This is a genomic window from Chitinophaga sp. OAE865 (assembly GCF_040546735.1).
GTDB lineage: Bacteria > Bacteroidota > Bacteroidia > Chitinophagales > Chitinophagaceae > Chitinophaga > Chitinophaga polysaccharea_A.
Map to the genome: position 1 here is coordinate 5,263,102 of NZ_JBEPOF010000001.1, position 57,671 is coordinate 5,320,772.

Below are 57,671 nucleotides of genomic sequence, written 5' to 3' on the forward strand. Positions count from 1 at the left end.
GGTAATAAAGGCGGTGAGCATGGCAACAGCCACTAATGGAACCAATAAAAACCAGTATCCGATAGAGATAGCGTAGGCATAATTGCCAAGCCAGTTGCGAATAGCAAACCAGGTTACCGGAAAACTGATAAGCGATGCGATCATAATGAGCTTAAGCAACTTCTTATAATTGGCAATTAATATGTCCGTTACGTTTGAGCCTAACAGCCGGCGTATGGCAAAATTCTTCGCTTGCTTTTTCATGTAATAGGAATAAACAGCCCATACACCAATACTGCTGAGCAACATGGCCAACATGGTCAATACCACAATCCATTTCCCAAATTTCCTGTCTTCTTTGTATTGCGCATTATAGGATTGTTCCAGGTATTTATACTCGAAATTGTAACCGGGATAGATCCTGTTAAATGAACTTCTGATTGCTGATATCGTCTTATCAACTCCTTCCGGTTTTATTCTGATTGAAAAATAATCGCTGGACCACTTAAAATAGCGAAAACAAACGGGTAGTATTTTCTCCTTTAATGATACCTGGTTGTAATCAGCGATCACTCCTACAATTTTATATAAGCGGTCATTATCAAACCTGACAAATTTATCTACCGCAGCCTGTACGTTTTTGTACCCGAATGATTTTACAAACGATTCGTTTACTAAAAGAGATCCCAGGAAATCGGAGCTAACCTCAGAAGAAAGATTGCGGCCTGCCAATAAATGTACTTTGTAGGTATCCAGAAATTCGGGGTCCAGATGTCCTACGCGGGTAAGCTTATGGATATTACCATCCAGTGGTGTTACAATGTTGGTGGTAGTATAAGGCTTGCCGGGATATGAGGAGAAGGTAACATTCACCACTCCGCCGTTCTGTTTAATTTCATTTTTAAATGCTTCTCCATTTCCGTTTTCCCTTGGCCGTGCCTCAATTGGGTTGGCTACCAGGATAACATTATCCAGGTTAATGCCCAGATCTTTACTAAAAACATACCTGAACTGTTTATAGATAGTAATGGTGGCACCGATTAACCCGATACAGAAGATAAACTGGATTACAATCAATGCATTCCTTAAAAATATACCGAAACTATGGGTCGACATTTTCTTTTTGAACAGGTCCAAAGGCCGGAACGAAGACATTACAAAGGCAGGCAGCAGGCTGGAGAAAAAGGCAACACTCAACATAATACCTAAAATGAGCAAGAAATAGCGGATGTCCAGTTTTCTGCTGACATTATAGCTAAGTTCAAAGAAGTTGTCTACAAAGGGCAATGATATAATCCCGAAGGCGATGATTAAACCGATAGCGTTCAGGATAAATGACTCCAGCATGAACTGCATAAACACCTGACGCTTCCCTGCGCCAAAGATCTTACGCATCGCGATATCTTTGGCCCTGTCCAGTGATTTAATGGAAGAAATATTCACGTAGTTGATGGAAGAAATCACCACAATGATCATTGCCACACTCAATAAGAAGCTAACGAGACTGACGTTCGCTGTTCTGCAACCCGGGCATTCGATATCGGTAGATTTCAAATGAAAATCGTCTACCCTTTGCAGCCTATAATCTACTTTCACCTCCGGCTGGAATTTGAAATTCCGTATATGCAGCTGCCTAAGTTTTTCTTCCAGACGCGGCTTGTCGGCATTCTCGTGTAACAGCATATAAAGCGCAAATATGGTATTGTCTTTCCAGGTAAAATTTTCTTTCAGCCCGGCAAAAGATTCAATAGAGATTAATATGTCGAAGTCGAGTGTAGAATTCACCGGCGGATCAGCAAAGATCCCTTTCACAATAAGTGTTTGTCCATCGTACTCTATGATCTTTGACAGCGGGTCTTCCGACTGAAACAGCCTATTGGCGAGCCGCTGGGAAATGAAGGCGGTATTGACCATCCCCAAATCCCTGCTGTTGCCGTGCAATAGCCGGAAACTAAAAATGTCAAAAAAAGCAGAATCAACGTAAAATGAAGGTGTATTGGTCCTGATAATGGTTTTATTGTAAGACACATTAAATCCCGGCCGGTCTTCCAGCACCCTCACGCATTTTTGCACCTCCGGAAACTGCCCGGCAGCCGGCCCCATCAGCAATGGCGTGCACGGTTCTTTTTTCTCCAGCTTTCCATATTCATATCTCGACATGACTACCCTGTATAAGTTATTGCCATTCTTATGAAAGCTATCGTAGCCATATTCAAAAAAGACGATCTGGAGTATTTTTATCAATACGGCCATGCTGATTGAAAAGCACGCTATTACAATGATGGTTGACAACAGGTTATTCTTTGCATTCCTATAGAATACATGAAGATAATTTCTAAACATGATGAAAGTTGTATTGATAGATGGAGTAGAAGATTACTCAAAAACACTCAAGGCGTTTTCGTGGTATTGGATATGGTTCAGTTCTGGAAACTCACCATTAGCTGATTGGGTTCCCCATTGCCACCAGGATTCTCCTCGCACCTTCAAATGGCATTCTGCCATGTGCAAACAGCATATTATCCAATAGCAGCAGGTCGCTCTTTTCCCATGGAAAAACAATTTTTACTTCTTCATAAGCCTGTTTTATTTCCATGATCACTTCCTTCTCTATTTCTTCCCCGTCGCCATAATAGCTAACAAATGGCAGATCCTCGGGGGCGATTACTTCCAGGATAAAATCTTCCAACAGATGTTTGCTATAGAAAAAAGCATGATTAAACCATACCTGCTCGCTGGTTACCGGATGTTCTCTGAATGCCGGCCGATTCCACCGGAGCCGCAAATGTTCTTCAGATACCCAGTCAAAACTAAAATCTCCTTCATGGAGGATCTGTTCCAACTCTTCTTTACTGTCCACCTGGTAAATCTCTTTCCATGACATGCCAACACCGGGTATAATATTTCTCACATACCTCACGCCTTTCTGCTCAAATTTCGAGAGCAGTTCCCCGCTTAAAAGTGATTTCAGTTTTCTCACATCTGCCACAGGTGTTTCTCCACCGGTTGTAGGGGGAACATCCGCAAAAAAACAGATCCTTTGCGGCCACGGCTGCGCGTAAGAAGACTCCGTATGCATGTTGATCACCTGGTCGTTGGGATGATCGGTGGACGTATATACATTTCCTAACACTGCGTGTCTGGGAGAGGTTCTTTGTTTATATTCGATTTCTTCCTCAAAAATGGCCGGTAGTATTCCATTAAACCCGGCACTGCCGGATATCCCGAATCCCCTGAAAAGCAAAGCACCGTAAGTGGGAAGATATTGGTTGATTAAATTTCCGGCCAGAAGCAACCAGGCTTTAAAATCCTGGTCAATACTTAAATTTCTGAACACCACCGGAAACGAACCTACTTCTTCAGGCAATAGTATTTCAACACCATGATGCAATATTGGCTGTTGCTGAATAGAGTCATTATTCATAGAATTAAAATTAAGATGGACAAATTGGTAATTACAATCAATTATACTTGAGAAAGCGCCAGCTGATGTACGCTGCTTTCAAGATTTTCCGCTATTTCATAAAACTGTTGCGTAATAAAAAGAGGGACCGGCAGCGAAACGTGGTATATCTTTTCAATTCTGGTCAACATGCTGATCAGGGTGATAGAGTTTCCTCCCAGGTCAAAAAAGGAATCATTGCGACGAATGTTACCAACTCCCAGTATTTCCTTCCATAGTGCAGCAAATGTCAGCTCAAAAGGGGTAAACGCCGGATCATCTGCAGCTATGTCATTTGTTATTTCATATCCTTCCAACAAATTCCTATCTATTTTTCCGTTACTGTTTACGGGCAAACTGCCCATTCGCACATAACGGTCGGGAATCATATAAGCGGGTATTTTTCCCAGCAGGTGTTGCCTGATCATCCGGGGTTCCAATTCCACATGGCAAACATAGAAACAAACCAGGCTTCCTTCCCCCATCTCCCTTTTGAACACGACCGCAGCAGCATCCAACTGATCGTATTGTAGCAGGCTATTTTCTATCTCCGCCAGTTCTATCCTGAATCCTCTGACTTTTACCTGCTTATCTCTTCTTCCGATATATTCAATAGTACCATCCGGTAATCTCCTGCCAATGTCGCCAGATTTGTATCTCAGCTTTTGACTACGCGCATCTACTGCAAAGGACTGTCTGGTTTGTGTGTCATTTTTCCAATACCCCAGTGCCAGGTAATCGCTTTCGTATACTATTTCACCTTCCCCGTAGACAGGCGCTTCTTCCCCTTCATTGTCAAGAATCAGCACTACCGTGTCATCTACAGGTACACCCACGGATACCACATCTCTATCAATACGTGAATGTTTATCGATAACATTTTGCAGCGTCACCGTCGATTCCGTTGGGCCTAATCCGTTTATAAAAAGGCAATCATCCCGGAAATGATCTTTATAGGCTATCACATCCTGCCTGTATACGGCCTCTCCTCCCATTACCACCCACCTTACTGATGGCAATACTTCTCCGGTTTGCAGTGTTTTGTAAAGTTGCCGGTATAAATTGGGAACCGCGTGGAATATGGTTATATCCTGGTTAACCATCCATTCTTTCAGCCGGTGCATGTTGCCATCAGTCATTACGTCGTAGGGATACAGGCAGGCCCCATTTAACAGGGCGCCAAAAATATCCATTACTGCCGCGTCAAAACAATAGGTGGCAAAAAGCGTCAGCCTGTCCTCCGTCTGTATTTGCAGCCTGTTTGTATAAACACGACAGAAATGCAGCACATTCCGGTGGGACTGTATTACCCCTTTGGGTTCGCCGGTAGATCCCGAAGTAAACAATATATATGCAGTTGCATCATGGGATATATCCAGGTCCGGATTCGCTACATTACCAGCGGGAAGCTGATCAATGCAGATGATTTGCGCGCCACTTCTCTCTGCCAGCTGCTCTGCCAGTTTTACATGCGCGGTATCTGTAACAATTGCCCATGCTTCACTGCTTTTTAAAATCGTATCCAACCTGGCCACCGGGTAATTAACGTCCATTGGAATGTAACTAAAAGGAGATTTCAGTACGCCCATTATTGCCACTATTGAATAAATACGATGGGAAGTGAGCAAGGCGATGTTCCCGGTTTGCTTCCCTCCGGCAATACTTAGGATATAATTTGCCAGGCGGTTCACCTGTTGATTCAATTCATGGTATGTCATCCGGCTATTATTCCAGACGATAGCAGTTCTTTCTCCAAAGTTAGCGACCTGTTGTTCAAAACGCGCTCCTATCGATTGATAGATGGCTTCCTTTGCAAAAACCGGTGGATGAGCGGGGATATCTTTCTCCTGACCGGTTACCATCAGATCATGAAACAACCGATAGTCTTTGATAGGTCTATGGGGATCTGATGCAATGTCCGTCAACAAACGGTTAAATTCCTGCAATAAGTATTGTATCGTTTGCGGCCGGAACAGGTGAGACTTATATACGCAGGTAATATTGATATCTCCTTCCTGCTCTGATATATAAAATGATATCGCATACTTGGCCTGAACATGATTTGTATCTACAGGTGAAAAAGTCAGGTCCGCAATACCATTATCGATGCCGGTAGTAAAATTGAGGAAGTTTACATAGACATCAAACAGCGGGTCGCGCCCTTCCACTCTTGCCGGCTTAATATCTTCCAGCAGTTGTTCAAACTGATAGTCGGCATGCTCCATCGCAAGCGACAGGCCTGCCTGTACTTCTTTCAGAAAACTGAGCATCATTTTCCGGGCTGCCGGATAATTTCTCAGTGGCAGCAGGTTGAGATATACACCGATCTGCCCTTCCAGGTCTGCGTGATTCCTGTGTTCAAAAGGAACACCAATTACCACATCTTCACTACGACAACATTTCGAAAACAATATATTAAAGGCCGTTAACAGCAGGCTAAAAATGGTTACCTTTTCTTTTGTGACCAATTCTTTCAATGGGGTTACAATCGAGGCTGGTATTGTTAAATCGGCCTTTGCACCGCCAGCATCCACCGTTGCACCGGAAGAAAAATCAACCGGCAATTCCAGCGCAGGTGGCATCTCCTCAAACATTGTCTGCCAGTATGTCCGCTGCTGCTGCAACAGGGAATGAGCTGTATTTACCAATTGCCAGTTGGCAAAATCCTTGTACTGAATGGAAAGTGGCGCCAACTCTTTACCAGCATACAAATCAATAAATTCCCTGATAAAAATTGATCCGGATGTTCCATCGGAAATAATATGATGCATATCATGCAGGATAAGATGACTTCCATCAGCTAATTTCACCAGGCTTACACGCAGTGGAATGGACTGATCGAGCTGAAATGGCCGGACAAATGCCTTCATCAGTTCTTCAATAGCTGTATCTGAATCCCGGTGATCGAGATATTCGATATGGAATGCTGATGCAGGCGTCACCACCTGGTACATCTCTCCATCCTTAAAATGAAATAATGTTCTTAATATTTCATGCCTTTTCAGCAAAGCCGATATAGCGCCGGTGAAACGTTCCACGTCCAGATTTCCGGACACTTTAATAGCACCGGGCATATTATAGCTGATGTCATTCCTGTCCAACATGCTAAACGCCAGCAGTCTTGCCTGGGCACTAGACAGTTTATAGAACTCTTTCTTTTCAACCGGTTTAATGGCCCTGAACCTTACCAGCGTGGCAGCCCTGATCAATCCCAGCTGCCCTTTAAGCGTAGGTGCATGCAAAATTTGCCGTACCTCCAGCTTAACCTGACATTGCTTCAGTATTTTTGATACCAGCATAATGGCGCTGATGGATTGCCCACCTAATTCGTAAAAGTTACTATGCATCGAAATACGGCTCTCCGGTATCTGCAGAATACCTCCCCAGATACTTCGCAGTGTCAATGCCAGTGGATCTGTTATTTCTTCCTCCACGGATAAAGAAATGCCATCGGGAATGGTCAAAGGGTCGGGCAGCCTTTTCCGGTCTACCTTCCCATTGATATTCAGTGGAATCTCCTCCAATCTGATAAAATAGGAAGGAATCATGTAAACAGGTAAACATTGCTCCGCATATTGCAGGAATGTTTTGAATGCAATTGTTTCATCGGATCTGTAATAGACTACGATGCCGGTGGTACCGTCTTCTCTTTTGAAGGTATCTACATGCAGCTCCCCAATATGCTCCATTTGCGACAACTGCGCGGCGATCTGCCGGAGTTCTACGCGGTACCCCCTGATCTTTACCTGGTCGTCCAAACGGCCGAGATAGGCCAGCTCTCCATTCTCAAGCAGTTTTCCCATATCACCGGTTCTGTAAACCCGGATGCCGCCCAGACGGGGCAATGTTATAAACTTCGCACGGGTCTGATCCGGGTCGGTATAGCCACGGGCAAGTTGGATACCGGCGATGCAGAGTTCTCCCTTAATACCCACCGGTAATATCTCATTATGCGCATTCAGCAAAAAGACAGTGGTATTGTCTATGGGAACGCCTATGCTGATAGGCGCCAATTCATCTTTTATCTCTTTAATGCAACAACCGACGGTGGCCTCCGTAGGACCATACTCGTTATAGATTAACATATCCGCTCTCATTCCCCTTAATATCTCCACATGCCGTGGCATCACTTCCTCTCCGCCGAGTATTACTCCTGTCACAGCCGTTTCCTTAAGCGGCAGGTGTGCCAGTATGTCTACGTGTGAGGGGGTAAGTTTAACAAGATTAATTGCCGAGGGAGCATTGAAAACATCCGTTAATATATCAGAGATATGCCTGTCCTGACTATAAACAATCAATTTATCCGCCCGTAAAAGGGTGGTAAAAATGCAGGTAAGAGTAAAATCAAAGGAGACAGGTGTAAAAAGGCCCATTGTAAATCCCCGGTCTCCTTTACAGTAAAAACGATTAGCCCAGTCCAGGTAATTCATAAAGCCGGCATGTTCAATCATTGCTCCTTTAGGCTGTCCTGTAGAGCCTGATGTGTAAATAATATACGCCAGGTCATCCTGTTGGTATAGGATCGTTTCACTTGTATCCGTACCGTCGATTGATTCTGTTATGTCAAAAACAGGGCATTCGGGATGATTCTTATATCGTTCACCCAGGGATGTGTCTGTAATGAGTAACTTCACCGCTGCATCTTTCATAATAAAGCGGATCAATTCCTCCGGCAATTCGGGATCAATTGGTACAATTACCAGGTTGGCCTTCAGAATAGCCAGCATGCTTAACACCAGATACGGAGATCTTTTCAACATTACCGCCACCCTGTGTTGCGGGATTAAAGCGTACCTGCTGACCAGCAGGCCGGACATGGCTCCTGCTTTCCTTTCCAACTGTTCATAAGTCAATGTCTCATCATCGAATATTACTGCGGGATCATGCCGGTACTCCTGAGCGATTCTCTTAAACGTTTCATAAAAGGTAGCTTTACCCATCACTTTCCGTGGACCTGAAAGTTGCCTGATTATTTCTTCTCTTTCTCTGTCTGCAAGTAATTGCACGTTATTTGCCGACCGGCCAATCTGATCTACCATTGACAGGAAATAGTCTCTGAACCGCTCTATTGTTTCCTTCCTGAAACAACCTTTATTATACTCAAAACTCAAATGAATATTTCCGCCACTATTTTCAATATACAGCCCCAGATTAAATTTCGCCACGTCGCTTCTAAGCGGCAACAGCTCCCAACCATCTGCATTATTCTTATCCTCATCGTTGTCTGTTGAATAAAACGAACAGGCAACATCAAAGAGCAGATTACTACCCGCCGGCCGTTCGATCTGTAATTTGTCCGCCAATGCATCATATGGGTAAGCACTATGTTCCATACCTTCCAGCAGAACATCAAAAATTGCTTTCACCTGCGAAGGGAACCCTAAGCTGCTGTCTATCTTTAATTTCAATGGCAGTAAATTAACGATCGGTCCTGCCACGTTTTCTTCGTCTACATGGTTTCTGCCGCTCTGTGTAACCCCGATCATCATTTCATCCTGCCCTGTCAGCCTGGATAAGAGAATAGAAAAGACGGATAAGCATACAGAGAACAGGCTTACATGCCCCTTTTCTGCTATTCCTGCTAACACCTGGTTCTGCTCCCGTGTCAGGGAAAAATGCAGGTTGTTACCGGTATAATCTCTGCTTTTGTTTTCAAAATCGTAGGGAAGGTCCATTACAGGAATGCCACCACTAAGCCTTCCCAGCCAATATGCTTCATGTTCGGCCATAGCTGCGGAATTCCGGTTGTATCGTTCCCATTCACTATAGTCTTTATATTGAATAGCCCGTTTTGGAACAGGAGTACCGGATAGCATACTCACAAAATCATTAATCATTACCCGGATTGAAAGTCCGTCGGCAATAATATGATGCATATCAACAAACAAAAGCTGTCCTTCTCTTTCATTATGGATCCATCCCAATCTCAGCAATGGTCCATTCTCAAGATCAAAGGGACGGATCATTTCTTCTGCCGGGCCATTGTGGCGGATAATTTCGGGAACAAGCGCTTTATCCAGCAGCTGTACCGGCTCATCGTCCACCATTACGAAACGTGTTTTTAATATTTCATGGACTTGCATCAGGGAATAAAAAAGATCCACTATTGCTGATTCCGCTACGGGTTGGTTTATACGAAACAGAAATGGCATGTTATACGCCGTAGATCCCTGATTGCTGATCTGCCATAAATATATTCTTCGCTGTGCAGACGATAACCGGTAGTATTCTTTTTGCTCTGCGGGCTTTATTCCCCGGTGGAAAGCATCTTTCTTCGCTTTTCCAAGGAATAAAGCGGACGCGCCAATGGTGGGGTTTCGGAAAAAATCTGTTAGTGAGCATCTTGTTGTATACTGTTCATTTATTTTAGAAAGTACGGCAATAGCTGTCAGTGAATGTCCTCCGAGCGAGAAAAAATTTGTATCTACCCCAATTAATTTCTTGTCGATTGCCAGTACCGCAGCCCATATCTCCTGCAATGTTTTTTCATAGGCTGTTACAGGTGCTGTTACGACCTGGCCACCTGTCATATTGGGTAGCGGCAATACTTTCCGGTTTACTTTTCCGCTGGCGCTCAACGGAATTTCATCCATGGGTACGAAGAAGACCGGCACCATGTATGCGGGAATGACCTTTGACAGGCAGGCCCTGATGCCATCTTCCCGGATGGATGGATCACCGGTATAATACGCACATAATGTTACTTCATTGCCCATTACCTGGCCCACCACCACTGCATCATCAATACCTGGTACCTGTCGGAGATGATATTCTATCTCACCTGGTTCAATCCTGTATCCGCGTATTTTAAGCTGATGATCTATCCTCCCCAGAAACTCAACATTTCCGTCACTGCGCCAACTGGCCAGATCGCCGGTACGATAGATCCGTTTTTTCAATTGCTGGTTATATACAAACCGTTCTGCGGTGAGTGCCTCATTGTTCACATAGCCCGCAGCGAGATTTTCCCCGCCAATACATAGCTCTCCTGCCACACCCAATGGCTGTTGTATTCCAAATTCATTCAGGATATGTAGCGTGGTGTTATGTATTGGCTTCCCGATAGGTATAGTTTCATAATTATTTTCATGAAAACACTCGTAGCAGGTAACATCAATTGTTGCCTCGGTAGGACCATACAAATTCACTAACCGCGGCCATGAATCACCCGGGTAGGTCTGCTTAAATTTATTTACTATTTCAGGAAGAAGCGCTTCACCACTGGCGAAAACCCACTTTAGGGTAGCAGGCATGAAGTTACCGGTAGCTGCCATGAATGATTTCAGCATAGCCGGAACAAAATGGACAACCGTAATCGCATCCCGTTTCATATGCTCCATAATAGCATATGGCTCTCTCTCCTCCAAATGTGGCAGAACAGAGACGGTACCTCCGGCGATCGCCCACCAGAAGAGCTCCCATACAGACACGTCAAAGTTTACCGGGGTCTTATGAAGTATGACATCGTTTTCTCCTAATGGATACTCGTGTTGCATCCAGTTCAGGCGATTCATCAACGACTGATGCCGGATCATGACACCTTTGGGCACCCCGGTAGAACCGGATGTATACATGATATAAGCCAAATCATTGGCCTCCGGCCTGACATCTTCTACTGCATCTTCATCGCAGGTATGTGAAAGTAAGTCTATCACCACCGGGAAATCTGTTGAATGCTGACCACATACCAGCATCAGCACAGCGTTACTATCCTTCAACATAAACAGGGCCCTTTCTTCCGGTAAGGACGGGCTCACCGGCAGATAGACCGCGCCTGCTTTGAGTATGCCATAAACACCGAGCAGGAAATGCACTCCTCTATCCATGTAAAGCGCTACCACATCATTTTTCCGGACTTGCTTTGCCAGCAGGGCGTTGGCAATACTATTTGTCTGCTTATTGAACTGTTCATAGGTCATCTTTACATCGCCGCTGATAAGTGCCGTGTGATGCGGATTGCGCTGCACCTGCTCATAAAACAAATCGAGCACTGTTTTATCCCGGTCGAAAGCAACGGCTGTTTCATTAAAACCAGCAATAACAGACTTCTCCGATTCTGGTACAAAATCAATCCATCCCAAAGGAATATCCGGCAATTGGTTGATACTACCGAGAATATTCAGAAAATAACCGGCGTAGCGCCTCACCGTATCTGCCTTAAATATAGAGGTCGCATACTCAAACCTCAAATCAAACCCTTGCGCTGTTTCATCAACAAACAAACTAAGGTCCATCTTAGACGAGTTACCATCCAGTTCATAATCCTGTAGCTTAAAGCCAATATCTTCCTTTGCCCCGCTGCCCTGGAAGTTCAGGGCGAACATTACATCAAAAAGTGGATTTCTGCTCACATCCCTGTTAATGCGGAGCTCGTTCACCAGCTCTTCATAAGGGTATTCCTGGTGATCCAGCGCACGTACTACCTTTTGTTTTATCTGTTGTAAATAGTCAGAATATGTCTGATTCCCGTTTAAGCTAATCCTTAAGGGCAACGTATTGATAAAAACACCCGCCATGCCATGTTGATCCACAGATGATCTGCCACTGACAGGTGTTCCGATGACGATATCCGTTTCATTACTTAGTCTGGATAACAGTATGCCAAACACCGACAGGAAAAACATATAAGGTGTGCAATCTGCCTCGTCCATTACCTGCTTTATCCCTATAGCCAGTGAGCTGTCAACGGAAATATTTACTATACCGCCGTTATACGATTTAATTTCCGGTCTTTTGAAGTCTGATGGCAGCTCCAATACAGGCACCTCCTGCCGGAACTCATTCAACCAGTAATTTTTCTGGCCGGCTAACATGCCTGCATTCATCCTGAATTGCTGCCACATGACAAAGTCTTTGTACTGGAGCTGTTGTTGAGACAACACCGCGCCCCTGTACAATTGAATAAATTCTTTCACCAGGTTGTCAAAAGAGATGGCATCCGTAATAATATGATGCATATCCACCAATAATACCGGGCTGCTACCGGTAATTACCCCCACACGCACCAGGGGGGACTGCGTCAGATCAAATGGTCTGACAAAACAAGACATCACCTGTTCTACCTCCTGTCCGGCTGCATATTCCTCCACATTTACCGGTGGTTGTTTTTCGATCATCTGCACAGGCGTATTGTTTACCATCCCGAAAACTGATCTCAACACCTCGTGACGCTGCACCAGTTCACGCAAGGCATCATTTAACAGGGCAATATCAATAGCCCCGTCCACGGCTGCAGCTAAAGGTATATTGTAGGCGAGCGACTGCGCATCAAGTTGGTGCAGGAGATATATCCTTTTTTGTGCAGATGACAGAGGGTAGTATTCCCTTTTTTCTGCAGGTTTCATTGCCACAAACTGACCGGCTGATGTCAGTGCAGTCAGGTACTCCAGAATGGCTGGTTTATGTAATTTCAAAGTGGCCAGTAAAGAGGCAGTGAGGTTGTTTTCAGGATCAATTACTTCAAAGCCATCACTCCTGGCTTTCAACCTGATTCTATTGTCTGCTAACGTGGTAAAAAGTTCATCCAGCATTGTACCTGCGGTTTAATTGCCATTTTAGAAACTAAGATTATTCAATTCACGTTGGGTTGCTTCAGATAGCTTCCTGGTAAATGATCTCTCCAGCGGATTTATTGCTCCAATACGAATGTCTCCATTCGATAAGATCTCCCTTAACATTTTTAAATAGTAGGCGCTGAAAGCTTCAGCCGTTTCCTTACGGAACAACCGAACATTGTATTCTATCATAAAGTCTATGTGCGCTTTATCTTGATTGACCTGTAAAGTGAGATCCCATTTTGCGGAAGCATAGTTATAGTCAAACGGTTCAAATTGTAATTCATGCAAACGCAGCTCCTCTCCTTCCACATTCTGAAGCACAAACCATACATCAAAGAGTGGCGTTCTGCCGGCATTCCTTGAAATGAACAAATCATCCACCAGCTGTTCGAACGGATAGTCCTGATGTTCGAAAACATGCAGCACTGTTTCCTTCACCTGCTCCAGGAAAGCAGAAAAGTTATCCTCTTCATTAGGTTGCAGTCTTAATGCCAGCGTATTTACAAACATGCCAATCATATCCTGGGTTTCCAGCCGGGATCTTCCTGAGGTCGGGGAACCGAGTATGACATCATCACTTCCGCTCAGCTTGGCCAGCAGTATGGCATAAACAGCCAGGGTAAACATATATAGCGTGCAGCCTCTTTCTTCGCAAAATGCCAGGATACTTTGATTCTCTTCAGGGGTCAGCGAAAATGATATTCTATCTCCAACAAATGTTTTCACAGGTGGTCTTGGAAAATCATATGGTAAATCGATCACCGGCAATATACCGGCAAATGTTTCCAGCCAGAAGCGGCGATGAGGCTCCATTCCCCCCTCCCGTACCATTGTGTGCTGCCATGTTGCATAGTCTTTATACTGGATCTCCAGGGGGGGTAGTGTTCCCGATGAAAGCAGCACCTGAAGCTCCCGGACAAAATTTCCGAAGGAGACCTCATCTGTGATCAGGTGATGCATATCTATTGCAAGAATAGCTACATTATCTTCTTCTTCGAGGTCAAAAAGCCCGATCCTTAAAAAGGGTGGTTGCTCCATATCAAACGGCCGGATAAAGTCGCTCACCTGAGCTGCTATCTCCTGGTTGGAAATTGCTTTACGGGAGATGCTGAAATATTGTTTTTCCATCACCTGCTGAACAGGTTGCTCTCCCATTAAATATATGCGTGTGCGTAACACCTCATGCCTCTCCAGGATCACATTTATTGCGCGTTCGATGGCTGCTGCATCAATTTTTCCGGTGACCTTAAAAATCTGACTTTCATTATAGGCTGTACTCCCGTCATTCATCTGCTGCAGCACAAACTGTTTATGCTGGGCGGAAGAAACGTGATAGTATTCTTTTTTCTCGGCTATCGGAATTCCCCTGTAAATGATTGTACCATCTTTGCCGATATACTCACTGACAAGGGCTATTGTTGGGTGTTTAAAGAAAAAATCCACCGGCACATTAGCGGATAACTTCTTTTGAATTTTTGCGATCATCATGAGCATTTTCAGGGAGTTACCACCCAGTTCAAAGAAGTTATCATTTATCCCGATTTTGGTATATCCAAATGCTTCCGTCCAAATTTCCGCCAGTGCTTTCTGCAAATCCGAAACCGGTGCTTTATATGGCACCACCATTTCCGGACGGTCATCTCCTGTGCTGGTATTTACTGCGGTAGTGGTATTAGCCGCGGAAAAGTCTGTATTAATCCACTTCTCCAAACGCGCATCGAGATTGGTCATTGATACCACGACCTGATTTAACCCGGTATCGGATAATATCCATGACAGTGCCTCTTTTGCTTCTGCTTCATCCAGCAGGCCGTCTTCCGGCGTTTCACTCCACCCATCCCAATTCACTGTTATCCAGCGGGTCTTTCCTTTTTCGTTTTCCAGCAACACCAGGGTATCCAGCATTGCATTGGCGGCAGCATAGGCATAAAAGCCCACCCCACCAAGGAACGACGCAAGGGAAGAAGTTGCGAGTACAAATTCTGTGGGGATTTCCTCGGTAATAGAAGCCAGGTTCATCCATCCTTTTACCTTTGCATTAAACTGGGTGGCAATATCTTTCTCTGTCATTGACAGGATGCCTGTTTCAGTGGACTTGTCATTTGATAAACCTGCGGCATGTATAATACCACTGATTGCTCCGAATTTCCCGACGCAATCTTCCAGGCAATATTTTAAAGAAGCCTTATCTGCTACGTCTGCCTGTGCATAATACAGGCGACTCCCTGTTGGGTCTAACCGATGAAAAGCAGCTGCCAATTCTTTTTCTTTTGTGCCGGAACCTGCTGCAGATTCACGAAGGCTCAGCTGTCTTCTTCCCAGAATCACCACTTTGGTATCGGGATAATCAAGCAGGAAAGCAGCGTGCCCCAGTCCAACCGTACCGGTTCCCCCGGTGATGATATAAGTTCCGCCCTGCTTTACATAAGCAGATGCCGGCGCGCGGTCTATTTTAACTTTTCTGAATCCAAGTGTCCAGCGTAAGCCGTTTCTGATAGCTACAACCCTATCTTTGGAGATCATACCCAGTTCACTCCGTATGGCCCTGCACGTAGCCGGAAACTTTCCATCTATATCTATCAGTTGACAGGATAGTGAAGGAAATTCCTGTTGTATTACTTTTAGTGCTGCTACCATGGCCGATTTCTCCGGACATATGCGCTCATTTCCATTTATCCTGTGGGCATCTTCCACTAATACTTTCAATGGTATGTTGTGATGGGATTTCAATCTGTTGATGGCTTTGCATAAATAGAACAGATCATAGTATCCCCTGTTGAAAGGCCAATCATATAAAAAACCAATTTTCTGAATTCCCTGGCTATTTATCCATGTAATCATCTTTTCCCAGTCTGCAGAAGACGTCGGGTTTATTTCCAGCGTTCCATCTTTACCTTCTCTGAACTTTTCACCTTCAAAGATGCCTATACAACGTGCTGCCGGGGATACGAGGCTGGCAGTCAGCAACAGGTCAGTGGTAAAAATGATCCATGTCAGTTCTTCATCAAGGGGAGTACCATGCAGGAGACCCTGCTGCCAGGCGGGATAGTTGAAACAATCTCCGATGGGCAGACGGCGGTCGGTCAATCCGGCGGTAAACAGTTCAAAGGGATTTTCATCAATCCAGTATCGCTTGCGTTCAAATGGATAGGTAGGCAATGGTATTCTTTTTACCTCGATGTCTTCGTAACCGGCTGCCCAGTTTATTTCCATCCCATAAAGCCAGAGCTCTGCAATTTTATCGAGCCAGTATATTTCATCCGGCACATCATCCTTAGGATGCCGGAGCAGGTTCACTATATGCTGGGATGGTTTTCTGGACTGATGTCCTCTGATAAACGCGGACAATGTGTTGCCGGGCCCAACCTCCAGGAAGATGGACTGTTCATTTTTCAGCAATACGTCTACCCCATCTTTAAATCGCACCGTCGCTAAAATGTGCTGGCTCCAGTATTGAGCGGAGGTCGCGGCTTCATTGTCGATCCAGTTGCCGGAAATACTTGAGATAAAAGGAATTTCCGGTTCTTTCAATTCAATATCATTGAGAAATATTTCGAATTCAGCGACAACAGATTTCATCATAGCGGAATGGGAGGCATGGGAAGTGGGTAGCCTGGCAGAAGGATAGCCGATAGCTCCCAACATACTTTCAAAAGCTTCAATTTCTTCCTCTTCACCTGCTACTACACAAAGGTCATGGGTATTAACCGCCGCTACATCCAGCATATAACCATTCAATAATCCCCGCAATTCCTGCTCAGCTACCAGTACACTTAACATGGCGCCATGAGGCATTTGCTGCATGATCCTGCCTCTGAAAACCACTATCTTCAGTGCCTCTTCCAATCCCATAACACCTGCAATACAAGCAGCCACGATCTCTCCAAGACTATGCCCTATCATGGCAACAGGTGCTCCGATCCACCTGATCATCAATCGGGCAAGGGCATATTCCACCATGAACAACAGTGGCTGCGCATGAATAGTGGCTTCCACATCTTCTTCCTTTCCAAATAAAATATCCAGGATTTTATTTCCCCTGATTTGATCAATTATTGCTGCACATTTGTCGATCTCCTGAGCAAAAAATTTGTTGCTGTCATATAGTCCCCGGGCCATATTTACATACTGCGCGCCCTGCCCGGGAAACAGGAATACCGCCTTTTTCTTGTCCGATAGGGCATTAAATGTATTTACAGCATCGCTATCGCCGCTTTCCAACCGGGTCACCGCTTCTGCTATCGAACTGCATAAGATCGTTCTCCTGTAGGGAAAAGTTGTCCTGCCTGTTTGCAGCGTATATGCCAGGTGATCCGGATTTACATCGGGATGTTGTTTTAAAAATGTGGTGAGCTGTGTAGTGTACATATCCAATGCCTCCGCAGATCTTGCGGAAATGGTCAGCAAGCGGGAAGATTTTTCCGCAACAGGTATATTCACTGCAGGTGCTTCTTCCAAAATTACATGCGCATTTGTGCCTCCTATTCCAAAAGAACTGACACCGGCCCTTAAAGGCCCTTTCTGAGACGTCCATTCCCTCAATTCATTATTTACATACATGCTACTTCCCTCCATTTCCAGTTCCGGGTTTGGCTGCTTAAAATGCAAACTGGGAACAAGCATCTTATGTTGCAGGCAAAGAACGGTTTTAATAAGTCCTGCAATTCCTGCAGCAGCGTCGAGGTGTCCTACATTGGTTTTAACAGAGCCGATAGCCCAGGGCGTTTGCCTGTTATGTCCATACGCTTTCTTCAACGCTTCCACTTCAATAATGTCTCCCAGCCTGGTACCGGTGCCATGTGTTTCCACATAGGTAACATCTGCAGGATCTACCTTACCGAAAGCCAGTGCCGACCTGATGGCAGCATGTTGTCCCTGTATGCTGGGAGCCGTATAGCCAACCTTCAGATTCCCGTCGTTGTTGATAGCACTTCCTTTTATGATTGCATGTATGTGGTCTCCATCTGCCAGCGCCTTTTTAAGTGGTTTCAATAATATAACGCCACAGCCTTCGCCTCCGATGGCTCCCGTGGCAGCTGCATCAAATGCTTTACAATGCCCGTCGCGGGAGGTAATCATTCCATCCTGGTATAAATAACCCAATTCATTGGTATAGTTGATTCCCACTCCACCGGCAATTGCCATCTCACACTCCCCCAACAGCAGCGACCTCGATGCCAGATGTATAGCCACCAGGGAGGTGGAACAGTTGGTATGAAGGGTCAGGCTGGGGCCAGTCAGATTAAGGCGGTAAGATAATAGCTTAGCCATAGAATCCTTGGTATTCAGTTGTCCGCCTTCAAACCCACCGAACTCCATCAGCTTTCCTGACGCCTCGGTCAGTACTTCCCAATAGTAACTGGAAGTGGCACCTGCAAAAACGCCGATACGCCCTTTATACGCAAGAGGGGAATATCCGGCATCCTCCAATGCTGTCCAGGCCACCTCATGGAATATCCTGATCTGAGGATCCAGTAATTCTGCTTCTTTGGGATTATATCCAAAGAAAGCTGCGTCAAAATAAGCCTTATCAGACAGCAGCCCTCCTTTGCAGGGCACGAAATTTTTATTTTTCGACAGCATACTAGCCTCCCTGGAGCCTGCGATTTCTTCTGCTGTTGAAAAAGAAACAGATTCTACGCCTTCCTTCAGGTTGTTCCAGAACTCCTCGTAATTGGCAGCGCCAGGAAGCTTTATGCTCATCCCTATTATTGCAAGTTCCAGCCCGGTGTACCCAGCTTTATTGGTGTCATTCCCCATTTCCTATCAGGTTTAATGTTTCTGTTAACATGTTAACGCCTTCCTCTTCCATCGCACTTTTCAGATCATGCGAAGGCAAGCTATCAGATTGAAGATGCCTGCAAAATGTTTCGATCGTTGGAAACTCAAAGAATTTGGCGATGGTGATATTTTTCTTGATGGCGGCCAACACTTTATTCTTTATATGCATGATCTTGATGGAGTCACCTCCTATCCCGAAAAAATTATCTGTCACACTGATCTCTGCTGGTTGCCGGACGAGTACCTCTCCCCAGATAGCAGTCAGCAATATTTCCAGGTCATTTTCTGCCAGTCGTCCTGCTGCGGACACGTGTACGGCGGGTACTGGCAGCAGTCTTTTGTCTATTTTACCATTGGGACTTAGCGGAAACTGTTCCATCTGCACATAATTATCCGGGATCATATGCGGAGGCAGGATTTTTATCAACTGCTCATTGATAACCGCAGCTGGTATTTCATCTGCTGCTATATAATATGCGCAAAGCCTCATTGGTTTTCCTTTTTGGCCGATTGTTGTCACCAGTGTATTCCTGATACCCGGGCACTTCATCAATGCATTTTCAATCTCTCTTGGTTCTATTCTGAACCCTCTTATTTTCACCTGCTCATCTCCTCTTCCGAGGAACGAAATATTGCCGTTATCGAGCCAACTGCAACGATCCCCTGTTTTATACATTTTGCCGCCCTTCTGGTAGGGATTGTCAATGAAACGCATGGCGGTCAGCTCCTCTTTCCCCAGGTATCCCTTTCCTACCCCTCTGCCGCCTATATATAATTCACCGGCCACTCCTGCTGGTAACAGGTGCAATTGCTCATCCAGTATATACATTTCCATATTGGGCATCGGGAGACCAACAGGCACCTGGTCATCCGGCATGAAGCCGGAAAGGTCGCCTTCAAAATAACTAGTATCGATAGTTGCCTCTGTCACGCCATAAGAATTAATCACCCTCACTTGTGGTCCATAAAAAGCAGTCACCTTTCTGAATTCATCCACCCGGCACACATCCGCCCCAAATATCAGCATACGCAGTGATGGTGTTTCCAGGCGCTGTTCCATGATAAAATCCATCAATGGAATAACCAGTGACGGAGTTGCTTCAAATATGCTGATGGACTCTTTGCGGATCAACTGATATACCTGTGCAGGATCCAGTCGCGCTTCCTGCGGGCAGATCACCATTTTCCCCCCGTTCAGTAATGCCCGTGAAAGGTCGCCTGAAAAAACGTCGAAGGCAACACTCGCCATTTGCAATAATGAAACCGGCATGCTGGCCAGCCCGTAACATTTACGCCACGCATAAGTTGCATTCAGAAACTGCTGCTGCTGCACCATCACGCCTTTAGGCACTCCTGTTGACCCCGAAGTATAGATCAGATAAAGCAGATCTTCCGTTGTATTAAGAATAGCCGGGTTTTCTCCAGAACAGGTCATCACTTCCGCATTACCAGGATCCACTGCATTTTCATGCCATTGATACTGTTTGCTGTTTGTCAGCAGTAAAACAGTCTTACTGTCCTCCAGCATATAGCGTACACGGGAATCAGGGTAAGTCGGATCAACCGGCAGGTATGCCCCCCCCGCCTTTATAACGGCCAGCACAGCTATCACCATGTCCATTGACCGGTCTATGCATATACCCACTACCTGACCTGGTGTTATCCCCTTTGCACGCAGGTAGTGCGCCAGCCTGTTGGCCTTTATGTTCAGCTCTTCATAGGTAAGACTTCCCTCTTCGTATACGAGTGCCGGTTCCCTTCCATGAAGCATTACCTGCTCCTCAAAAACCTCCTGCACCAGCTTGTCCTGCTCAAAAGGTACTTTTTCTCCGGCCGACAGCTGCAGTAGTTGTCTGCGCTCTTCCTCCGTGGTTAATTCCAGGTCCATGACAGCTACTTCTGGGTTATCGATCACCTGATCGATAAGGCCAAAAAGCCATCCGGACAACCGGTTTATGTCCTTTTCATGATAGACATGCTGATTGAAGGCCCAATCAAATTGTATTTTCTCTCCCGGAGAAACCGTAATGGTAAGGTCGTAATTGGTTTGCTCATATGCTTCTGCCCTATATATAGTAAAATCGTTACCATCCGGTTCATCTGTGCCTTTCCTGGAAAGCTCTTCCAACAACGGATAATTCTCAAACACCAGGATATGATCGATGAGCGCTGTCTTTAACAGGCTAAGCGCCTGTATTTCATTCAAAGCAATATGATGGTACTGTTCGGATTCCAGGAAGTGGTCCCGGGTTGACCGTAGCAGATCCGTAAATATTTTTCCGGCAGTATCTATTCTCACCGGTACCGTATTAATAAATAATCCCAATATGGATTCGACTCCCGGCAGATCGGCCGGCCGGCCGGATACGACAGAACCGAATACCACATCCTTCACATTGTTACATTTGGACAATAAAATGCCCCATAAAACATGCACCACCGTACTAAGGGTAACATTATTTTTTCCCGCCAGCCTATTTAATGCAGCCGTTCTCCGCTCATCCAGCTGATAGGTTATTTCCTGCTGAATAAACGCATCCGGTTCTCCGGATCTACATCCAGGCACTGTTAATTCTTCCTGATAGTCCGACAGATATTTCTCCCAGAACAACTTGCCCGTGGCAACCGGTTGTTGCGACAACCAGGTGATATAATTTTTATATGGAGATGCTGTACTTTCCTGATAGGATCCTTTACCGCTATAGTAACGATACAGCATCAGAAATTCCTCCACGATAATAGACATGCACCAGCCATCCATGAGGATATGATGGTGCGACCAGATAAACTCATACTCAACGTCGCTTACCTGGAATATATTCACCCGCATCAGGGTATCCAAAGCCAGATCAAACAACTTATTTCTGTCTGTCATTTTGAATGACTCAATCATTTCATCCGGATCGCTCGCTTCTCTGATATCGAAAAATCCGGGAATGATTTCCCGGTGCGTTAATACTACCTGTAGCGGCCTTTCCATACCTTCATGTACAAACGCCGTCCTCAATATATCGTGCCTTTCCGTGAGACTTTGCATACATTTCTGTATCACCTCTTTATCGAGCGCTCCTTTTATCCGATAGGAAATCTGTTCCAGGTAAGCACCTGAGGAAGGATTCAATAACGAAAGAAAAAGCATTCCCTCCTGCATCGGACTCAGTGGGTAAATATCCTGCACATCGTACTGTTCAAGGATATCCGACAGTTGAACTTCAGTAAGTTCTTTATACATGAAATCTGTCGGAGTCCGCACCGATCGCACCTGGCTATCGCAATGCGTTATTATGGTTTGCAGTGTTTCCTGATAAATGGTCAGCAGCAGCCGGATAGTGGCAATGGAATACAATTCCGGATTATAACTCAGCGAAATGCGCAGGCAGCCATCTTCTACGAGGCAATTGATACTGATACCGTATTGTTCTTTTAATGCGGGAGCCTGCGTATCTCCTGCAGATTCCTTTGCGATACTAAAAATTTCGTTCGTAAAGGAAGCATCAAATTCACCCAGGTAGTTAAACAGCAGATCAAATGAGGCAGGGCCAATATCTTCTCCCCGGAGATATCTGATCAGTCCATATTCGATGCCATGATGCGGTACCTTACGCAAGGATTCTTTTACGCCGGTGATAACAGAAACAATATTTTTCCTCTTCCAGGTGAACCTTACCGGGTACACCGAAGTAAACCAGCCAATGGTGCGGCTAATATCTCCTCCGATTACCTCTTCTCTCCCGTGTCCTTCCAGGTGCACAATCATGTCGTGTATGCCCCATAGTTCCTCCAGCGCACCTGATAATCCTGCCAGCATCAATTCCTGAGGGGCGGTGCCATAGCTACGATTGGCATCGCCTAAGAGCTTAGTCGTCAATAATTTATTCAGCGAAATATTCTCGGTCAGATAGCCCCCCTTTTCTACGGAGAGGGATTCTCTTTCGTCCGGAAAATCAGGGACGTCTGAAAATAACCTGCGCCAGTAACGGAGCGATTCGCTGCTAATCCCTTCCTCGCTGAATGCCTTTAACCTGTCGTTCCAGGATTTAAAAGAGTCGGTTTTCAACGGCAACGCCGATTGTTTACCTTCTTTATAACTTTTATATAAATGACAAAGATCTTCGAAGATAATCCGCCAGGAAATACCGTCAATGACCAGGTGATGCACTGATATCAGCAGACGATCACCATCGGCCAGGCGAAATAATGCCACTCTGATCAATGGTCCATCCTGCAAGTTCATACTGCGGTGCACCTCATTGCAATAACGGAGCAGATCATTACCTCCCTCCAACTGATCACGTAAGTCGTATTCCTTTATGGCAACGTCTATTTCGGATAGGTTAACCTGCCTGATCTCCTGACCGTTGTCAGAAAATACCATTCGCAGGGCGTCGTGATGTTGCACCATTTTTTCAAAGACCAGCTTTAAAACGGCCGCATCCAGTTGTTCGCCGGAGTGCAGCAATATTGCCTGGTTATAGTGATGATGGCAGGGTTCTTCTTTAAATTGCCGGAAAAAATCAATCTGCACGGGATTCAGGCGTACTGCTCCTGACACCTGCTCCTGACTGGGCATATGACCATCTATCGGCACCAGTGTAATGGCTGATTCCCTGATAGTAGGATTATTAAAAATATCCTTTACCCTGATACGGTACTTTTCACGATAGAGTTTCGATACTATCTGAATTGATTTGATGGAATCGCCTCCCAGCATAAAATAGTTATCGCGTATACTAATTTCCTGCAACCCCAGTACTTCCATCCATACTTTATGAACGGCTCGCTCTTTTTCGTTGGTAGGTACGAGTATTTCGCGCTGAGCTGGTTGCTCCGGAGCGGGCAGTGAGCTGATATCAATTTTACCATTGGAAGTAACCGGAAAACTTTCAAGCTGAATGAAGTGAGAAGGCATCATATGTCCCGGTAAACATTCCCTCATATACTTTCTTACGGCTTCCTGTGTTATTTTTTTATCCGACTGAAAATAGACGCAAATAGATTTCCTGTCCTTTTCATCCTTTCTCAAAACTGCTCTGGCAACTAAGATATCCGGCATCTTTTCCAGCACCTTCTCTATTTCACTCAGTTCTATTCTCACGCCGTTTACTTTTACCTGCCAATCTTTTCTACCGGAGAACACCAGGTTTCCATCCGGCAGCCAATAGCCGATATCGCCGGTTTTATAGATACCCATTCCCTGATACGACGTCTGATGGATTGTATGGAGCGTCAGAAAAGAATGCCTGGTTTTAACGGGATCATTCAGATATCCCTTCCCAAGACCCAGCCCACCCACATAGATCATCCCCGGTCGTCCCAGCGGGCAAAGTTTCAGATTTTCATCGAGTACCAGCAAACGAACATTCTGCAATGGCTTTCCTATCGGGATAAAATCATGCCCATCTATATTGTCCCGATCCAATATATAAGTACAAACATCATCGGACGCTTCTGCCGGGCCATATGCGTTTAATATCCGGGACGCAGGAAATGCCTCCAGCCATTTTTTTGCCAGTGGCAGGCTTAATGCATCACCGGTTGATATCAGCCATTTTAAGGAAGGGGGGCATAAGTCTTTTTCTTTTTCCAGCATATCAAGCAGGGTTTCGATATAACTGGGCACTAATTCCACTATTGTGGTTCCAATCCGATTCAGCTCACACAGAAACCTTCCGGGATCCAATATGTCATCATCTTCAATGATATGCGTTGTTCCTCCCGTTGTCAATGCCAGGAAGTATTGCATGATAAAAATATCAAAACTGCAGGCAGCCGTTTGTGCAAAAACATCCTTTGGAGAAAAATTAAGTACCTGGCATACGCCTAACAGGTGATTCTGCAGACCGGTATGCGTTAAGATGACACCTTTCGGTTGTCCGGTAGTACCGGAAGTATAAATGATATATGCAGGATCCTCCGGCAAAATAGTTTCAAATGCCCCGGACAACATGTCTGTTTCTTCCGGCTGTAATTCATCCGGCAGCAATAGTATTTGTGGTATTAACGTCTCAAACCTGCTTACAAAAATTTCAAATTTCCGGGTAGCAATCAGCAAAGCGGGGCCAGCATCCCTTATTATTTTTTCTGTTCGCTGAGGAGCCCCGGCAGGATCAAGTACACTTAATACTGCACCACACTTCAGGATGCCCAGCATGATTGCCAGTTGCTCCGGACTCCGATCACCGAAAGTCACCACTATCTGGCCATTTCTGATACCTTTCCGTTTTATTTCCCCTGCAACAACATCTGATAGCTGATCCAGCTCACGGTAGGATATACGTCGGGATCCATATACTACTGCTGCTTCCTCTGGAAATGTTGCTACACACTGGCGGAAAGCTTCCGGAAACATAGGTCCTACATCTTCCCGGACAGGCTGGTTAAATGAAGACGTAATAAGCGTTTTCTCTTTCGGGAGAATAAAATCCGCTGCCAACAATGGTTTATCCAGCTCCCGGATACACAATGAAACACTGTTCAACGCATACGCCAGCAACTGTTCCATTCTTGCTGCCGCATATCTGAGGCGGTTATATCTTAAAGACAGGCACAGGGCACCATCATTTGTGCAGAGCTGGAAGAAGAGGTTAATATCCGGGACGGTCACCGTTTCCACTTTCTGTAATGCGTCATAAGTAAAAGCGATATCAAACAATTCAGTCGTTCCCTTCTTTTCCCCCTCCTGCAACAACATTTCCATGGGAAAATGCTGATGTTCAAGAGCTGCTGATAAGTGACCGGCGATTTCATTCAGCAGTGTTTTAAAAGATTGTTGTTTATTAACGCTCAGTGGAAGTGGTATAAATTCATTCATCGTCACGTCTTCCCTGCTTCCCATTGCATGAACGCCAACAACAACCCTCTTTTCTTCCATAAAGTAGTCGAGCATATAGATAAGCCCTGATAAAAACAGGACAAATGTTCTGGATGCTTCCGACCGGCAAAATGCGGCTATCTCCGCCTGCAATTGCGGCGGTACCATTATGCTGCATACTTCATATGCAGGACTGCCGCCCGCATCCAACCGGTCGGGCATCAGCATTGATTTCCGGAAGAAAGCCCCCAGGCTTTTCTTCCAGAACAACCTGGCGGGTATATTATTCTGGAACGCCAATAACCTGGCTGATTCATCTCTCATCTTAAATGGTTTAAGGAAGAAAGTAAGGATGGCATTTATTGGAATTTCCGCTCCAATTTCTGATGAGCTATGTCGTAAATGCGGAGGAAATTATCGGCCATTTTCTTTGTGGTGACCAACGGAGGCAGGAAACGTATGACATTGTCATAATGCCCGCCAACTTCAAACAAGAGACCTTTTTGCAGACACTCTTCTCTCAGTTCTTTCACCAGTTCGGGAAAGGGCACCCTGGTTTTCAAATTTTTCACATACTCCACTCCGAATATGAGCCCTCTGCCCCGTACTTCTCCTATAAACTTTGATCGTTTTTTCATGTCTTCTAACGTCTGCAGCATATGTTTTCCAACTGCAGCGGCGTTTTCCAGCACATCCGTATCTTTTACAAAAGACAATGCCGCCGCTCCTGCTGCGATGCTTAGCTGATTGCCTCGAAAAGTACCGGTATGAGTGGCTTTAGTCCATTTATCCAGTTCGTTTCTGAGGATCAAAATGGCTAATGGCATTCCTATTCCGCCAATACCTTTGGATACCGTTATGAGATCCGGAACAGCGGCGGTATGTTCAAATGAAAATAATTTACCCGTACGGTAGAACCCTACCTGTATTTCATCAAAAATCACGGGTATGTTGTAATCATTTCCAATCTTAACTATTTCTTCAAGATATCCCTCCCGGGGTATAATAGATCCTCCTTCACCCTGAATAGGTTCTATGATAATGGCAGCAGGTATATCAACACCTGAACTGGGATTTTCCAGTGCGCTTCGTAAAAAGGTAGCGCATTGCAGCTTACAACTTTCAGGACGTTTTCCAAAAGGGCACCGGTAGCAATAGCTGTATGGAAAAAAATGTACCGGGGCGCTTTTATTTCCCATTGCTTTCCGGTTATAATCATTGCAGGTAACACTCAATGCTCCTGCTGTCATACCATGAAATGCCCCGTGAAAGGAAAATACGGCTTCCCTTTTTGTATTGATCCTGGCAAGTTTGATACCCGCTTCGACGGCATCGGCACCGGTTGGGCCACAGAAGTTAAATTTAACTTTATCGCGTAACGATTCCGGTAAACAGGCATTTAGCTTTTCCATAAACGCGACCTTGATCTCCGTTGGAAAATCGAGTGCATGAATGACTCTTTCCATCTGCCGCTTCATCCGTTCCATGATCACCGGGTTATTATGTCCCAGGTTAACGACGCCACAGCCAGAGAAAAAATCCAGGAACTTGTTACCGTCTACATCCTCCAGCGTTGAGCCCAGCGCATTCCGGAGCCCGATGGGCATCGACCTCGGATAACTGCGGTTATTACTTTCATATTGTTCCTGCTTACTCAACAGGTTCCTGGAATTTTCACCAGGAATACTTTTGGAAACAATATATGGTTCTTCACCGTAGTGAAAGCTGCTGTAATCGTAATTCATAATTGATAATGTTATTAATTAAACAGATCAGAAACGCATGTCAGCAAACATATTGGTCGCCGCAGCTTCAATCGGCCTTTGAAAATGCTTTATGGATTGAACAGGATCTTCCAGTATTTGAGTGATAAGACCCGACAGATTTAATATCAGCTCTTTCAAAAAGCTATCCGTCAGCAACCATTCATTGTAGGAGAATTTGAATAGAATTTCTTCTGCGATACGGACACTTACATCGAAATCATAATTGGTTTGTTCATATACTTCGCCGGCTATCATTTCAAAGCCGGTAGTGACATGACCTATCCCGGGAGGCTTTGCGAAATCCTCGAATATCAGCGCGTGATCGAACATCACGTCCGTTTCAACCGGCAACATCGATTTTATATCGGATAAGGAAGCGTATTGGTGCAGGGCTATTTCCCCAGACATATGTTGAACCGATATAAAGAGTTGCTGCCAGGTCATTTCCGGGTTGAAAATGATTCTCAGCGGGATAGCATTGATAAATAATCCAATAATGGACTCTACGCCGGGAATGACGGGTGGGCGTCCTGATACTACCAGTCCGAAAACAACGTCTTCGCTATTTCCTAATTTCCCTAACAACACTCCCCACAATGATTGTATGACCACACTGGGGGTAACGTTCATCCCGCGGGCAAGCAATTTTAGGCGCGTAGTGTCTGATGCATTGATGGTAAAATATTGGCAAGCCTGTTTGTATTCATTTGTTGGCGTATTAAAGTAGCCCGAAATAATCCGTGTGCTGCCGGGCAGGTAATGGTTAAAATACGTTTGCCAAAACTCCCTTCCGGCATTTTTATCCTGCCTGTGCAACCAGCTTATATAGGTTTTATACTGAATACAGTGATCTATTTGTTCCTGTTCTCTTCCATACTGTTCATAAAATTGTTGAAAGTCGGCCTGCAAAAGGTTTACACACCATCCATCCATAATGATGTGATGGAAAGACCATACCAGCTCATATTCTTCGGCCGAAAGCTGAAGTAAAGCGGCTCTTATCAGCGGCCCCGTATCGAGCAGGAATCCGCGTTTCAGATCTTGGTCGCGGTATAATTGTATCTGGTCTCTTTTTCCTTCCTGCGAAGGAGTTTTGCTTAGATCTATAAAGGTAAAATCTGGTGCCTGTTGCTTTAAAACCACCTGTACAGGATATGGTAACCCATTAAAAAGAAAAATTGTTCTCAGGCTCTCATGCTTTTGTATCAGCTGATCGAATGACCATTTCATACGATCGTAGTCTATCTTTCCTTTTAACCTGTAAGAGAATTGTTCAAAATAAACGGTGGATGCAGGGGCATATAACCAATGAAAGAGCATCCCCTCCTGTATACCGCTCAGGCGGTAAATATCTGCTGCTGCGAAATTGGAGCAAATGTTTTCAACTGCTGCCAGTGACAATGTTTTGCAGGTAAAATCACTGGGGGTAAATGAACGCTTGTCCTGCATCCGGCAGTGGCCGGCGATCAGTTGCAGTTGTGCTGCATAAGCATCCAGTAATGTATTCGCTGTATGCGCCTTCATACTTTCCCGATTATACATCAACTCCAGTTCCAGGTGCCCGCCTACTGCTATAACAGTGAATTGAAGACTATGTGATTGTTCCAGTTGTTCCGAGCGGGTTTCGCCGGCAGACTCCCCGGCCAGCGTGAATGACCTCCCCGACAGATCAGTAGCGAACTGACCGAGATAATTGAAAAGCAATTCCGGGTGACAAACCGGATTGGATGGAACCGGTGTGGAAAGATAGCGATACACACCATATCCGGCGCCACGATCCGGTATTTGCCGTAACTGTTCTTTCACTGTTTTAATAGCCGCTCCAACACCTGCTTCCTCTGGCAGCACCAACAGCACAGGGTACATACTGGTGAACCAACCGACTGTTCGCGTAAGATCCAGCTCCGACAAACCTTCTTCCCGCCCATGTCCTTCCAGTGTCAGCAACTGTTCTCTTTCACCTCCCAGGGAATGAAGCGCCAACAACAAGCCGGTCAGCAACAGTTCTATTGTTTCCGTTCCATAGGCATGGTGAGCGGCCGACAATAACTCACGTGTAACCGAAGCATCCAGCATTAAATGGCAACGGTTGAAACCCGCCAACCGGCGCTCTAATGGCGCCTGCCAGCCTGGAACCGGCGCCACCGTTACTTCTTCCGGTTGCTGCCAGTAAGAGAATGTATGATGCATACGGGTGGCATACAAATACAGTGACTTTACCCAATCCCCATAAGCTGCGGTTTTTAAGGGTAGCGTTTCTCCCTGGTATAAGGCATCAAGATCCGCAAACAATATCCGCCAGGAAACACCATCTACTACCAGGTGGTGTATCACAATCAGCAACCGGTCGCCGTCTGTCAGCCGGAATAATGCACAGCGCATCAGCGGACCTGTTAGCAAATCACATTTGCTTTGTAAAAGTGTACATACTGCTGCCATGCGATCGATGCTGTCCGGATAAGACCGGAGATCGTGGACCTCCTGCAACACATCCATTCTACCGGCTTCGCCATACTCCTGGTGAACACCCGCTGAATCTTCCCGGAAAACCATGCGAAGCGCATCATGATGCTCCAGCAGCGATGATAAGGCACGGCGTAGCACAGTTTCATCAAACCCTTCACGGTTCAGTAACATGACCGACTGATTATAGTGGCCCCGGTAAAGGGAACTTCCATGTTCTTTGAAAAAATGCAGCTGAATAGGACTGAGCGGTGCTGATCCTGTAACGGCTTCCTGTGAAATGATGCTCACCTTCTCCTGTACCTGCCGCGCCAGGCGGCCAGCTACAGGATGATCGAATATGTCTTTCATTGTAACAGTATAGCCAAGACCGCGAAGCCTTGATATCACCTGGATAGCCTTGATAGAATCACCTCCCAGCAAAAAGAAGTTAGCGGTTACTCCTACCTGTTCGTGGCCCAATACTTTTGACCATACCGACACCACCGCTTTTTCCTCATCACTTTCCGGCGCCACATATCCTTCTCCTTCTCTCATATCGGGAGCCGGCAGTGATTGCACATCCTTTTTCCCACTACCTGTTAAGGGAAAGGATGTGAGCTTTATCAAGGCACCGGGTATCATATGATCAGGTAAATCAGTTGCCAGCGTAGCCCGGACCTGTGCCTCACCGGGCGCACCGGATCCTGAATAGTAACCGCATAAAATACCCTCCCTCATTATCACACAGGCATCTGTGATTCCATTTATTCCCAGCAACGAGTGCTCTATTTCTCCCGGTTCCACACGATTGCCACGGATCTTTAACTGCCGGTCTATACGACCCAGAAAATCTATGTTCCCATCCGGTAACCACCGGGCCAGATCCCCGGTCCGGTAAACGCGGTCCAAACCAAGCACCGGGTTGGGGCCGAAACGCAGCGATGTTTGCTCTTCATTGTTTACATATCCCCGTGCGAGGCCGGCTCCGGAAATACAAAGCTCTCCTGCCACACCTACCGGCTGCATTTGGCCGCAGTGATCCACGATCCACATACGTACATTATCCAGGGCGCGGCCTATGGGAACCGATCCTCCCATCCAATCGGTCAGGTCGTAACTACTGGCATATACGCAACATTCTGTTGGACCATATATATTTACCAGTCTCACCCTCTTATGCTGCTGATGAAACTGAAGTATACTTTCCCCTGTCAATGCCTCTCCCGCAAGAAAAATATACCTGAGGTGCGGGAATGTTATTGCTCCATCCATACATATGTCTGCAAATGCATTAAAAAGCGACGGAACAAAATTCACATGAGATACCTGGTATGCCTGGATGGTGGATAATATCTTATAGGGGTCTTTTTCTTCCTCCTTTCCCATTATCACTATCTTCCCTGCTCCTCCGATAAAAAATCCGAAAAGTTCAGGAATAGAAACGTCAAAATAATAGGGAGTCTTCATTAAAAAAATATCGTCATCTGAAAAAGGATACTGCCGGTTCAGGCCATAGAGCAGGTTCATGACGGCGCCATGCTCTATCATTACGCCCTTAGGCATACCTGTTGACCCCGAGGTATACATCACATACATCAGATCGGCGGTACCGGCTCCTGCTGCCGGATGAACTGCATCGAATGAAAGATGCGGTTTATCTTCCAGCAATACTATTTCTGTGATACCGCGAAGACTTTCATCGTAAGGCGATTGGGTAACCAACAAAAGTGCATTACTATCCTTTAACAGATACTTAACCCCGGATACCGGCATTTTTGTGTTGACCGGCAGATAGGCGGCACCTGATTTCAGGATGCCATATATCCAAACCACCATCTCCACAGATCTGTCTGCCATCAACGCCACAATACGGTTCTGGCCGGCGCCTTTGCTTACCAGATAGCTGGCAACACAATCTGATGCCCGGTCCAACGCCTCATACGTCATTTTTTTATCTTCAAACAATAAGGCTACTTTGTCCGGGAAGGCGGCTGCACGTTGTTTAAAAACACGCATAATGTTTGCGTCCTGATCATAGGGTAGCGCTGTTGAATTAAACTGCTCCGTAATCAGTAAGCGTTCTTCCTCCCCAAGTATTGTTATTTCATCTACCGGCACCTTTACATTTTCGCCAATCGTTTCCAATATCTTCAGGAAATGTTTACAAACAGATGCCATCATCAAAGGTGAGTACCTGGATAGGTTATAATCGAATTGCATCGATAGTTCCTTTTCATGCAGGAGCATAATCGTCAGGTCAAAACTTGTTTGCTCGAAACGCGTGCTCTCCGTTACTTCAAAACCAGTTCCTTCTTCCGTCATATTTTCCGAAGGATAGTTTTCAAATGTCCACAAATGCGTAAAAAGCTGCTGCTTCAAACTGCTCTGTGCCTGAATATCTGTTAAGGCTGTATGCTGATGATTGTATAAAAGATGAGCAGATTGACTCCGCTGCTGCAGCACATCAGCGAAAGTGTCGCCAGGATTGAAACAGATCCTGACAGGCACTGTATTTACAAAAAGCCCTACGATGCTTTCTACTCCCTCCAGCTCATACGGTCTCCCGGATACTACCTGTCCAAAAACGACGTCTCTGCAATTATTATATTTCGTGAGTAAAATGCCCCATGCACTCTGCAACACCAGATTGACAGTAGTATTGGTATGAAGTGCCAATGCTTCTATCTTACGCTTCAATAACGGAGACAACGTTGTTCTGATACTTTTGAAAGAAGAAGGCCCGCTGGCATCTGTTCTTTTCCCGGGAACATCTGCCACGGTATCGTAGCCCGATAAGTATTCTTTCCAAAAAGAAGCATCTGCTGCATGATCCCGATTTTCCAACCATTTCAGAAAGGTTTTATAAGGCACATGATGATACTCCGGAATAAGTATATTCTTTTTTCGCTGTTGATATTGCGATAAAAAATCGGAGATGATAATTGCAATACTCCATCCGTCCAGGATAATATGGTGAAAACTCCAGATCAGTGCATATCCTTCGGGGAAGCTGACCAGGGTTACCCGCATTAATGCATCTGTTAGTAAATCGAACCCCCTTTGTCTGTCTTCATTTTTCAGTGCTTCCAGGCAGCCTTCATGCTCCGCTGTTTTAATAATAAAATCAATTTTCCTGTTCCTTAAAACCACCTGCAACGGTTCATCCAGTTCCTCAAAAACGAAGGCGGTTCTCAATACATCAAATTTATGTGAAAGACTATCCAGGCATGCCCTGCATATGTCAACATCTACCTCTCCTTTAATCCGGTAGGTTTGCTGTAAGAAATATACGGTGGACTGTTTATCATATATCCAGTGAAACAGCATCCCTGTCTGCATTGGTGTTAGCCTGCAGATATCTTCAATTTCATTATTGACCATAAAACTACTGGAATTTTTTGCTGATTAATGCGAGTGCTTCGTTAGAGATACCCGCATACGTAAAATCGCCTGACGGACTGAGGGGCGCTGGTGCTTTAACAGCTTCCTGTGAAATAATGCTTATCTCCTGCTGTACCTGCCGCGCCAGGCGGCCAGCTACAGGATGATCGAATACGTCTTTCATCGTGACAGTATAACCAAGGCCGCGAAGCCTTGATATCACCTGGATAGCCTTGATAGAATCACCTCCCAGCAAAAAGAAGTTAGCGGTTACTCCTACCTGTTCGTGGCCCAATACTTTTGACCATACCGACACCACTGCTTTTTCCTCATCACTTTCCGGCGCCACATATCCTTCTCCTTCTCTCATATCGGGAGCCGGCAGTGATTGTACATCCTTTTTCCCACTACCTGTTAAGGGAAAAGATGTGAGCTTTATCAATGCACCGGGTATCATATGATCAGGCAAATCAGTTGCCAGTGTAGCCCGGACCTGTGCCTCACCGGGCGCACCGGATCCTGAATAATAACCGCATAAAATACCCTCCCTCATTATCACACAGGCATCTGTGATTCCATTTATTCCCAGCAACGAGTGCTCTATTTCTCCCGGCTCCACACGATTGCCACGGATCTTTAACTGCCGGTCTATACGACCCAGAAAATCTATGTTCCCATCCGGCAACCACCGGGCCAGATCCCCGGTCCGGTAAACGCGGTCCAAACCAAGCACCGGGTTGGGGCCGAAACGCAGCGATGTTTGCTCTTCATTGTTTACATATCCCCGTGCGAGGCCGGCTCCGGAAATACAAAGCTCTCCTGCCACACCTACCGGCTGCATTTGGCCGCAGCGATCCACGATCCACAAACAAACATGATCCACTGCACGGCCTATCGGGACCAGATCTGTATAGGTTGCAGGCGAACAATCATACCAGGTCACTTCGATTGTAGCTTCCGTAGGACCATACATATTCACCAGTGCTACGTTATTCGTTTTAGTGAGTAACAGATCAAATTTCCCGGCCAGATCACTATTCAGCGCTTCTCCTGTACTGAATACCCTTCTTACCGACTTCAGCTCATTTACCAGGCCATCACCTTCCATCACCTCCAGAAAGGCACTCAACATAGAAGGAACAAAATATAAGATGGACACCCTTTGTTGGGCAATGGCCGTTATCATCTGCTCCGGACTTTTTTCTTCTTCCGGAGAAAGAATAAAAAGAGATGCTCCCGCCATGCACCAGCTAAATAACTCCCATGCAGACACATCGAAATAAACCGGTGTTTTGAGTAACATCACATCTGCATCAAAAAGCGGATATGCCTGTTGCATCCAGGTTAACCGGCTGATCAGTGATCCGAGGTCAATCATTACACCTTTAGGATTACCGGTAGAGCCGGATGTATAGATAATGTAAGCAAGATCTCCTTCTTCGTGATCCACGACCGGCCTTGTGACAGGAAAATCAGCGTACAGGGAATTGTTCATATCGATTTTATCAACGGGCCCGCTATATTTTTCCCAATTTTCCGTATCACTTACGAGGAGTGCTGCGCCACTATCCTCCAACATAAACGCCATCTTTTTCGCGGACAATCCCGGATTTACCGGCAGGTATGCACCACCTGCTTTTAATATACCGTAAATCCACAATACCATTTCCAGCGAACGGCTGCCGGCAATCGCTACTACTACTTCTTTAGTCACGCCTCTTGCCACCAGGAAGTTGGCGATCCTGTTAGTTTCTTCCTCGAACGTTTTATAAGTAAAAGCACCTTTCACCGAAGATATTGCCGTCTTGCCCGGATCGGCACATCGCTTATCCAAAAAAGATCCCTTTATGGAAAATTTCTCTGGTGGCATATAATACGGCATCGTGATAAACTCCTGAAGAGGATCAGCTTTCAACACCTGCTTCTTATCCACACATTCCGCATTGGCATGTATCAGCTGGTACAGGGCTGCCTCCATATAAGTACATAATCCTGCCGCCATTTCTTCACTCATCAGGTGGGAAGAATAATGCAAGAGCATCTCATGTTCATCCAAGGTTTTGCTAAAGGTGAAATCAATCTCGAAGTTGTTTACCGAATAGGAACTGATATCCAGCTTCTGCTTTAACAAAGCCTGTTGCTGTGAATAGTCAACATTTTCCAGCACATGAAAATCTACGTAGTTAAAAGTAGCATTTACGATGCTGCCTGTCTCCCCTATTTCTTTCTCTGTAAATTTCAGAATATCCAGGAATGTTATCTTACCCTGACTAATCACTTCTTTCAACTTGCGATCCACCCGATGAAAATATGCAGCCCAGGTTTCCCGCTCCTGAAATACAAATCTGACCGGCAATACATTCAAAAAACACCCCAATATCCTGTCACCGTCTTCCGTTACCGGCCGGTTATTATCAATGATGCCCACCAACACATCATTTTCCCAGCTTAACATATAGATGCCAAACAGGTAGGCGCCAAAGCACAGGTTCTTGATGCTGATATTATATCGTTTAGATACCTGGTATACTTCTTCAATAAGGTGATCAGCAGGTTTATGACGATAGCGCTTCCGCTGATTTTCTGCCATATGTTTACCCGAAGGATAAATGTCCAGCCGTTTAAAACCGTCCAGTTGCTGTTTCCAGTAGGTCTCATAGGCAGGGTTATTCCTGTTGGCGTTTTCAGCAATTACATAGTCCTTATAACTGTTTTTCAAAGGCGTCAGAGTATATCCAGGATCTTCTTTGAGCCGCAGGTAGGTATCATGAAGTTCAGATTTAAATACCGCATCGCTCCAGCCGTCGATAATAGCATGGTGTACAATCCACGTCATTACGACCTCGTTGGCGCCGATTCTGAAAACCGTTAGTCGCCATAGTGGTGCCGCAAATACATTAAATGGCTTGTTAAGATCGCTTCGGAGAAACTCATGGATCAACGTTTGCTGTTCTTCGCTTCCGTGTGAAGAAATGTCCCGGTAATCCAATGGCCGCGGCACCTCTTTATAAACAATCTGTAAGGGCTGTACGTCGTTTATACTAAAGGCGGTACGAAGTACAGGATGCTTGCCGGCCAATAATACAACGGCGCTCCCAAACAGCTCAAAATTAAAGTTCTCATAGTACACCTGGTGTATCATGTGATCGTGATAAAAAGTGGAACCAGGCTCCTTCAGGGTATGAAATATCATCCCCGTCTGAATATCACTTGCGGGAAACACATCTTCTATTAGCCCTGCAGTATCGGTCGTCTGCAAAAAAAGCGCTTTGATCTGCTCAAATTCAGCGATCGTTCTTTCTGTTCTGATAACATCCGGTGTCTTTACTGCACTGGTAATATTCCTCGCCAGCTTTTCTATCGTAGGTCCGTTCAGCATATCCTGTACGGCCATTTTTACACCAAACCGGCGGTTTATCTTTGCCATTACGCGAAGCGCCTTAATGGAATCTCCTCCTAATTGGTAAAAATCGTCTTCCATACCAATTTTTTCCACTTTCAATGCCTCCTTCCAAATATCGAGCAGCAGGATTTCCTCATCGTTACGGGGAAGTATCACGATATCTGTCCTTACTTCCCGGGGCAATTTTTTCCTGTCTACTTTGCCACTGGGCGTCAATGGGATGGCATCCAACTGTACGATCCTGGCCGGGCACGCGTATGGGGGTAATATTGATAATAAATAGGTCTTTATAGCAGAGATATTTAATATTTCCGGGGCCACAAAATAAGCGTATATATCCAGGGAACCGTTTTCCACGGACCAGGCCACCGCTTTTCCATTCGTGATTCCCGCGTAAGACAACAGTGCAGCCTCCACCTCACCTAATTCAACCCTATGCCCTCTTATCTTTACCTGGTCGTCACTTCTTCCGAGATATTCCATCGTCAGGTTGGGCAGCATTCTGGCCATATCCCCGGTTCTATACATCTTAAGGTGCTCACGGAATGGAACCGGAACAAATCTTTCTGCTGTCTTTTCCGGATCATTTCTGTAGCCATATGCCAGGCAGTCGCCGGCAATACAAATTTCACCGACACATCCGGGCGCCACCAGCTGACCGTTTTTATCGAGCAGATAAATCTGTGTGTTGGATATAGGACGACCGATCGGAACCACCATGCTATCATCGGTATCAGGGCAATAGCGATGTATCATACATCCTACTGTTGCCTCTGTAGGCCCATACTCATTGTATATTTCTACGCTTCCGTTAAAGAAAATATGTGCCCTTTCGGCGAGATGGGTTTCCAGTTGTTCCCCGCCAACAATAATGCGCTTCAGTTTCAGGTCCTTTCTCTCTGCTATCTCCTTCCTGACCCCATCAAATTCAAGTAAGGCTCCCAGCTGGGAAGGCGTCATTTTGATAACTGTTGACTTATTTTCCAGTAAAATATTATCGAGAAGAAATTCATTGTTCCCTTCATATATAAGCAGGCTGTTACCCGTTACCAATGGGAGCAACAGTGATGTAATCACCATATCGAAAGACAGGACTGTATATAAGGGAAAGTTACAGTCTGTTTCCCTCACATAACTTTTAGCCGCCCAGGTGATATAGTTTAGAAGTGATCTGTGACCTATTTCCACGCCTTTAGGTACACCTGTTGTTCCCGATGTATAAATGATATAGGCTCTGTCGGACTGCCGGGCAACATTAAAATTTCTAACAGCGCCGCCGGTATCGGAGCAGCGGATATCTTCCGCAAAAATCATTTCTCCTTTAAAACCGGCTATTTTACCTACATAGAGCTTATTTAGTATTACAACACTACAATCACTTGCCTTGAGAATATATGCGATCCTTTCCGGGGGATCATTAAGATTAAACGGCAACCAGGAATATCCTGCCCGCAAAATTCCAAGGATCACTGCCGGTACTTCGGCAGATCTGTCCATCAACACACCAATAATGGTATTTGCAGGAAGCGCCAGTCTTGCCAAAGCCTCCGCTACAAGGTTTGCTGCGGCCGCCAATGCAGCATAGGTGATATTGGTATTTCCCGACTGAACAGCTATTTTATCCGGATAAAGCTTGCAATTCGTTTCGATCAGCAGTACCACAGTTGTATGCTCATCCAGCTTATCGGTGGTGTGGTTATATTCAGTGACAACCGCATTGTACTGTGCAGCATCCATCAGCTCCAATCTGCCCATTCCCTGGCGGGGATCAAGTAACAACTGGCGCAGCACGCGTCCGAACAGCGCCGACAGTGAAACAGCCGCTTCGGAGCTAAAGATTCCAGCGGCAAAGGTCATACAACAGCATACTTCCGGTCCTCTTTCTATACATTCCATGGTCACATCCCATTTGGAAACCTCATGTATATAGTTGTATTTCTCGAGTACAATATCCTTCATCCGTCTCTCTCCAAATTCATCCCTGTTGTAAAAAAACCAGGTATTGAAAAGCGGGAATTTTCCTTGTTCTGAAGGGAAGCCGATTTCCCCGGCTAACAGCTCATAAGGATACTCCTGGTGTTCAAACGCGTTAATAACATTTTCCCGGAGGCGCAGCAACAATGATTCAAATACGGTATCTTCCGCTATACTCACCTTAACAGGTAAGGTATTGACAAACATTCCGACCACCTGCTCAAATTCATGGTTAGTTCTACCTGTAGCGGGAGTGCCGATACAGAATTCCTGTTGCCGCGATATCCTGTTCAGGAAAACACTGTAAATCGCCAGCAAAACGGTAAATGGAGTAGTATTGTAGTCTGCTGACACCTGCTTTAGCAGCTTTATTTCATCCGTTGGCAACTGATAGTTACAGCTGACTACCTCTGCATAACTTTTTCCGGTTTTCCCCAAAGGCAGATCGATATAATCAGGAGGTGTGGTAAACTGTTTTAACCAGTATTCCCGTTGTTGAGCAATCTGTTGCCCGAAAACGGCGGAGTGCTGCCACTCACTGTAATCTACATACCTGGTGGCCAGTGGTGGCAACGGCTGATCGTCATAGAGCGCCATGAAATCATTAAAGATTAAATTTTGCGAAACACCATCTGCCACGATATGATGCATATCGAACAACAGCAGGTGCTCTTCCTCATTAAAGGATAAAATTCCAACCCGGAATAATTGCTCACCGGAAAGATCAAACGGGCGCACAAATGCCCTGATAACACTATCTACATCGTCACCTGGACAGAAAGGGATCATCGTCACAAAATCAGTGGCTGTTGCTTTCAGGTACTGGCAAATTTCTTCATTTCTTTCCACAAACACCGTCCTTAAACTTTGGTGCCGGTCTGCCAGCAAATGGAATGTTGCCGTTATCTTCTCCTTTACTACCTTTCCCTTTATCCGGAATGCCACCGGAAGATTAAAACTGGTGGATGCCGGATTTAATTGCTGAAAGGTGTAAATCCGCTGCTGTTGAATACTGGCCAGGTAATATTCTTTCTGAACAGCCGTGGCAACAGGCGCCTGGTTACCCAGGTGTTCCATTTCGCGGAGCCAGGCCACGAGCCCTTTCTTTTCCTGCCGGATACTTTCTATCAGCTCAGGTGCAATACTTTCGGTTGCCCCTGTCAGGTGCAGGTCATCGCCATCCAGCCGGATATGCAGACCGGCCCCGTTGACTTTCTCCAATAACTGAATATATCTGGTTAACATAAGCGGGTAACATTAAACTTAAATGATCACAGCGGTTTCCTGGTGAGCAGATACCGGCGCAGTATTTTTAAGCATCTGTACGGAACGAATCAGTACTGCGATCTCCGAAATATTATTCATTCGAAGTATATCCATTAGCCGCAGCCGTACAGAAAATTGTTTCTCAATAACGGATACTAATTTCATAGCATCAATGGAAGAACCTCCCAGTTGAGCAAAATTCATATTCATAGCTATATCTGCCGGTGCCATTCCGATAATATTACCGCATATTTCTACCAGCAGGCGCTCCAACTCATCCGCCGGCGCGATCAAATGGTCTTCAGCCTCCAGCCTCACTTCCGGCAACGCTTTTTTATCTAGTTTTCCATTGATCGTCACCGGGATCTGGCTGATACAAATAAAATATGATGGGATCATATACTGTGGCAGTTCTATTGCAAGATAGTCGCGCAACAGATGACTGTTTATCTCTTCAGATGCGGTATAATATGCACAAATTTTCTGACTGCTGCCCATATCCCTTACAATCGCCACCGCATCGCCAATACCCTTATATTTTTTGAGGCGCGTTTCAATTTCACCCAGCTCTATCCGGTATCCACGTAGTTTCACCTGCGAGTCAGTACGACCCAGAAACTCCAGATTTCCATCTTCGAACCACCGGGCGCGGTCTCCTGTTTTATAAAAAACGGTATTCTTTTCAAAGGGGTTTTGTAAGAATTTGGTGCGGGTTAACACCACATCATTCACATATCCTGTCGCCAGGCATTTACCTCCGATATAAAGATCGCCGGGTGTACCAATAGGACAGCATTTTAAATGTTTGTCCAGTACGTAGTACCTGGCATTCTGAATAGGCTTCCCGTAAGGAATGCTACGCCAATTGGGATCGATCTCCGTAATATCGAAGAAATTCGACCATATCGCCGCTTCTGTAGCGCCTCCGAGAGCAGTCACCTTCACTTCTTTAAAGTTTGGCAGCAACTCCTCTCTGACAGAAAGCGGCACCCAATCCCCACTCAGGAAAACACGCCTGAGTACACCTCTCATATCACGGTAAGGCGCTTCCCGCAGCAATGGCAAAACCTGTTGAAGTGCTGCCGGTGCGGAGTCCCAGAATGTTATATTTTCATTGAACACAATGTCGAGCAGTTTTCTGGCATCCATAATATCTTCCTGCTTTGCCAACCGGATTGATCCACCAGCCATCAGCATACCAAATATATCATACACCGACAAATCAAATCCAAGAGATGTCAGGAACAAAAGTTTATCGGAACTGCCGATTCCATAGGTTTTATTCACCCATTCCAGCGTATTTACAACCGGTTGATGTCGTACCAATACCCCTTTGGGGATGCCGCTGGATCCTGATGTATGTATTATATAGGCGAAATCATCAGGGCCTACTGCTCGTTCCACATTAACATCTTTTTGCGCCTGTATATTCTCCATCGTCATCAACCGAATACCTCTTTCAGCGAAAGCATTTACCAACGCGGACGGGCAATCTTTTAATGCTCCCGTGCAAATGACAGTCCGGACCGCATTGCCGCCCACATGGAGTATTTGCTCCAGCCGATGCAAGTGTGAAACATCAGCGATGATCATTCCCATCCCAATTGACTGCATCATGCTATTGATACGTGCATCCGGTTGCTGCACTTCCAAAGGCACATACACACCACCTGCTTTCAATACGCCCAGTACCGAATAAACCATTGCTACGGACCTTTCCAATAAGATGCCTACAGGCATTCCCGTGAGCAACCCCACTTCCGCGAGTAACGCCGCCAATCTGTTGGCGGTGCTATTCAACGCGGCGTAGCTCACTGCTTCCTCAGCAGTAATAACAGCCGTGCGATCGCCGGAAAGCAGTACCTGCCGCTCCACCAGCTGATGTATAGTAGCTGCGCTGCTGTATTCAGAAAAAGTATTGTTAAAATCATACAGGATTTTTTCCCGCTGTTGCACCGGCAGGCAATCCAGTTGCGAACAATTACTACCGGCATTTTCTTCCAGCTCTCTGATCAGCTTTCTGAACGCATCAAAGAGGCGATCAATACTTGTTTTTTTAAACACATCGGTAGCATATTCCAGGTTAAAATGTAAGGTAGTTCCTTTGTCGACGCATTCAATGGTAAGGTCGAATTTCGCGACTCCTTTATCTATCTGGAAAGGCTCCAGCACCACACCCGGTATACCGAAGCGCGGTTCCCAGTCTTCCTGCAAAACAAACATGACGTCAAACAGCGGATTCCTCGACGGATCAAACTGCATCCCTAAATCTGACAGCACGTCCTCGAATGCATAGTCCTGATGCTCCAGTGCCTTTATCACCAATTCCTTTACTTCTTTCAATAGGTCGGGAAAAGGTTTGTCCGGATTCACCTGAATACGCATCGCCATGGTATTCACAAACATGCCGATCATACGCTCTAAAGCGGGATTATTCCGGCCGCTTACCGATGTGCCAATCACCACTTCTTCTTCATTGCTGAGTTGCGTAATAAGCACACTGATACATGTCAACAATAAGGTATAGATAGAAACATCCATCTTTTTAGAAAGTCGTCTGAGATAATCTGTTTCCCTTCTGGTAAGTTCATAATGACAAAGCCTCCCTTCAGAACCCCGGACCGCTTGTCGTTTGAAGTCCGCCGGCAACCCGGATTGAATTGAATAATTCAGGAATTGTTGCTTCCAGAAAGCGGCATGTTCCTTATACTCGTCCATGTCAGCCCTTTTCATACTCCATTCTGCGTAATCACTATATGACAGATCTGTAGCTATCAGCTGTTCCTGCCGGTAGGCTTTAATAAAATCATCAACTAAAACATTTATGGATATGCCATCGCAAACAATATGATGCATATCTACGACAAACTTATAACTGCTATCCTCTTCCTTTATCAGCATTGCCCTGATCAATGGTGGCTGGTCGAGTATAAATGGCCGGAAGAACTGCTTTTTAATAGACTCAAAATCAGTAGCCCCTGCTTCATAATATTCCATGTTAAAGGAGCAATTATCCTGCACCTGTTGCACCGGGGTTCCCTCCTGTACGAAAAAAGAGGTCCGTAGTATGTCATGTCTGGCAATCAGTTGGCGGAATGCGGCTTCCACTTCTTTTACCTCCAGCTTACCGGTAATATTAAATCCGGCGGAAATATTGTAACTCAATGACTCCTTATCCAATTCATTCAGGATAAACAGGCGTTTCTGAGCGGCAGCCTGCTTATAAAATGGCTTCTTTTCTGTTTTCCCGATCTGTTCCGCTTTTATGGTTTGCATGTTGCCTATAAGCGCTGCCTGTTGTCTGATAGTCCGGTTGTCAAATATGAGGGAGATACTCACCGGTTTCTCCATTACATCCTGTACTTTCAAAACAAAATCCACTACTCTCAGGGAATTTGCGCCTAACAGGAACAGGTCATCTGTCATACTGATCTCTTCCGGCTTCCATGCCAGTATATGCGCCCATATACGTAATAATTCTTCTTCTACTTTATTTGCCGGGGAGATGATCACCTTAGGCTGACTGAGGGGTATTGGTAACTGGTTCTTTTCTGTCTTCCTGTTAATATTCAACGGTAAAGCGTCCATCTTTACATAATGACGGGGAATCATGTAATCTGGCAGGAAGGACCGGAGGAAAGCGATGATTTCATGCGCCCCGGTTTCTTTTCCGATCTCCGTTTCATAGTAAACCGCTAACTGTATTTCCTCATTAATCGTCACCGTGGTTACCAACGCCTCTTTCACTTCCTCCATCCTGCAGATATGTGTTGATATCTCCTGCGGTTCAATACGGTAGCCATTTATTTTTATCTGATCATCTGTCCTTCGGGACAATATCACTTCATAGTCTTCTGTCCAGGCGGCGGCATCTCCCGTTCTGTAAATCATTTTCCGGCCGATGCTGTTCAATACATGGAAACTATTGGCAGTAGCAGGTTCGTCAAGATATCCTGCACTCAGACTGTCACCGGCGACACATAGTTCTCCCAACGCATTTACGGGTTGTACATGGAGACTTTTATCCAATACAAAAAGACTGGTATTGGATATTGGCCGTCCAACAGTAAATGGTGTGGCGGTAGTGGTGATTTCTTTAGCACTGCAACCAATGGTCACTTCACTTGATCCGTATTCATTAAAAATGCGTACGGCAGGATTCAGCTTCCGTAAAAATGCCACCTGTGAAGGATGGAGCTCTTCTCCTGTTGCTATCACCGTATGCACTGCGGTTTTTCCGAGATCCATCTGTTCCAGGAAATTTATCTGGGAAGGAAGTAGTTTTACAGCCTGTATATCCGAATCGGGGTTAAACAGGATACTTAATGTATCCTGCACCGGTGCTGAGTCATTGAATATAACAAGGGTATCGCCTCTTAACAACGTGGTAAATAAAATGGCCAATGTGTGATCCAACACGATGGGCGCAAAAATGGAGGAATTGATGTGATCTCTTCCTTCAAAATATCTTTCATTTGCCCATTGAGAATAATTAACAGCGCTACGATTGTTGATTTTCACACCCATTGGCACACCGGTAGATCCGGAAGTAAAAATAACATATAACAAATCGTCACCGCAAACAGTGGTCTTTTTCATGGCAGGTGATGCCGGGGAAAAGATATCCTCGTCATATTCCCATGACTTTATGGCCGTTTCCCAGCCGACCTTTCCTATGAAGCATTTACAATCAGCCACCTTGAGCATGTAATTAATCCGCTCCTGTGGTGATGCTGTTTCAAGTGGCACAAAACCTGCCCCACATTTCATAATCGCCAGTAGCGTAACAATCAACTGCTCAGAGCAATTCATTAATACACCCACTGTATCTCCCTGTTGTACATCCATCTGTTGTTGGAGGAAGCCAGCCATTAGTGAAGACCGTTTATCTACCTCTGCATAGGTTAACTCCCGCTTACCATAACGGACACACACATTTTCTGCTTTCCTGGCAGATGACTCCTGCAAAAGTGTTATCAGGCTTACATCCTTCCGAAAAACTACAGGGCCATGGGCATGTTTTAATATAGTTTCTTCTTCTTCGGCGGTGAGCAGCCTTAAACTATCTACCACCACATCTCCTTCCCGTATAAGCTGTCCGAGCAGGTTTCTAAAATGGCCGGCCAGTCTGCTCATCTGGGTACTGCTATAACGTCTTTCGTTATACGAAAAAATAATTCTTATATCTTCTTCTGTAAAAACCGTCACAGATAAATCATAGCTGGTATGCTGTTCGGCTGATAACCGCCCTATCCTTAAATTTTTCTCACCAGTTAATTCACCGGTAGTATATAGGCTATCGGATAAAGGCATGTTTTCAAAAATCACCACATGATCTATTAACTGATGCTTCACCGGACTCAGTGACTGGATGTCTGCCAGTGAGTAATAACTATATTCTTCTGACTGGGTGGCCGACTTTTGCATGCGCCTGCATAGCTGGCTCCACTTTTCATTTCTGTCAAAGCGGATCCTTCTGGGAATCGTATTGATAAACAACCCAACTGTTTTTTCAAAGTCCATTCCCTGCAATGATCTCCCTGATACCACACAACCGAAAACCGCGTCTTCCGCATTATTATACTTTGCCAGTAAAATACCCCAGGCACACTGGATCAGCGTACCTAGTGTTGCACCAATGTCTGCCGCCATTTGCCGCAGGGCCTTTGTTTCCTGTCTGCCCAGCAGTATTTTCTCTTCACCATTGATGTACGATCCTTCTTCTTTGTTTCGCGGAACAGGCAAGCTGGCCGTCCGGTGATATGCTTCCAGGTATCCGCTCCAGTAGTTCGATGCCGCGTCCCAGTCACTGTCGGCCAGGATACGTACAAAGTGTTTGAACGGGAGACTGTCCAGCAATGTTATTTTTATACCTCTGACATAGTTGTCGTAAATAATATTGAATTCCTGCATCAATATAATAATCGACCATCCATCCAGTATTATATGATGATAACTCCATACAAATTCATAGCTATCGTTAGCCACCCGGAGGATCGCCAACCGCAGCAGCGGATCTTTCGAAATCACAAACCGGTTTTGCCGGTCTGCCTGCTCATACTTGTTGATATAATCTAACTTTTCATAATCTGCCAGCTCCCGCAAATCCACATAATGAAGTGGAATTTTCCGTGGACTGGTTACAATTTGACGGGGTTTGGATAATCCTTCATAAGCAAAAACGGTTCTCAGCGCATCATGTCTTTTTACGATCTCTTCCAGGGTGCGCTCCACGATATCCAGGTCTACCTCCCCATGCATCAGTATGCTCACCTGACGATGGTAAGTATCAGGTATATCTGTATTAAGGGCATGCAGCAACATATTTTGCTGCATGGACGACAAGGCATAAATATCTTTTATTTCTAGGTTCTCCTTCATATTGTCAGGCTATTTTTATGATTAGGTATTCCTTTCACATTACCCCAGCAATTGTTTGATTTTATCCAGCTCGTCCACAGTAAGTTCCTGGTCAGAGAAACCGGCCAGCATGTCTGCTGTTGTGGAAGATCCTTTATAGTTGTTGTATAGCAGGTCTATATGTGCGGCCATTTTACCGGACAATATGTCTATTTCCTGGAGGGAATACCTGGTGCTGTCAAAATTGAGTTTAAGTTCCAGCTGTTGCTGCCGGAGAATTCCTGATACAATTAACCCAAATCCAACCATGTTGTCTGCGGCAACCAGGCGTTCATCATCATGCATAAAATAAGAGATGCCGCTACTGTTAATATTTACGGCATCGGTTTCACCCATGTAATTAAATAGTACACCGGGCAGCTCCTGCGAGAGTTGCCTTCTGACCGCCGGGTCATCACACAGGTACTTCAGGACCCCATAACTCAATCCCTTATGCGGTATCTGCTGCAGCGTATTTTTTACATTCAGCAGTCCGGAAACCGGCGCCTCATCGTTTGTCAAATCAAATCTCACAGGGTAAATCGCGGTAAACCACCCTACCGTCCTGTTCAGCTGAATGTCGGATGTTATCTTTTCCCGCCCATGTCCCTCCATAGCAATACTCATATGTTGTTTCCCGAACAGTTCACAATAGGACCTCGTTAAAGCGTAGATCAACAGATCTGAAAGATTTACTTTATACCCGGGACAAAACCCGGAAAGAAGACCTTTGGTTACTTCTTTTGATATGGTAATGGCTCTACACTGGTACAGGTTCCATTTGGAAGATAGTCGGCCGGTATCGTGTGGTTCTTTTTCGGATGCCCTGATCCAGTATTTTTGGGAGTGTAACACATCGTGCCGTTTGGCAAAGTTTTGCAGTTCCATGGACCACTTTTTCACAGAGCTGGTTTTGGGTCCCAGCTGAAGTTTCTTCCCTTCTTTGAGCTGTTCATAAAGGAGCACAAAATCCTCTGCAAGGATTCGCCATGATAATACGTCCACGATCAGGTGATGGGCTGTCATGATCAGGTAGTCCGCATCCTCTGTGCTCACCAGCAATACTTTGAAAAGTTCGTTCCTGGCGATACTGATCTCTTTTCTCAGGCCTGCTGTCAGGGCCAGTAACTGTTCATTTGATATATTGCCGTTCAGTTCAACAATTCGCAACTTTACCGGTAATACTTCCGGAGAAATGAATGAACTTATCACCCCATCTGCATTCCCAAAGGTTGTTCTCAGCGCATCATGATGACAGGGCAGATGATGCAGGGCTTCCTGTACAAATTCCCTGTTGAAATGACAACGCGATACCAGCGTAATACCTTGTAGAAAAAGATCCTGGTTCTCAAATGCTGTCTCGAAAAACTGTTGTTGTACCGGTGTCAGGAGAGCTTCTCCGGTCGCCGGCTCTTCTTTCAGCGGCTGATGGTCCATCAGGATGATGTAGTTACATAAGTTACTAAGACTGGATGCACTCAAAATATCGCCTATGTCCACAAAATATTGTTCCCGGGCCAACCTGGACTGCAGCTGGATTGCCTTGATAGAATCCCCTCCAAGGGCGATAAAACTACTCTGAATATTAACCCCGCTCACACCAAAAACGGATTTACAAATATTCATTACCAACAATTCCTTTTCGCTTAGAGGGCCATTATTCTCAGATCCCTTTGCCTTCGGGGGAGCAACAATAGGCTGCCTGAGCGTTTTTCTGTCCAGTTTACCGCTGGCATTGAAAGGAAAGGCATCTCTGTGGTAATATACATTCGGGACGCTATATTCCGGCAATAAACCTGAAAGCCATGTATTGAGCTCCTGGTCATCTCTTACTTTACCGGTATAATACGCACAAAGGTACCTGTCGCCATTCGCAGCCTCCTGTAATAACACCGCTGCATTTTCTATACCGGGATATTTTAACAAACATTGTTCAATCTCGGATAACTCTATCCTGTATCCTCTGAGCTTTACCTGATCGTCCAACCTGCCGAGGTAGATGATGTTACCATCTGCCGTATACCTGGCAAGATCCCCGGTACGATATATGCGCCGCTCTCCGCGATAAACAAACTTCCCGTCCGTCAACGGTTTGTTATTAACATACCCTCTTGCCAGACCAACTCCTGCTATGCAAAGCTCTCCGGCTATACCTATCGGCTGCGGTTGCATCAGTCTGTTTACAACTTCCAGGCGAATATTATCAATAGGCTTTCCGATCGGAACCGGGCCGTTATATGTTAAGTCACTGCATTCGTAGTAAGACACGTCAATAGTGGCTTCTGTTGGACCATACAAGTTGACGAGCCGGGGCCGCCTGCTGTTAAAAATATGATTGAATTTATTAACGGTTTCGCTATTCAATGCCTCTCCGCTTGAAAAAACAATCTGCAAAGATTTTAATTTCTCCTGCTGTTTCTGAATACGCACCACCTCCAGGAATACATTGAGCATAGAAGGTACAAAATGAATCGTAGTCACCGAATACCGGTCGATCCAATCGATCATTGCCAGTGGGTCTCTATGAATCTTTTCGGGAAGAATGCAAACACTGGCCCCTGCAATCGCCCACCAGCATACTTCCCACACAGACACATCAAAAGAGAGGGCTGTTTTATTCAAAATAACACTTTCACTGGTCAGATGATACATTTTCTGCATCCACCACAAACGGTTCATCAATGCGCCATGTTCTATTATTACTCCCTTGGGGTTGCCGGTACTGCCAGAGGTATAGATGATATACGCCGCATCTCTTCCCTCCGGCTTCTCCCATGCGGCAGCTAAGGGTTCCACACAATCTTCCAGCAGCAATACAGAAGAAGATACCTGCTGTGCAAGGTCCAGCTGCTGTTTATTGACAAGCAATATTCCGGCGTTACTATCGGAAAGCATGTATTCTATCCGCTTGAGCGGATGACTGGGATCGATTGGTAACCAGGCCGCGCCGGCCCGTAAGATGCCATACACTCCTATCATAAAATCAACAGAGCGTATGGAAAAAAGGGCTACCACATCATTTGCGCCAATCCTTCTTTTTCTTAATTCAGCTGCTACGCAACCGGATCTTTCAAACAATTCACCATACGTTAATTTTACGTCTCCATCCATTATTGCTATCCGGCTGGCATCTGACAACACCTGCATTTCCAACAGATCAATCACTGTCTGATGAGCAGGATAAGGTGCGGCTGTTGCGTTAAACTGGTCAAGCAGGTCTTTTTCCTCCCGACTCCGTATATCCATCTCCTTTAATTGGTGATCGGGATGTTCAAGGAAGTAAGCCAGGGTATTTTGAAAATGCAAAGCTATTTGCTTCACGCCTTCCGTATCCATCCGTGCTGCATTGTAAATAAAGTCCACTTGTATCCCGTCCATAAAAGAAACCTCTATGGTAAGGTCATAGTGATTAGCAGATATAGCCGAAATAGCCGAAGTATCTATCACCTTCTGATAGCCTTTCAGGAATTCATTCACCGGGTAATTTTCTATTACCAGTATAGACTCAAACAGTTCTTCTTCATTTTCACTTTTTATGATTTTCTTTATTTCACGAAGCGGGGTCATTTCGTAGGCCGACCTGATCAGCAGGTTTTTTCCCAGCTGCTGAAGATACTCTCTGATCGTGCTTTCTGCCTGCGCCTTTACACAAATGGGAACGGTATTTATAAACAGTCCGACCGTATATTCAAACTCATTCAGTGACAACAATCTCCCGGACACCGGCGTTCCAAATACAGCAACATCTGCGTAATTATACATCTGCAGTAAATACCCCCAGACACCATACATCAAATTGGCAACTGTTAAAGAATGTTCGGCACAATAGTCCTGTACCTCTTCCCGGCGAAGGTGAAAGCTCTCCTTCCTCGTTTCCGGGGAGATGGTATTTTTTTCGAGCCGGTAAGGCAATCTGGTCACCTGGTCTGCATCTGCTAAATATCCTTCCCAAAAACCGGCACTTTGCGCATGATCTACATTCAATATCCTATCTACAAAATTCTTAAAACGTCCTTTCCTTTTTAACTTGTTATCAACAGACGGCACCTGTGGCATCCAGCATGCAAATAGTTCCTGTAGCAGGATACCGCTACTCCAGCCATCTAACAGTATATGATGATAACTTAACACCAGTCTGAAATGTTCTTCTCCCAGTTTATACAACATAAAACGATAGGGCACCTGTTCAAGATCGAATCCCCTGGAATAATCCTGTTGCATCATTTCTTCCAGAAAACCTGTTACCAGGGTACCTTCCCCGGAGAGATCCTTATAAAATATATCCGGCGTTTGTTTTTTGAGATAAATGGCTACCGGCTGGGAAAGTGCTTTCCATCTGAATACACAGCGCAGGTTCTCATTTAACGCAGTGATCTTTTCAACTGCTGCAGTAAACCCGGGTACATCACAGGCAAATCTGATATCCAGGCTCACCCGCTCAAAGTACCTGTCTTCCGCAGGGTTCTTCAGATACTGGAACAATACGCCTTCCTGTGTAGGAGACAGGGAAATAATATCTTCAACGTTATCCTTATCAATAGTCATACGATAGTTATATTATGCATACATTGGGTTAATGTATGCACGCCATCATCCGGGGCTGATGATATGCGCTGTGTTGTTAAATACTTTCAATGGTGAACTGTGGTTATCCGAAAAGTGTTTTCATGTCGTGTTCATCGAGATTGGCCAATTTAAAATCGGAATGGGATAACTGCACCTCCTGCAATTCCTTCAGGTAATGCAGCATGGAACGTAGTGTACCAAAATAACGATCTATAAAGTCCGACACCAATGCCGGCTCATGTGCAGTTTCGTTAAATGATAATTCCATTTGTAATCTGCCACTCAGTACCAGGAAATTCATTTCAAACAAACAATACATTTCATTCTCTTCATGTGTTTCCCGTCCTGTGGCCGCATGGTTGTAAGAAAAAAGCCGGTTATTGAATTCGTGATCAACCTGACCGATATAGTTGAATAAGATGGCTGTTTTACTATCTTCTTCTTTTTTAAAATATTCTTTCAGATACCTGCCAATGCCATATCCTATGCCATGCTGAGGCACCTTTGCGTATTGCTGGTTTTACGCACCTGATCTGATCTCCGGTCGTATCTCCTTTCACGTAAAACAGGAGCGGATACAACGCCGTAAACCAACCGATGGTAGCAGGCACTTCCCTGTGTTCAAATTGCCTTCCGTGTCCTTCCATCATTACCAGCAGCTGCTCCTCTCCTGTCCACTCCTGCAGTACGTTTCCCAAAGCGGTCAGTAGTAATACCGGTACTTCTGTTGAAAAAGGGACATTGGCTTCCTTCAGTAAAAAATCTGTTTCGTCCGTGCCCAGGTGCCGGGAAACTGTTCTTCGGTGGATATACCGCCAGTCAATCAATGTATCTGCTACTGGTAGCGAAAAAGTGCATCTTTCTGCTTCTTTCCAATAGGCTATTTCGGCAGGTAGCATCCTGTTCCCAGATTCATGCAGAGATTGCAGCCAGTTGCCGGCTGGCATCGAAATTACCACCGGGGGAACCTCTGTTTCGTTTTGCAGGGATTCATAGATGCGTAGAAGGTCTGCCAGCAAGACTCTCCAGGACACACCATCTATCACCAGGTGATGTGCTGTTATGAGCAGTTGTTTGTTTTTGCCTTCTTCTATCACTGCAGCTTTTATCAGCAGGTCGCGCGTTAAATCAAAGGTGTTCTTAATCCGTTCCAGTTCTGCTGTTGTAGCTCCGCTACATTCCGATAACAGGAATAAATCGGATAAATGCCGGTCATTATAACACAGGCAGTTTTTAGCGGGATCATAATTCAACCGGAGACCATCGTGCCGGGAAATCAATATTTGAAAGGCCTGTTCAAGAATATGGGTTTGGGCATTTTCACGCAGTTCCAGTAATAAAGTTTGATGATAGAACGCCGGATGCTTAAATGCTCTTTCAAAAAACCATGCTTCTATGGGCAAGTATGCGCGCTCCCCACTTGCCTTCATTTGCATTGACTGGTCGGGGAGCAATGGATGGGCATGCAAGGCTACCCGGGCTACGGTATGGTACGTTAAAATATCCTTTGCATCTACAGATATTCCCCTATCCAGCAGATAGGCTTTGATCTGAAAAGCTTTAATAGAATCTCCCCCGAGATGAAAAAAATTACTGTCTGCTACTACTTTTTCTATTCCCATTATTTTCTCCCAGGCTTCCGCGAGCTGCCGTTCCATATCTGTCATACTTTTTCCGGCAGTGGGATGTAATACCATATCCGGTGCCGGAAGTGCATCTATATCCAGTTTTCCATTGGCAGTAAGCGGAAATGTTTCCACCCCAATAAAGTGCATAGGGATCATATAATAGGGCATCCGTTCCGCCAGATACTGTATCAGGTTATCGATATCCAGATCAGCTCCAGGTACTGATACGGCCCTGTAGTATGCCACCAGGCGGAATCGCTCCAGCGTGTCCTTCACTACCGTTACAACAGCCTGTGCTATCTCTTTATAACCCGACAGATGGTATTCTATTTCTGCGGGCTCTACTCTGTATCCATCAATTTTTACCTGTCTGTCGAACCGGCCCAGGAATTCAATGGTACCTTCGTTTGTACGTACACCCCGATCTCCGGTTTTATACATCCTGGCATCCGGCACAAAAGGATCCTCTACAAATCTCGCACCGGTCAGCTCCTGGTCATGCAGATACCCGCAGGCCAGGCCATCCCCTGCAATATATATTTCACCATGAACCCCTACGGGCACTGGAATCAGGTGTTTATCCAACAAATAAATCCGGGTATTGCTAATAGGTTTCCCCACCGGCACATTTACAAAGGCATCGGTCGGATTAAACTCATATATCATGCAGCCCACTGTTGCCTCTGTGGGTCCATACTCATTATAAATCCGGATGTGGCCACCGAATAAACGATATATATCCATGGCAAGTCCACTCTCCAGCTGTTCGCCTCCAACAATAAAGGAGCGGATCCTGCCGGGAGTATTGATGGGTAGCAGTTGCCTGTCACGCAACAGCCGGAGATGCGACGGGGTTAACTTTACAATATCTGATCTGTTATCGCGGATTACCTCTTCCAGCAAGGAACCACCGGTTTGCTCTTCATAAATGATCACACGGTTACCTGTCACGAGTGGAACAAATATGGAAGTTACTGCCAGATCGAACGATACAGACGTGAAAAGTGGAAAATCGGAAGATGATTGATGATCATTGGCATACATCCCAACTGCCCATGTAATATAGTTAACCAGTGCACGGTGCGACACAACAACTCCTTTAGGGTTGCCGGTAGTACCTGATGTATAGATTACATAGGCAGGATCTTCAGTATCTGCATTTTCCTTATTATAAACGGGTTCTTCTCCGTTCGCATTACCGTTCCAATACAACCATGGGGTACCTTCCGGGTCGTTATAGCCCTCAGCGCCTGTCAGGATTAATTTGCACTTACTGCTTTTAAAAACAAAGGCCTTACGGTCTGCCGGCAAATCCGGATCTACCGGCAAATAGCAGGCACCGGACTTCAATACCGCCAATATATAGATGATCAACTCCGGAGACCTTGGCAATAAAATCGCTACTACATCACCATCATCGATTCCTTTCTCCCTCAGCTTATAAGCCAGTATAGCTGATAATCTGCTCAGTTCACCATAGGTAAGATCCCTTTCTCCATAGGAAACAGCCACTGCATGAGGTGTTCGTGCCGCCTGTTCCCTGATCAGTACTTCGATACGTTTATGCTGTGGATATGTCGCTAATGTTTTATTGAATTCGGTAATTACAGCCTGGTAGTCATCATCAGACAACAGGCACATTTGTGCTACTTTTATTTCCGCATTTTCCAGAACAATGCTGATCAATCGCTGAAAGTGCCTGGAAAGTTGATGTATTTTATCTTCAGAAAATAAGTGTGTGGCGTATTCTATATTGTATGCCGGGGCCACTGCATCTTCAAAAATCTCCATCGTAATATCGAATTTGGAGATGCCCGTATCAAAATCGCGGCGGGTAATTTGCCACTCCGCATTTTCCAATGAAGGCACGCGCATATTCTGATACACAAACATTGTATCAAAAACAGCGTTTCTTCCGGCCCCACTACTTTTACAAAGATCTGCAATATCTGAAAAGGGAAGGTCCTGGTGATCAATGGCCGCTTCCATGGTATACTTCATCTTTTGCAGCAGACTGGTAAACTGTTCTTCTCCGGATATTTCAGCGCTTATCGGCAGGTTATTTACAAACATCCCTATCAATGGTAAAAGGTCAGGATGTCTTCTTCCGGATACAGGTATGCCTATCACCATACGCTCTTTTCCCTGATACTTTGATAACAGCAACGCATATAGCGTAAAAAACAACAAGTGGAGTGTACAGTTATTCTCCGCTGCCAGCTTCTTTAGTTGTGTCAGCTGCGAAGGATCCAACCGGAATGATAACTTCCGTCCGGCTGTATCTGGTTTCGTGGGGCGCAGATAATCGTATGGCATTTCCAGTAACGGTACTTCGCCCTGTAGCTGCTGTTTCCAATAGGCCCTCTCCCGTTCCAGTGCAGGCGACCGGCTACGCTCCCTGTCCCAGGCAGCATAGTCTGCATATCTTACCGGCAATTCCGGTAAACCGATGCCATGATATAATTTGAGTAATTCGTCAATAAAAATGGAAACCGAAATACCGTCGGCCACGATATGATGAAAGTCCAGCAACAATAAATGATTGTTTCCAGACACCCTGAAAAGATGCCCATTCAACAAGGGCGCTACTGACAGGTCAAAAGGACAGATGGCGGATCTGATGAGCTCATCCACGCTGTCCTCTTCTGTTAGCTGCGTCATTTCCAGTTTAAAGATCACGTGGTCGTGCACCTGTAACACCTGACCTTCACTATTCATCCGAACGGACATTCTTAGCGCATCATGTCGTGCTACTATTTCCCGGATAGATTGTTCCAACCGGGCAGCATCTAACTTCCCGGTGATACTGAACACCACACTCACATTGTACGCGAGGCTTTCCTGGTTCATTTGCCAGAAATATCCTATCCGTTGCTGTACCGGTGCCAACGGATAAAATGCTGCATCCTGTACTGCCCGGATAGGTGGAAAAATATCTTCCCCCGCCCGTTTCCGATGTGAAATCTCCGCTGCTAATTCCGCTATGGTACGTTTACTGTATAATATGTTAACAGGCAGTTCAACTGAAAAGGATTGACGGATCATCATACTCATTTCGGCAGCCAGCAAGGAGTTACCCCCCAGATCTGCGAAGAAATCGGATCGTCCTTCTGCCTGCTGTCCGGTCAGTTGCTTCCATATGATCATCAGCTGTTGTTCTGTGGCTGTTGCGGCGGGATACGCTGCCTGTTCTTTCAGCAGGGTTAATTCCTTTTCTGCGGTGTCAAAATCGCCTGCCAGTAGTTGTTCTGCCAAACGATATCGCTGCAATTTGCCGCTGGTAGTTCTTGGCACTGATTTCACAGGCAGAACGCGGCCTAATTCAAAACCGAAATGATGACTGATAAGGGCCCTGAGTGATCTTTCAATTTCCAGAAACTGTGTAAGTGGCCCCCTGTGAAAAACGAAAGCCACAATCTCTCCCTGTTTGCCGCCACCACCGTATACGCTCGTCACCACTATCTTATTCAGTTCAATTCCGGTTATACCCGTAGCTATCTGCTCAATATCGTGTGAATAGTAATTACGGCTGTTTACAAAAAGTACATCCTTTTCCCTTCCTGTTACGTACAACATTCCATCTTTAAAAAATCCCAGATCTCCGGTCGTCAGCCAGTTATCAGCTCCTATCACCAGTTCTGTGGCAGCCACATTATTGTAATAGCCGGCAGTAACATTCTTTCCTGAAATCTGTATGCGGCCGATGGTTGCTTCCGGGGCTATTTCCTCCGCACCGGTAACAATTCTGACGGCACAGTGCCGGATAGGTTTTCCAACGCCTATAAAAGTAATGGCATCCTGCGTTCTGGCAGGTTCCATCATCCTGTCTCCAACATTGAGCCGGTTTCTATCTAACCGCAGGTAGCTGATATCCTCTTTCAAAACAGGGATAGATACAGCCAGGCTGGCTTCCGCCAGGCCATAGACCGGACACATCACATTTTCTTTCAGCTGATGCCTGGAAAAAGCGGAGAGGAATGCCTTACAAATGCTTTCTGAAATTGGCTCTGCCCCATTATACAATATCCTTACCTGTGAAAGGTCAAACTGATCGTAAGGCGCTTTTACGCAATGCCGGGTGGTATATTCAAGCCCAAAGTTCGGTGAACAAAGGATAGTCGCCTTGTGCTCACTTGCCTTCTCCAGCCATAACGCCGGGCGGCGGATAAATATGTCCGTTTGCAACAGGTAATGCTGCATCCCGTAAAGTAAAGGGCTCAGGTGAAACCCGATCATCCCCATATCATGCGTAAGCGGCATCCAGCTCAGCATACAATCTGATTGATGATAAGCAGCGGCCTCCCCGATATCTTCCATATTGGTGATTAAATTCCTGTGGGTGAGCATCACGCCTTTAGGATTCCCGGTTGAACCGGAGGAAAACTGAATGAAAGCCAGCTCCTCTTCGACGGGGCGATAAAGTAATGCCTGGAAGTCATGACCAGGCATTGCCGTTGCCACAAAGCGTGCCGACATTTCCGCCAAAACACTTTCCTGCTCATTATCTGCTGCATATTTTGTCAACTGCGCAAGCTGCTCATCCGCCGACAGTAAAAAAGGGTGACGCAGGAATTTCCATACGGTAAAAACCTTTTTGCGGTGATCATCATTTTTGCCTACGGATAACGGTACAGGTATAATTCCGCCGAGGATGCATGCCCAGAAGAAAATAAGGTAGGTACTGTTATCCTCTACCTGGAATACAAGTTCATCACCCCGGCAGACACCTTTACTTTGTAAAAGGCCCAGGCATCGCGATGCGGCGACAAATAGCTCTCCGTAGGATAGAAAGCTTTCGTTGCCCTGGTTTCCTATAAAAGTTACGCCCGCATCCCGGACGTCTTTTACATTTTCCAGCATGTCAAACAATGTCGTTATCCGCATGATTTTTAGCTGTTGTTTTTAAATAGCCTGCTATGTCCTTTCCGACCGGTCTGGCCATTAGGCGCCGCAGAAAACCGGTCGCTTTTGAAGTCAGTTATGTGGCAGAGGCGCTGGTGTAAAGTTTCCCGTCTTCACATTGATTTGCTGTCAGATATCGGGTCATTATTAAAAGTCACGCACCATTTAAGGTGGGATATATCAGTCAGGTCATTCATCCGATATCTAAATCCGTCATGGATCTTCAAGGTTTCCCATATCAAGGGCTCGGCTTCTTCCGATACGGCTGTGATGAAGTACAATGCCGCTGATTTTCTTGTCAGTATCTCCATGCAAGGTATTTCCCAATCCAACACGATCCCTTTTTGCCGGAGTTCATCCAGCTGACTGTT

Annotated in this window: 12 protein-coding genes (1 of these 12 running past the window's edge); all 12 read right to left on the bottom strand. The window is 45.5% G+C overall.

The window, feature by feature from the left end; translation table 11 throughout:
- Window positions 1-2,322, bottom strand: the 5' portion of a protein-coding gene (locus ABIE50_RS21235; RefSeq protein WP_209859917.1) for an ABC transporter permease. 60 nt of this gene lie to the left of the window's left edge; only the first 2,322 of its 2,382 coding nucleotides appear in the window; it begins with the start codon at window positions 2,320-2,322; the stop codon falls past the left edge of the window.
- A gap of 97 nt (window positions 2,323-2,419) precedes the next feature.
- Window positions 2,420-3,403 (bottom strand): TauD/TfdA family dioxygenase, encoded by a 984-nt coding sequence (locus ABIE50_RS21240; protein WP_209859916.1) that lies wholly within the window; start codon window positions 3,401-3,403, stop codon window positions 2,420-2,422.
- 41 nt (window positions 3,404-3,444) lie between these two features.
- Window positions 3,445-12,951 (bottom strand): non-ribosomal peptide synthetase, encoded by a 9,507-nt coding sequence (locus ABIE50_RS21245; RefSeq protein ID WP_209859915.1) that lies wholly within the window; start codon window positions 12,949-12,951, stop codon window positions 3,445-3,447.
- A gap of 24 nt (window positions 12,952-12,975) precedes the next feature.
- Window positions 12,976-18,738, bottom strand: a complete 5,763-nt coding sequence (locus tag ABIE50_RS21250) for a type I polyketide synthase (protein ID WP_209859914.1) — start codon at window positions 18,736-18,738, stop codon at window positions 12,976-12,978.
- Window positions 18,728-25,894, bottom strand: a complete 7,167-nt coding sequence (locus tag ABIE50_RS21255; RefSeq protein WP_209859906.1) for a non-ribosomal peptide synthetase — start codon at window positions 25,892-25,894, stop codon at window positions 18,728-18,730. Before ABIE50_RS21255 ends, ABIE50_RS21250 begins: the two co-directional genes overlap by 11 nt.
- A 35-nt stretch (window positions 25,895-25,929) precedes the next feature.
- Entirely contained in the window at window positions 25,930-27,315 is a 1,386-nt protein-coding gene (locus ABIE50_RS21260; RefSeq protein ID WP_209859903.1) for an aspartate aminotransferase family protein, read from the bottom strand.
- A 27-nt stretch (window positions 27,316-27,342) separates the two neighbouring features.
- Entirely contained in the window at window positions 27,343-33,162 is a 5,820-nt protein-coding gene (locus tag ABIE50_RS21265) for a non-ribosomal peptide synthetase (RefSeq protein WP_209859901.1), read from the bottom strand.
- Between the two features lie 4 nt (window positions 33,163-33,166).
- Entirely contained in the window at window positions 33,167-39,784 is a 6,618-nt protein-coding gene (locus ABIE50_RS21270; RefSeq protein ID WP_209859899.1) for a non-ribosomal peptide synthetase, read from the bottom strand.
- A gap of 18 nt (window positions 39,785-39,802) precedes the next feature.
- Window positions 39,803-46,186, bottom strand: a complete 6,384-nt coding sequence (locus ABIE50_RS21275) for a non-ribosomal peptide synthetase (RefSeq protein ID WP_209859896.1) — start codon at window positions 46,184-46,186, stop codon at window positions 39,803-39,805.
- Window positions 46,187-46,225: 39 nt separating this feature from the next.
- Window positions 46,226-50,749, bottom strand: a complete 4,524-nt coding sequence (locus ABIE50_RS21280; RefSeq protein WP_209859894.1) for a non-ribosomal peptide synthetase — start codon at window positions 50,747-50,749, stop codon at window positions 46,226-46,228.
- Between the two features lie 103 nt (window positions 50,750-50,852).
- Window positions 50,853-51,272: a hypothetical protein gene (locus ABIE50_RS21285; protein WP_354028108.1), complete on the bottom strand. Its 420-nt coding sequence runs from the start codon at window positions 51,270-51,272 to the stop codon at window positions 50,853-50,855.
- Window positions 51,217-57,282, bottom strand: coding sequence for a non-ribosomal peptide synthetase (locus ABIE50_RS21290; RefSeq protein WP_354028109.1), 6,066 nt, complete (start codon window positions 57,280-57,282; stop codon window positions 51,217-51,219). Before ABIE50_RS21290 ends, ABIE50_RS21285 begins: the two co-directional genes overlap by 56 nt.
- Window positions 57,283-57,671 lie beyond the last annotated feature (389 nt).

What these genes read in the sequence shown, in the direction of transcription:
- ABIE50_RS21255 (WP_209859906.1), bottom strand. Translation starts at nt 25,894, where the DNA reads ATGAGAGATGAATCAGCCAGGTTATTGGCGTTCCAGAATAATATACCC.
- ABIE50_RS21250 (WP_209859914.1), bottom strand. Translation starts at nt 18,738, where the DNA reads ATGGGGAATGACACCAATAAAGCTGGGTACACCGGGCTGGAACTTGCA.
- ABIE50_RS21240 (WP_209859916.1), bottom strand. Translation starts at nt 3,403, where the DNA reads ATGAATAATGACTCTATTCAGCAACAGCCAATATTGCATCATGGTGTT.
- ABIE50_RS21245 (WP_209859915.1), bottom strand. Translation starts at nt 12,951, where the DNA reads ATGCTGGATGAACTTTTTACCACGTTAGCAGACAATAGAATCAGGTTG.
- ABIE50_RS21280 (WP_209859894.1), bottom strand. Translation starts at nt 50,749, where the DNA reads ATGACTATTGATAAGGATAACGTTGAAGATATTATTTCCCTGTCTCCT.
- ABIE50_RS21275 (WP_209859896.1), bottom strand. Translation starts at nt 46,186, where the DNA reads ATGAAGGAGAACCTAGAAATAAAAGATATTTATGCCTTGTCGTCCATG.
- ABIE50_RS21260 (WP_209859903.1), bottom strand. Translation starts at nt 27,315, where the DNA reads ATGAATTACGATTACAGCAGCTTTCACTACGGTGAAGAACCATATATT.
- ABIE50_RS21290 (WP_354028109.1), bottom strand. Translation starts at nt 57,282, where the DNA reads ATGCGGATAACGACATTGTTTGACATGCTGGAAAATGTAAAAGACGTC.
- ABIE50_RS21270 (WP_209859899.1), bottom strand. Translation starts at nt 39,784, where the DNA reads ATGTTAACCAGATATATTCAGTTATTGGAGAAAGTCAACGGGGCCGGT.
- ABIE50_RS21265 (WP_209859901.1), bottom strand. Translation starts at nt 33,162, where the DNA reads ATGGTCAATAATGAAATTGAAGATATCTGCAGGCTAACACCAATGCAG.